The organism is Wandonia haliotis (assembly GCF_039523435.1).
Taxonomy (GTDB): domain Bacteria; phylum Bacteroidota; class Bacteroidia; order Flavobacteriales_D; family Crocinitomicaceae; genus Wandonia; species Wandonia haliotis.
The window spans coordinates 57,672-115,342 of sequence record NZ_BAAAFH010000007.1 but is presented as its reverse complement, the minus strand read 5'-3'; the positions used below and the strand labels follow the sequence as shown (position 1 = coordinate 115,342).

Below are 57,671 nucleotides of genomic sequence, written 5' to 3'. Positions count from 1 at the left end.
AAAAATAAAATCAGATGAAACGGTCTCCTCAAGTATTGTAACGCATGTTGCTGGTAGAATAGAGAAGTTGTATATTTCATATACGGGGCAATCTGTTTCTCAAGGACAGAAAGTTGCTGATATCTATTCCCCACAATTGATTGCTGCTCAAAAAGAATTAATTGAAGCAAACAAAGTAAAATCAACCAATTCAACTCTTTATCAGGCGGCCTATAATAAGCTCAAAAACTGGAAATTAAACGATAAGCAAATCCAATCTATTCTCGACAGTGAAACGATCATTGAAACCTTTGCTATTTATGCTCAATTTTCAGGTGTAGTTAAAACGAAAAAAGTCTCGGTAGGTGATTACCTTAAAGAGGGAGGAGTTTTATTTGATATACAAAGCCTATCAAAAGTATGGGCGGTATTTGATGCCTATGAAACGGATATTGCCAATATTAATGTTGGTGATCCGATTGTCTTTACTACGACAAGTTATCCCGATGAACAATTCACGGCAAAAATTAATTTCATAGACCCCTTAATCAATCCATCCACAAGGACTGTCTCGGTAAGGGCAAATGTTCAAAATTTGAATTCAAAGCTGAAACCAGATATGTTTATCAATGGGAGGATTGAACGCACTCCCAATCAAAAGTCTACATTACTGGTTCCAAAGTCTGCGGTTTTGTGGACGGGAAAACGTTCGGTAGTTTACTTAAAGCTACCAAACGAAGCTGTGCCCTCGTTTGAATATAAGAATATTGAGATAGGTGAAACAATAGGCGATTCATATATTGTCATTTCAGGACTCAAACCAGGTGATGAAGTTGTAACAAATGGAGCATTTGTAATAGATGCATCTGCCCAGTTGAATAACCAGGCGAGTATGATGAATCAAAATTTAATTAGCTCAGAGATTGATACGGAAATAATAGATCTGCCCGATTATAAGAGTGAAACAAATGAAGAATTTAAACGTCAATTGAATCATTTGCTTTCAAGTTACTACACGCTTAAAGATGCGTTAGTAGAGGACAATGCTAAAGAAGCGAAAGAAAAAGCTAATCATCTTATACAATCGTTGGACAAGATAGATATGAAATTGCTTAAGGGCGATGCTCACTTGTATTGGATGGTCCAACAACAAATTATTCAGGAAAATGGTAAAAAACTAGCTAATACAGATGAGATTCAAGAGCAAAGAGACTTTTTCAATAAGATCTCGAATGCAATGATAAGTAGTATTAAAGCATTTGGTACAACTACTGTTGTATATGAGCAGTTTTGTCCAATGGCAAAAGACAATAAAGGTGCATTTTGGCTCAGTGCATCTTCTGAAATTTTAAACCCATATTTCGGGGCAACCATGTTGAATTGTGGTGAAATAAAAAATGAAATAAAGTAGAACATATAAAAACAACAAAGATGAAAAAATCAATTTTTAGAATGATTACTCCTGTATTCCTAGGACTAGCAATGCTGACAAGCTGTGGAAATGAGCAAAATTCTGGTAATAATGAAACAAAAACAGAATTCAAAGTATATGGAAATTGCGGAATGTGTGAAAAAACAATTGAAGGTTCTCTAAATGGACAAAACGGTATTCATGAGGCAGATTGGAACAAAGACACTAAAATGATAACTGTTACTTACGATCCAAACGTTTTAGATGAAAACAGGATTAAGGAAAAAATAGCAGGAGTTGGGTACGATACGGATTCACATAAAGCAAAAGATGAGGTGTATAATTCCTTGCCTGATTGTTGTCAATATGACAGACCATAGTCTTTTTTGTTAAACTATTAAGCTTTATTAATAGTTTGAAGCTTAATAGTTTAATTTTTTTTGATGTGTGTAGGACATAATAAATAATCTCATAGATCGTTCTTCTTGATTATCTATAGTAGCACTATTCCTATTGAATTAACAGGGAGGTTGTTTTGTTAGTTGGGTAGGGGATATTTACATGTATTTTGCTGTAAACTAAGTGGAAGATACTCGAAAATTATTGTGTAAAGAAACCAGAGTGTGAACCGAACCGAAAGTTATTAAGCTAATTTTAATTGCGCTTACATTAAGTCTACTACGCAGATCAAGTGGTAAGGAATAAATTGCCATTTGAAATAATGGAGCTTTTAAACCTGAACATACATTCAACAGATGAAAAATAAACAGAATGGGGAATGATCTTAACAGTAAAAAGGTTACACTTTACTCAAGTTTAGGGTTGTTGATTCCAGTTGTGAGTTGTTATAAATCAAAAAGTAAGAAGCTAACATTTTAGTATTTCCCGAACCCCGAATGACTGCATTTAGAGAACATTCAATTGATTAGCCGGTATCAGCGACAAGTCAGTCACAAGATCCCCCAACACGATATAAAATATACAGTATTGTTTTTCAAGTGATTAAAAAATAATTGTAACTTGTACCACCTGCAGTTATGTACTTGTAAATTGAACTGTCGATACCTTTTACGTCCCGCAACCAATCGATTGGTCAATGATTTTGACATATTCAGGTAGCAATTATTTACATTAAAAACCGTTTTTATGAAAAAACTACTTTTACACTTATGTTTCTCCGGCATCTTTGTCGCATGCATGCATGGCGCTATGGCGCAAAATCCTTACTGGAGCCTTACTCCGGATTATTACAACGTAAATGCTTCATCCACCAGCGGACTTCCTCAGCCAACTGAGCTTCCGGATGGAACGCCAATAACGTTCGCCTATCCAAGTTTATACTATCAGGGAGAAACAGCTCGATACGCTTCGAATGTAATCAGAAACCAAAGCGGAGAGATTGAATTCTTTATCATTGATGCGTTCGTTTATGACAAATATGGATATGCTATTACAACATTACAGGTTGCAACCGGGGATGCCACCGGTTCCTCTGAGATTCTGGTAGTTCCTGATCCTGCAAATTGCAATAGGTATTATATTGTATCCACCACTGTCAATAGTGGTAATTACGAAAAGCTACCCTATCTTTTTTCACTGGATATGTCCTTACCAAATGACATTTACCTCGATTATAACTGTGACTTAAAAGGTGCTTTAGTTCCTATGCAGTACTTTCCTGGAAATCCTCCTCAACCTGTATTCTATATAGAGATCGACGATATTTCCAAAGGGTCATTTATTCCACCTGATCCGGGACCGGGAAAACGTTCAGGTGTATTTTTAGCATCCTCTAAAAAGCGGACGGATGGCTCCTATAAAGTTTTTATTTCAAATGGAGATGGCGTTTTTACATTTACAGTAGATGCTACAGGATTCAATTTCACCAACCTGTTTGCGTTTCCGGGCTCCGCATTTAACCCGGCCGATGTACGGGGTGAGATGGACATCGCAGAATTAAGCAATGGAAACTATCGAATTGCGGTACCTTACAAAAACGGACCCTATAGCATTGGTGGCCAACATGTCGAACAACGATTGTATACTGCTGAGCTCAACAGCTCCGGGTTAGTTGTTCCAGGTACAGAAAAAATATTCAATACACTTAAATATAACCCAGGAGGGGTGAACCAATCTGCCCGGTACCGGGGAGTCGAATTTTCGGAAGATGGACGGTACTTATACGTTACCCATACTGTAAGTGCGCTTGATCCGAATGCATTTGAGTACTATGATTACTCTAACCCGACCTCCGGTCTGAATCCAATATCCCTTCCTGTTGGCTTAAACCAATCTGATTTTGCCTTCTCCATGATTGAAAGAGGTTTCAACAATGATTTATATCTGGCGAATCAAAATGGTCTGTATCGCCTGGCTGATATGTCAAACCCAGCCTCGGCAATTACGCACATCTCAACATTTTCGCGTACACCTACTTATGAAGGACAAAACCCATTGACCAGTTCACTGAAGATGTATATGTTACCGGATCAAATTGACGGGATGGACTACGATGCTCATTTTAACACCTCGGTTCAATGCTGCCTGGATTCAAAAGGTTTTAATGTCGGGATATATACTGCTACAACCAATGCCACCTGGTCTGTTAGCAACCCGTTAAACAATGGTTCTTTGGTTGCGACCATCGAAAAGGAGCTGCGAATTCCGGCAGGAGTAACCATTACGATTTCGGGAATGACATTGAAGTTTGCACCGGGTGCACACCTTGTTATTGAAAATGGTGCTACTAGTTCTCAACAAGGAGGAAAGTTGATCTTAAATAATACGACGTTAACATCCGATGACAGATGCAGTAATTCCCTAACATGGCTGGGAGTAGAAGTGTGGGGGAACCAACTTTTGTCGCAAGGAAGCATTACAAGTTCAAACCAGGGGCGTTTGATCATGAACAATTCTAAAATAGAAAATGCCTCCATTGGTGTTTTGGTTTCCAAACGTAAAGTAACGACCAGTCAATCAGGGTGTGCAATGGACGAAATCTATCAGTCCTTTAGTTTTGACAATAATCGGAATGGTGGAATTATACAGGTTACAAACTCTGAACTTCTGAACAATCAGAGAGGTGTTTGGTTCCGACCGTATGAATCAACGGTAAACAATTTATCCTATCTTAAAACTTCTGATTTTATTTGGAATGATAATATTAATACGAGTGTACAGGATCACGCAAAACTGGAAACGGTATATGGCATTACATTCAACGGATGTAATTTCAAAAATGATATAACAACAGGATCCTATGCTCTTGGGGGGTATGGTATCTATGCCCGTGAATCACAATTCTACGTAACTCCGTTCTGTAGCTCAATCTATGTTGGTCAACCCTGTAACTATACGGTTCCAAACACATTTCAAAACTTAAACTTTGGAATTCGTACCTGGAATAACATAAATACCTGGACTTTTACGTGTATTGAAAGTCTCTTCCAGAATAATCGCTATGGTATCTATGTTTCCAATACAAAAAATGAGAGCATTCAGAAAAATACTTTTGAAGTAAGGGAGGCGACCTACCAAACTTCTGGTATTTCATTGTACGGTTCATCCGGATACAAAGTTCAGGAAAACGAATTGTATGAGTATGACAATGCAACTATAACAAACGGTAATGGACAATCCTATGGAATTGTGGTTAATGGTTCCGGTGAAAGTGCCAATGAGATTTACAAAAACTACTTTCATAATTTAAAAATCGGAGGTCAGACCGAGGGAATTAATGGAACTTATGTCCCAAACCCAGACAATAGTGTGATTCATGGTCTTCAGTGGCTATGTAATGATTTTCAACATGATATATACAGCCACGATCTGACATTAATGAATGGTCGGATGAATTACCATCAGGGAGTCGCCTCCGGCGGAACTTCCTATCTGGACGCTAAAAAGAAAGTCGCCAACAATAAATTTTCGTTAACAGGCGAACCCACTACTGACCAGCATGACATCTTTGTTTCAAACAATTCGCAGCACCTTTCTTATGCCTATATAAAAGCACCTCGACACGAGCCGGATTCATATACTTTCTCCAATAACCTATACGGTAATGTCGTAGATATCAATGAAGCGCTTTGGGGTGGTGTTTCCATTTTGGAAGATGCAGGTACTTGCCCGTCAAAAATCAGAACCATTGGCGGACCTATCATTGACGGACCACCTTTCTTAGGTATGGAAATCCAACAAACCGAATTGCTGGCTCAAATTGATGGGGGGCAGACAGATAATCTGTTAAGGTTGATTGATCAAGGAACATCTGACCAAATCCGAGACATCTTACTAAGTAAGTCTCCTTATCTTTCGGATGAAGTTCTGATTAAGTATGTGAATAGTAACCCTCCCAGTTCTGATTTACTTCAAGTGATGCAGGTTAACTCCGGGTTGTCGGATGCTGTAAAAGAAGTACTTACAAATCATGCCATGCCAAATGGTATTGCCAATCAGATTGCAGATGCACAAAATAAACCATCGCCGAGAGCGCAACTATTTTCTGAGATCAATTATCTGGAACATCAAATAGAAATGGGGTATGCAGCCCTGACAAACGAAGTTTTACTTGGGGATTACACTCCCGCAGAACTTCAGGAATTGGCTAAAGCACTGCAACAAAATGATAACTCCAGTCAGGCAAACCTATTACTAGCTGTATACACCTATTTGGGAGAGCAAGATAACATCCGGAAACAAAAACAAGCTATACTGGCATTGAATTCGAATCCGGAGTATGTTAAACTGGCAAACTTAAAAGCTACCATTACTAACAACAAAACAGTTTCGGAAATACTTACGGAAAGTCCTGATCTGTTCGGTGAGTTAGATGAACTGATTTCAAACACAAGTGACGAAATCCTTATCGCTTCCGTACAATCTATCCTAGATGCCTTATCGGATAATGATGAAGTTCCAGCCTTTTTAACGGCTGATAATATACCAAACGAAAGCAAGCATCAACAGCGAAAAGAAATCGACCTGACACGTAGTTTCAATGTGTCTATTTATCCAAATCCTACAAGCGGAATAGTTCATTTCGATTATCCGGACAAAGGTAAAGGTACAATGGAAATTCAGGTGATTAATCTGAAAGGCCAAATAGTGGCTGAATTTCTAGCGCGGGATATCCATCATACGCAAATTGACCTGAGCTACCTTGGCAAAGGGTACTATTTAGTTAAGATCAAACTTGACGGTCAGGTTCTGGAAACACAAAAACTGGAATTGTTGTAATACCGATTTTCTTTAAAACACTAGAAAAACCTCTGAAATTAACTTCGGAGGTTTTTTTGCTTTTCATTGTTATTGACATGTTCAGATGAAACCCCTTTAGCTGACGTACGAGGCAGGGGGAGAAAATAAAAACGGACAACCTGTCAACAATTGCTTTTTAGTGCATTTATTTCCGTGTAAATACAAAAGAAATAGACTACTAATAAATGGAATCAGATATAAAATCGTGTAAAACCTAAACACTTTTAAATTGTTCAACGCAAATAAGCATGCGAATAGGCTTATCGCCATAAAAGCAAATAGCACATACACTATTGTCCCATTTTTCCCTTTGTAAACAATTCTTTCGAATGAATGATCTACTGCTAACTCAGTCAATTTATTTCTCATCGTATTCTAGTTTAATTCCTCACAAAGAAAACATTGTAAGACGTAAATTATTTACGTTCTGCAAATTTATCATTGCATGATAAATATTATTGTTAATAACTACCAAATAAATTAGGGTATAAAAGCAATGTAAATTACTATTTTTATGCCTTAAAGATTTGATCTAGTTATGAATCGGATAAAAGAAGTGTTGAATGAGCGGGGAAGTAAACAAACATGGTTGGCGGAAAAATTGGGCAAAAGCTTCAATATTGTGAATGACTATTGCAATAATAAGCGACAACCAAGATTAGAGGTACTATTTGAAATTGCACGCATATTAGATGTGAATGTAAAAGAATTAATTGTTGACGAAGAAGAAAAATAGATATGGCGAAAACGAAAGAAGAAAGCTTGGAACAGAAACTCTGGAAAACGGCTGATAAGCTCCGTAAAAATATAGATGCTGCCGAATACAAACATGTAGTGTTGGGGTTGATTTTCCTGAAATACATTTCCGATTCATTTGAAGAGCTTTATACTAAACTAAAGGAAGGAAAAGGCGAATACGCAGGTGCTGATCCCGAAGATCCGGATGAATACGGTGCAGAAAACGTGTTTTTTGTTCCGGAAACTGCTCGTTGGTCGTATATTCAAAGTAGAGCAAAATTACCTTCTATCGGGAAAGATATTGATGATGCCATGGATGCCATTGAGGCGAAAAATGCCGTTCTCAAAGGAATCCTTCCGAAAGTGTATGGACGACAAAATTTAGATACGCAAAGTTTGGGTGGATTAATCGATACCATTGCAACCATTACCATTGGAAATGCAGAAGCAAAAAGCAAAGATGTTTTGGGGCGAGTGTATGAGTATTTTCTTGGTCAATTTGCCTTGGCAGAAGGACAAAAAGGAGGACAATTCTACACACCTGACAGTATTGTAAAACTTTTGGTTGAAATGCTTGAACCCTATCAGGGGCGAGTGTATGATCCATGCTGTGGTTCGGGAGGAATGTTTGTAATGTCGGAGAAGTTTATAGAAAGTCACCAAGGAAGATTGGATGATATTTCGGTTTACGGACAGGAGAGTAACCAGACAACTTACCGATTGTGCCGAATGAACCTCGCGATTCGTGGAATTGATGGATCAAACATTAAATGGAATACCGAAGGTTCATTTTTGAATGATGCGCACAAGGATTTAAAAGCGGATTATATCATTGCCAATCCTCCATTTAATGTAAGTGACTGGAGTGGTGAGTTATTGCAAGATGATGCACGTTGGCAGTACGGAATACCTCCGAAAGGAAATGCCAACTTTGGTTGGGTACAGCACTTCTTGTATCATTTAGCCCCTCAAGGACGAGCTGGTTTTGTATTAGCGAATGGTTCATTGAGTTCGAATACCGGGGGTGAAGGTGAAATTCGTCAGCGTTTAGTTGAAGCTGATTTGGTGGAATGTATCGTGATGCTCCCAAAAGCATTATTCTTTAACACCGGTATTCCGGCTTGCTTGTGGTTCTTGCGTAGAGGAAAGAAACAACGAAACAGTGAAGTACTGTTTATTGATGCTTCTGAATTGGGATACATGATCGACCGAAAGAATCGTGTATTTGCAGTTGAGGATGTTGCTCAGGTAGCGGACACCTATCATAACTGGCTGAAAGAAACAGATTATGAAGATATAAAAGGATTCTGTAAATCTGCTACAATTGAAGATATTCAAAAGCACAAGTTTGTTTTAACTCCGGGTCGCTATGTTGGAATACCAGATGAAGAAGATGACGGAGTTCCGTTTGAAGAGAAAATCGAAAAGTTGACATCTGACCTTAAAACTCAAATGCATACTGCTCAGGAACTTGATCAGGAAATAAAAACCCAACTGGCTAAAATTGGAATTGAGTTATGAGTTTGAATTTTTCTCTTTTAATTTCCCGAATTAGTGAAACTAACGTTCAATTTCAGCAGGAAGCAGTTAAGTCCATTGACAAACTGTTAACTGTAAGAAATTGGCTGATTGGCGCATACATTGTAGAGTACGAACAAAATGGTGCGGATAAAGCAGAATACGGTAGTAAATTGGAAGAAAAATTGGCAGAAAGAATTGATCAAAAAGGACTTTCAGCCCGAAATCTGAAGTTATTCAAACAATTTTACAATACGTACCCACAAATTGTGCAGACACTGTCTGCATTATCCGTGTTACCAAAGGAAACAGTGCAGACAGTGTCTGCATCATTAACTAATAAGAACAAAAACATTGCAGATAGAGCAGTTCCTACGATTCAATTAATCGAAAATTTATCGTTTTCTCATTTTGTTGAGTTGTTAAGAATAGAAGATGCGGATAAGCGACAATTCTATGAAATTCAAGTGATTAAATCTACACTCTCGGTACGCGAACTCAAAAGGCAAATAGATAGCTTGGCGTACGAACGTACCGTTGCTGCAAGTGATAAAGAAAAAGTCTTAGCTAGCTTGCAAGATCGCAAAGACATACAAACTCAAGCGGGAATTGTAAAAACACCGTATGTATTTGACTTCTTGGGGTTATCGGATACAACTTTAGGTTCCGAATCTGAATTGGAAGATGCCTTGCTTGCAGATTTAAAAAACTTCATGTTGGAATTGGGACATGGCTTTTGTTTTGAAGCGCAACAAAAGCGAATCGTCATTGGGGGAGAATATTTTTTTATTGATCTAGTTTTTTACCACCGAATATTAAAATGTCATGTTTTAATTGAGTTAAAAATAGATGGATTTAATCATACTCATGTCGGACAATTGAATACTTATCTACAATATTTCAAGCAAAACATTCAAGAGAGTACGGATAACCCACCCATTGGAATTTTACTATGCACGAATAAAAACGATGAATTGGTAGAGTATGCTTTAGGTGGGATGGATCAAAACCTATTTGTAAGCACTTATCAAACGGTCTTGCCAAGCCCGGATGAATTAAAACTGTTCTTACAGGAGGAGAAAAGAAAATTGGAGGACTAAAAAAAATAAATGAAAAATAAATTTTTAAATAAAATAGCCAAAACCACTGATTTTAAAGGGTTTATTTTATTTCAGCTATCGCATATACGAAAAGTAAATGAGAGGGTAAAGGACAGAAAAGTTGCATTTGCACAACAAGTTGTTGCGCAATTAACAATCAATATTGCAGGGGTATGAGTGAGTGGAAGGAAATTGAACTAGGAAATAATGCTGATATTTTGTCTAGTAAAAGGATTTTTGCCGCTGATTACGTATCGGAAGGAATTCCATTTTATAGATCAAAAGAAGCAATTGAAAGAGCCTTAGGTCAGCCAATATCTAATCCTCTTTTTATATCAAAAGATAAATATGATTCAATAAAAGATAAATATGGCGCTCCAATAGATGGTGATATACTCATCGCGGCTGTTGGTGAAAGAGCAGGGATACCTTATTTAGTTAGTGGTGATGGAGATTTTTATTTCAAAGATGGAAATCTAATTTGGATCAGAAATTTCACAAAAGACTTAGACTCCACTTTTTTGTTATACTTTCTTAATTCTAGAATTGGTCAATTTCAGCTAAACAATATGATGATAGGGTCAGCTCAAAAGGCTCTTACTATTGTTGGATTAAAAGGAATGAGGATTGAAATCCCTGAAATTGAGGAACAGAAGCAAATAGCCAAAACTCTCTCCAACCTTGATCAAAAGGTTAATCTCCTTCGCCAACAAAACCAAACCCTAGAAGAACTAGCACAAACGCTATTTAAAAGATGGTTTGTGGAGTTTGAATTCCCTAATGAAAACGGACAGCCTTATAAAAGCTCTGGAGGAAAAATGATCGATAGTGTCCCGACATCTATCGGGATGGGTGAAATTCCGGAGGGGTGGCAATTATCAACTATTGGAGAGAATATTGAAACTATTGGTGGAGGCACACCTTCAACGACAGAACCAACTTTTTGGGAGGACGGTGAGGTATTATGGTATTCACCCACAGATTTAACTAAGGAAAAGAGTATGTATTCCAATGGTTCTGCCAAGAAAATCACCAAATTGGGATTGCAAAAGAGTTCAGCTAAACTCTTTCCTGCATATTCCTTACTAATGACAAGTAGAGCTACAGTAGGCGAATTAACAATCAATACTCATACAGCCTGTACGAACCAAGGATTCATTACTTTAATTCCCAATGATAGTTTATCAATCTACTACTTATATAATTGGTTAAAGTCAAAACTCAAAACAGTTCATAATCTAGCTTCAGGTAGTACATTTCCTGAGATTAGTAAGACTGATTTTCGGAATATTGAGGTTTTACTGGCATCTAAGTGCGTGCATTCTGAATTTGACGACATTATTAAGCCGATTTTTAAATCAATAGAAAACAATACCAAAGAAATCCAATCGCTCACCCAATTGCGAGATACCTTATTACCAAAGTTGATGAGTGGTGAGTTAACAATAAACCAAGAAGCCTTAAAAAATGTTTGACGAACTGAATAAATATCAAAATAACGGTCATTTCTTTTTTGAAAAAGGAGGTGTGCTTTCACAGGTTTCTAAAGATGTACCTGAGTTACCGGGCGTTTATTACATCCTACGATTGGCTAAAGGTAAAATTGATTTGGTTTATATCGGGAAGTCGGGAACCATTGAACAAAATGGAGATTTCAAAAATCAACTTCTCCGAAAAAGATTGAATACTTGTATTGAGCTGGGTCGAAATGATAAACAGGAAAAAGATATAAAACGACAAGATTTTTTTAAGCAAAAAATAGACGAAGAAAACATTGATGCGCTGGACATCTATTGGTTTGTTACGTTTGATGAAAACCATCAAGATTTACCCGGATATGTAGAAGCGTTATTGATTCAGAGATATTTTGACACTTTTGGAGAATTACCACCATGGAATAAGAGTTATTGAAAAAGAGATAATAGTTTATGCAAAGAGAACTACTACAAAAACTTGGAGAAGAAACCATCTATTCTGCAAAAGGTCATTTTAAAGCTTGTGATCTTCGTAGGAAATTGAAAATAAAAGAATAAATAGCGAACTTTGTTGCAAATTAAGAAGCTCATGGAGGGAATAAAAGATACTTCAACACTTACCTTTCGCAAAATACTAGGAAATGGTTTAACGTATGTTATTCCTAAGTTTCAGCGTGATTACTCTTGGGAATCGGAACATTGGGATGATCTTTGGCAAGATTTGGAAGATTTATATACGGATAAGGAAAATGCTCACTACATGGGGTATCTTGTTCTTCAAACTTCTGATCAAAAAGAACATAAAATCATTGATGGCCAACAACGCATCACTACTATGTCTTTACTGATTATTTCTGTTCTTAAACGATTGAAAGAACTAGAGGAAAATGGTATAGATGCTGATAAAAACAAACTACGCAGGGAACAACTCCAAAATAGTTATATCGGTTATCTAGACCCTGTTACACTTGTGCCTAAGAACAAACTAAAACTTAATCGGAACAACGATAATTTTTATCGGGCATATATTGTACCCATGGGGCATATCCCACAGCGAAATACGAATGCGTCTGAAAAGTTGATGCGTGCATGTTTTGAATGGTATTACAAGAAAGTATCCAATCGCTTCAAAAGTGGAGAAGAATTAGTTGGTTTCATTGACAAAATTGTGGATAAATTGTTTTTTACAGTTATTACAGTTGGTGATGAATTGAATGCCTACAAAGTGTTTGAAACATTAAACGCAAGAGGTGTGCAATTATCATCTTCAGATTTATTAAAGAACTATTTGTTTTCAACAGTAGATGCTGACCCATCTGGTGCGCACAACGAAGATTTTAATCAACTTGAAATATACTGGGATCAAATTATCAGTAAATTAGGAAGTGAAAAATTACCGGAGTTTTTGCGTTACTATTGGAATAGTTTTAATAAAACAGTCAGAAAAAATGATTTATTTAAAACAATTAAGAGAAGTATAAACTCTAAACAACAGGTTTTCGATTTGTTAAGAGATTTGGCAACAAAAGCAGATAGCTACAAGGCATTGTTGAATCCTAATGATGATTTATGGATTGGAAAAAATGAGATTGTTAAACACTTAGAAGAGTTACGTATTTTTGGTGCTAAACAACCCATCTCTTTGTTGATGTCTGCTTATTCCAATTTAAACGAAGCTGACTTTCTAAAAGTGTTGAAAATATGTTCAATTATTTATATGCGTTACAATGTAATTGGAGGTTTGAACCCAAATGAACAAGAAAGCGTTTTTAATAAAATTGCAAACTACATTGCGGAGAATAAGAGCTTTAGAAAATCAGATTTCGGAGATATTTATCCAAATGATGATGAGTTCGAGATTAATTTTGCAAATAAAGAATTTACAAATACGGCTCGAAATAGGAAAGTGATAAAGTATATTCTTACTCGAATTGAAAATATTGTTGCTGGTGTTGATTATGATTTTACTAGTGATAAAAATTCTATTGAGCATATCTTACCGGAGCATCCAAATGATGATTGGGACGTTTCTGATGAAGTTGTTGATCGTTGTCGATATAAACTTGGTAATATGACCCTTTTGGAAAAAGGAAAGAATAATGACTTGCAAAATGCTTTGTATTCGGTTAAAAAGAATGTTTTCCTGACAAGTTCTTTCACTACAACCAAAAAGATTGCTAATGATTATTCGAACTGGGGCGAGGATGAAATTATTAAACATCAAAAGTGGATGGCTAAGCAGGCCAAGTCAATTTGGTCATTGCAGTTAAACTAAATTTTCCTCCAACCCGATTTTTCATTTTATCTCCCCAAAATCAGATAATTTTGTTTATCTGCTAGTAATCAGATATAATTGAACGCATTATGACCAAGATAACGGAAAACGACATAGAAATCTGGGCGATAGAGGAATTGGAAAACCTCGGTTGGAAATATATCCATGGGGCAACAATTGCACCAGATGGAGAATCACCCGAACGCAATTCCTTCTCGGATGTAGTATTGGAAAATCGACTACGGGAAGCGGTTCAACGATTGAATACTTCTATCCCATTTGATGCGCAAGAAGAAGCCATCAAAAAAGTAGTACGTATTCATTCACCCGAAATAATGGCTAACAATCAGGAGTTTCACCATTACTTAACCAATGGTGTTCCTGTAGAATACAGAAAAGACGGTCAACAACGAGGTGATTTGGTACAATTGATCGATTTTGACAATCCGTCTAGCAATGATTTATTGGTAGTGAATCAGTTTACCATTATTGAAAACAATCAAAATAAACGCCCGGACCTGATCTTGTTTGTCAATGGTTTGCCTCTTGTATTATTGGAATTGAAAAATGCAGTAGATGAAAACGCAACTATTCAATCTGCCTATAAACAGATACAAACGTACAAGTCAACCATTCCAAGTCTATTTACCTTCAATGAAATTTGCATTATTTCAGATGGTGTAGATGCCAGAGCGGGATCATTATCAGCAGGAATGTCTCGTTACCTCACATGGAAAGTGAAGGATGAAAAAGGAGTATTAGACATTCTGACCAATCAGTTAGAAGTCATGTTGAAAGAAATGCTTCTACCTGCAACACTATTGGATTACATCAAACATCTCATTGTATTCGAACAAACAAAACATACGGATAAAAATGGTGTGGCTAGTATTTCTACCGTAAAGAAAATTGCAGCGTATCATCAGTATTATGCTGTCAATAAGGCGATCCTTTCTGTAAAGGATGCAACTGCCGAAGATGGCGACCGAAAAGGAGGTGTTGTTTGGCATACACAAGGAAGTGGAAAATCACTATCCATGGTGTTCTTTACGGGGAAATTGGTGCTTTCACTCAATAATCCTACGGTTCTAATTATCACTGATCGAAATGATTTGGATGATCAGTTATTTGACACCTTCGCTTCTTCTAAAGAATTGCTGCGTCAGGTTCCAGTACAGGCAAATGATCGAGAGCATCTAAAAGAATTGCTTAAAGTGGCAAGTGGTGGAATTGTCTTTACAACGATTCAGAAATTCCAACCCGAAGAAGGAAATGTATATGAAGAATTATCAGATCGAAAGAATATTGTGGTTATTGCAGATGAAGCACATAGAACACAATATGGTTTTAAGCCGAAATCGATAGATGTAAAAGACGATCAAGGAAACGTAATCGGTCAAAAATTGGTCTATGGTTTCGCAAAATACATGCGTGATGCTTTACCCAATGCAACTTACCTTGGTTTTACAGGAACTCCAGTAGAGAAAACAGATGCCAATACACCAGCTGTATTCGGGAATTATGTGGATATCTATGATATTGGTCAAGCCGTTACAGATGGTGCGACTGTTCCGATTTATTACGAAAGTCGCTTAGCGAAAATTAATCTTTCTGACGAAGGAAAAGCGTTGATTGACGAACTGGATGAAGAATTAGAAACATCCGAATTGGACGAAAGTCAACGTGCAAAAGCTAAATGGGCAAAGGTTGAAGCTATTATCGGAAGTGAACAACGTGTAAAAACTGTTGCGGCTGATATTGTTCAACATTTTGAAGCCCGAAATGGTGCAGGAGGATTACAGGGAAAAGGAATGATTGTAGCCATGAGCCGAAGAATTGCAGTTGACCTGTACAACGAGATCATAAAAATAAGACCACATTGGCACAATGATGACCTGACCAAAGGAGCTATAAAAGTCGTGATGACTGCATCTTCGTCAGACGGTCCGGAATTAATGAAACACCATACCTCAAAACAACAACGCAGAGATTTAGCCGATCGGATGAAAGATGTGTCTGATCCGTTACAATTGGTGATCGTAAGGGACATGTGGTTAACAGGATTTGATGCGCCAAGTATGCATACCTTGTATATTGACAAACCAATGAAGGGACATAACTTGATGCAGGCAATTGCACGAGTGAACAGAGTTTACAAAGATAAGCCCGGAGGTTTGGTCGTTGATTATTTCGGTATAGCGCATGATTTGAAGAAAGCGTTAAGTTTTTATTCCGAAAGTGGCGGAAAAGGAGATCCGGCAGAGGCGCAAGAAAAAGCCGTTCAACTCATGTTGGAAAAACTGGAAGTTGTATCCCAATTCTTCACTGAAAAAGCAGCAACTGATAATTACCAAATGAGTTTAGCGGCAGAGGATCAAGCAATATACGGTCAATCATTCGCTTATGAAAAATACTTTTCAGCTTCAACCAAAGAGAAGTTAGACCTTATTTTATCGGCTGTAGAGCATGTACTTGGGTTAGAAAATGGTAAACAACGATTTGTCAGAGAAGTAACTGCACTTTCAAAAGCATTCGCGATTGCCTTACCGCATGATCAAGCGATGGATGCAAAAGACGAAATTGCATTTTTTCAAGCGGTAAAAGCCCGTATTGTAAAGTTTGATACGCAAGGTGGTAATGGTAAATCGGATGCAGAATTGGAAACTGCCATAAAGCAAGTTATTGATCAAGCCTTAGTATCAGAACAAGTAGTTGATATTTTTGATGCAGCAGGAATCAAGAAACCAGAAATTTCAGTACTGGACGATAATTTCCTTGAAGAAATGAAAGGAATGAAGCACAAGAACCTTGCTTTGGAAGTATTGAAAAAGCTATTGAATGACGAGATCAAGATTCGTTCGAAGCACAACGTAGTTCAAAGTCGTTCTTTAATGGAAATGTTGGAGAATTCAATTAAACGATATCAAAACAACCTTATTACATCAGCCGAAATTATTCAGGAATTCATTGAATTAGCAAAAGAGATAAAGAAAGCCGATGCGAGAGGTGATAAATTGGGTTTATCCAGAGATGAATTAGCCTTCTATGATGCTGTGGCAGCCAATGACAGTGCTAAACAACTTTTAGGAGATGAAGTGTTAATCAGGTTGGCAAGGGAACTAGTTATCAAAGTAAAAGAGAACGCCACAATCGACTGGACGGTCAAGGAAAGTGTAAAGAAAGGGATGAAAGTAGCAGTCAAACGTCTTTTACGTGTGTATGGTTATCCACCCGACATGCAGAAATTGGCAGCAGATATGGTATTAACGCAAGCAGAGATGTTAGCGGAATTTTGGAATGAATAGAAATCAGAATTAATTAAAAATCATTGTTTACAGTTGTGTATCGTTGAGTAACAAACAGAATATTTTGGCGTTATTTCTATGTGGAAGTAAGCAAGTCAGATAACTTTTTTGAAGTCTCATGTCTATATTTAATTTCCGTACGAGGCAAGGTGAGAAAATAAAAACGGACAACCTTTCATTTTTTGAGGTTGTCCGTTTTAGTGGAGCCGGAGGGGTTCGAACCCTCGTCCCAACGAAGAGTGCCACAGCTTTCTACATGCTTATTTTGTGATTGTTTTTCGACTGGAAACCGGACACAAACACCCTGTCCTCCAGCTTATCTTCTATACTCTCATACGATCAACGAAGTAATGACCGTACCAGCCTTATTTTAATGATGTCTCAGATTCCTATCCAATAAGGCGATGGACCTGGTGAGACAACTCGTCCCTCTTACTATGCTTCAGAGTGGATTAAGCGTAATAACATTCCGTTATTAAGCAGCGAGAGCGTATGACGTATTGTCAATTATAGTTTGAGCCATGATATTAACGAGCCACAACCCAATGCTCGGCATGCTGACACTATTTCACCGCATCCGCAGTCAAATCCAAGTCGGCCCCTCAAAGAACTTTTAACAAAGATACGAAATTTGAACCGGAAAGAACCAAAATTAACTAAACATTAACCGGTTGAAAATATTACATAAACGGTTCTCCCTAATGAGGAAAACTTCACTATTTTTGCTCTAAATTCAAACAAAAATGGCTACAATTCATATAGGAGTTATCAGAGAGGGAAAAGTTCCCCCGGATCGTAGGGTTCCTTTGACACCCAAACAATGTGTTGAGGTTAAAAAGCGCTTCCCAAACGTTGAAATTATAATTGAACCTAGTGAAATTAGAGCCTACAGTGATGATGAATACCGTAACGAAGGAATAACTGTTTCATCGGATATTTCTGAATGCTCGCTTTTGATAGGAGTAAAAGAGGTCCCGGTTGAACAATTAATTCCCGGTAAGACGTATATGTTTTTTTCACATACATTTAAAAAACAACCCTATAACCGGAACTTGTTGCGGACGATTCTTGACAAAAAGATCCGATTGATTGATTATGAAGTATTGAAAGATAAAAATAATCAACGTATAATCGGATTTGGGAGATACGCGGGAATTGTCGGTTGTTATAATGCATTCAGAACTTATGGATTGAAAACAGGTGCATTTGATCTGAAGCCTGCACACGCTTGTTTCGATCGTGCTGAGATGGAAAAAGAGCTGGAACATGTGGTGTTACCCGCTAACTTTAAAATGGTCTTGACTGGTTTCGGAAGAGTAGGACAGGGGGCTCGTGAAGTATTGCAACTATTGCCGATTCAGGAAGTGTCACCGGTTGAATTTCTGGAAAAATCATTCGATGAACCTGTATTTGCGCAGTTGAATGTTGAAGATTATTATGACAGGGAAGATGGAAAAACATTTACCCGTCAACAGTTTTATGATGATCCTTCCGGGTTTATATCTACCTTTCCAAGGTATATGAAAACAGCAAATGTGTATGCGTCCTGCCATTACTGGTCAGAAAAAGCTCCTTTTATCGCCACCCGTGAAGATTTCAAAAATCCGGAGAATCGCCTGTCTGTTGTCGCAGATATTTCAGCAGATATTGACGGTCCGGTAGGATGTACACTTCGTCCATCGACGGTTGCAGATCCGATCTATGGATATAATCCTGTCTCGGAATCGGAAGATGATTATACAAAAGAAGGCGTGATAGCTGTAATGGCAATTGATAATTTGCCTTGCGAATTGCCACGTGATGCTTCCGAATTTTTTGGAGAGGCTATGCTTGACAATGTATTTCCTGCATTGTTGGGAGAAAGTGATCCGGATCGTATTATCGAAAGAGCAACAGAGACAACACTGGATGGTAAACTAATGCCGGCTTTCGCTTATCTTGAAGATTATGTTCAGGGTGAATTGAGTCATTAAGTGAACCATAAAATGATACTAAAAAGCGGGGTGAAGAAATTCACCCCGCTTTTTACTTTATTTCATCTCTTTGGCTCTTTTATCTCGTTGCATTTCATTTTCTTGCAATTGTTTTTCCCGGAACAACTGGAAACGGGATTGACGTACTTCCCGTGGCCATGAATTATTACTTAATTCAGTGTCTGCTGTTTCAAGGAAAGGATCCAGTCGGAAGTGTTTTACTTCTTTTTCAATGATGAATACTTTTGTAATCACGTCGGATTTAAATCGCCAGATTTCGGCAGGAATATAACGCACTTCACTGGTTCCGTCGGTATAATTCAGCTGAAGGATTAATGGCATAACCAATCCTCCGATATTCTCAAACTCCAGCTCATAAAAGTTAAGATTGCTATTGAGCAGTTTTTCCTGTTCGGGAGTGAGCTGGCTGAGAAGTTCGTTGTACTCTTCTGTATCCAGAGGTGAGATAGCATACGGATCTTTTAAATTGTAAAAATCATTCAGCTCAGGATACTTTTCAGTTTGTGTTTCTTCAATATCACTTTGGTTACGAATATCACCTACGTGAACATCCTGTTGCTGATCATGCGTTCGTCTCCATTCGGATTCTACTTCGGGATTTTCCGTATTAAGGGTATACCATTTCACATTGGAAATACCAATATCTACATGATCGGTAGTAAAGAACCATCCTCTCCAAAACCAGTCCAGATCGACCGCTGACGCATCTTCCATTGTTCTGAAAAAATCTGCCGGAGTAGGGTGTTTAAACATCCAGCGACGGGCATACGTTTTAAATGCGTAATCGAATAGCTCACGTCCCATAATGGTTTCGCGAAGGATATTTAAAGCAGTAGCGGGTTTTCCGTAAGCATTATTCCCAAACTGCCAAATAGATTCACTATTGGTCATAATAGGGGAGAGCGTCGACTTATCTCCGGCCATATAGTCTGTAATTTTATGGGCAGGTCCTCTTCTGGAAGGATAGCCTCTTTCCCATTCCTGTTCGGTGAGGTATTGCAAAAAGGTGTTGAGTCCTTCATCCATCCAGGTCCATTGACGCTCGTCCGAATTAACAATCATAGGAAAGTAGTTGTGACCAACTTCGTGAATAATAACTGTCAGCATTCCATATTTGACACGTTCGGAATATGTTCCGTCCGGTTCCGGACGACCACCGTTGAAACAGATCATAGGGTATTCCATTCCGATGTGACGGGAATGTACAGAAATTGCTACCGGATAGGGGTAATCAAATGTATAGTTGGAATATACATTTAGTGTATGGGCAACAATACGTGTTGAATATTTCTCCCAAAGCGGGTTCCCTTCCTTGGGATAAAAGGACATGGCAAGTACATTTTTATTCTCCTGTTTGACAGTCATTGCATCCCAGATGAATTTTCTGGAAGAAGCAAAGGCAAAATCCCGTACATTCTGTGCTTTAAAAATCCATTTCTTTTTTCCGGAAGCTTTTCCTTTTTCATTTTCTTCAGCTTCCTTATCGGTTATTATAAAGACAGGCTTGTCGTAAGCTTCTGCGGCCTTTTTTAGACGTTCTCTTTGTTGGGATGTCAGAACAGAACTTGCATTTTGAAGTTCTCCTGTGGCCGCAACAACATGGTCTGCAGGAACTGTAATTTCTACTTCGTAATCACCAAATGGTAAGGTAAACTCACCTCTCCCGAGGAATTGTTTATTTTGCCAGCCGTTCACATCATCATAGACACACATTCTGGGAAAAAACTGGGCAATGGTATACAGGTAATTGTCTTCCTCCTCAAAATATTCGTATCCGGAGCGACCACCTACCTTCATCCGGTCATTGATGTTGTACCACCATTTTACTTTGAATGTAAGCGTTCCTCCCGGTTTAAGAGGTGTTTTGGGATCAATTCGCAACATCGTCTGGTTAATCGCATAATTCAGATCCTCATTGTTCATGGACTTAATCCATTCAATTTTGAACCCGCCGTCAAATTCAAACATTTTTCGTTCAAGGTTATTGATTCCCTTAAAACTCGCCATATTATCGACACTAATCAGTTTCGAGTGTGAATGTTGTGCCCGGACATTTTGATCCAATTGCAACCATAAGTATTCCAGTGGATCAGGAGAATTATTGGTATACGTAATTACTTCTTCTCCCCGGATAATTTGTTGTTCATCATCCAGTTCCAGTTTGATTTTATAATCCGCTTTTTGCTGGTAATATTGGTGTCCGGGAGCTCCGGATGCGGTTCGATATACATTGGGGGTAGGTAGCAGGTTATCTATTTGTTTGAATTTATCATCCCATTCCTGTGCCCAAAAAAGACCGGAACAAGAGAGAAATAACAAGGTGTAAACTAGCTTCATTTGTCTTTGATTTTTATAGTTGCCGTTCGTTTAGTATGGAGAAAAACAGCATAATACTTTTTACTTTTCCACTTCATTTCCAGTTTGTTTTGCTGAGAATCATCGTGATCCATAAGTAAACTGAAGGTCCATGTAATTTCATTGAAAGGTTCTACACGTTCGGCGTAGACATAGATAAATACTCTCCCGTCCCGGACCACTTCAATACCAACGACATAAAACACAAGTTTTTGTTTATCTGTCGTTGCGCCGAAATTTGCGAGAATTTCTTTCGACATTTTTTTCCAGAGGTCAGAATTGCGTTCTATCATTTCAAGATGTCCCGCTTTGATTCCTTTATCTTCCAGCCAATGTTCGATATCGTGCGCTTCGGCTTCTAGAGTGACTTCCATTGCTTTGTCTTTTTCATTGTAGACTGTTTTAGCCAGTGCAACATGAAATTGATGAGCGGAAATGTCCCGGACACCTAATGCTAGAAATAAAATAAGGATATAACGAACCATTAGCAACTAATATTAATTTCCGAATTGGGTAGAAAACGTGAAAATAATAAACTCTGGGTACAAATTACAGTTTAGAATTAATTTTCTGAGTTATAGAATACACCATAAACATAGCGGGAAGGAGATTATCTCCAGTCCGGACACGATTCTATTTTCAGACGAGGGTAAAAGTAAAAGCTGGTAAACGGTTTAGCCCTGTAGAGCTGACTTAGGTATCCTGATTCGGTAACCGTACAGTTTTTAACCAGTATTCTTTAATCTCACTGGCTACTTTTTCCAGTTCAAAAATATCGTAGGGTTTTATAATATAGGAACTGGAAAGTTCCTTATAGGCTTTAATAATATCTTCTTTTCGGGATGAAGTTGTCAGCATAATGACTGGAATATGTTTCGTTTCGTAGTCCGATTTAATTCTTTCCAATGTTTCAAACCCATCCATTACAGGCATATTGATGTCAAGTAATATGAGGTCCGGAAGTTTGGCTTCTGTATAAGGCGGTTTTTTATGTAAAAAATTAAGAGCTTCCTCACCGTTCCTTACTGAGACGAGATGATTAATCACCTCGGCATCGTGAAGCGCCTCTTCAATGAACATGATATCATGCTCACTGTCTTCGACAAGTAGGATATCCAGTTTTTTCATAGTGTGTTTTTATATAAAGTTATGTAATTATTTTTTAGGAAGAGTAAAGACGAATACGGTTCCGTGCGGAGTATTAGGTTCTATCCATATTTTTCCTCCATAACTGGTGACAATTTTTTTACAGGTTGCTAATCCAATTCCCGTACCCGGATATTCTGATTTAGAATGCAGTCGCTTGAAAATTTCGAATACTCTTTTGTAGTGCTTGGGGTCAATCCCGATCCCGTTATCAGCGACCCTGAATTCCCACATGTTTTCTTTTTCTTCTGCATTAATTTTTATTTCGGGAATAGCTTTCTCAGTTTGATACTTCAACCCGTTTCCAATGAGATTTGTGAAAAGTTGGCTCATTGAAGTTTCATCACCCGAGATAACAGGAAGATCTTCTACCGTTACAGACATCTTATTGTTTTTTACACTATTACCATAGATGGAAACAATTTTTTTAACCAGCAGGTTTAGATCGAGATCAATGTACTCTGTGATATCAGCTTTAGAATAATCGAGAATATCATTAATAAGTGTTTTCATGCGCGTGGCACCATCTATTGTAATATCAATATATTGGTTCGCTTTCTCATCCAGTTCCAGAGAGTATTTTTTCTGAAGTAGGGATAGGTAACCGGAAATCACCCGCAAGGGTTCCTGAAGGTCATGTGCGGCTACGTAGGCAAATTGTTCTAACTCCTCATTTTTATGTTCCAGTTTTTTCTGAGCAGATTTCAATTGACTGATATCAACCGCTACCCAGAGGAATCCGGTTTGTTTATACCCTTGTCGAATTCCTGTCATCGATAGTAGTACAGGGAAAACTCTTCCGTCTTTACGTTTGAAATAGGATTCGAATTTATCCGACTGTCCTTTGGCGACACGCTCAAGGTGTTGTTCAATGAGACAGGTTTCTTCTTTTTCGGAAGAGTCCGAGTCAGAATCCTGTTCCTTTCCGGAAAGAAAAATACGGGGAGTATGTTTACCAACTACTTCGTTAGACGCATAGCCAAGCATATTGACCGCCCCATCATTAAACTCTTCTATTGTACCCTCGACATCAGTACTGATAATTGCAACCTGCGTACTGGCATCCAGAATAGCTTTGTTCTTTGCAAGAGCTTTGGAAAGATTATACTCAGCCTGTTTCAATTCACTGATGTCAATAATCTGGGAGATAAAATAAAGGACATCTCCTTTTGTGTTGGTAACCTTGGAAACAGCTAATATAATATTGACAATATGGCCTTTCTTATGGAAATAGCGTTTTTCCATTTGGTAATGAGCCCTCTCTCCCGCAACCAATTCCTGTAAAAGAGTCAGGTCGGTTTCGAGGTCCTCAGGATGTGTAATATCCTGAAAAGTAAGGTTCATTAGCTCCTCTTCTGAATACCCGACAATCTCAGAAACCCGTTTATTGACTTTTAACCACTGTCCCTGTTCATTAAGAAGCGCCATTCCTATAGCAGCATTTTCAAAATTACCTCTGAAGGCTTCTTCACTGATTCGAAGTTCTTCTTCAATATTTTTTCGAGTGGTAATATCCTGATGGGTTCCATACATCATAAGAGGCTTTCCATCTAATGTCCAACTAAAAACTTTTCCCCGGTCATGTACCCAAACCCAATGACCATCCTTGTGTTTCATACGAACTTCAATCTCATAGAATTTCACCTTATTGTCGAAACAATTCTGAAGTTGTCGTGTTGATTTTTCCCGGTCTTCCGGGTGTACAAGCTTCTGCCAGGTCCGGATACTGATGGGTTCCAGTTCTTCCAGTGTGTAACCTACTATTTCTGCCCAACGTTCGTCCATGACGGTTTCTCCCGTCTGGACATTCCACTCCCATGTACCGGCATGGGTTCCTTCGATGATAGATTGGTTTCGGTTTCTAACGTCTACAATCTCCTGGATGGGACGTCCCTCGGGTATGATATATACAACATTGTTGTTCGTATCAAGAATAGGACGGAGACTAAATAATATCGTGATGGGCTGTTTGTTCGCTATCCACACTTTAACTTCTTCAACTACTTCCTTTTTTTCTTTAACAACCCGGTCAATATTCTTTTTAAGATTTATTTGTAAGTCTTCTGAAATTTGCCACCAGTAACACTCCCAGAAGTATTTCCCGACAACATCTTCTCGTTTTAAATCGGCCATCACGAGGGCGGTATGATTTACGTCGAGAAGAATTCCTTTGGGGTTCAGGAATCCCATGAATGAGAAGGAGGAGTTGAAGATTCCTTTGTATTTTAACTCATTTTGCTTGATTTCCGTAATGTCTTGAAAAGAACCGCGTAAAAAAACTTTGCCGTTCTCTTCAACTACTTTTCTTCCGGTAGATCGTACCCATTTCAGAAAGCCTTTGGCGGTAATGAAACGACAGGTGACATCAAAAGGTTCTCCTGTTTGTATAGAATGCATAATTGCTTCTGTGATGGTTTCTCTGTCATCGGGGTGATAAAATTCAATCCCATTTACTTTATTATGATCAAAATCCAAGGGAACTTCGTGAATCCGGTAGACTTCTTCTGTCCATTCTGTTTTGCCCGAATCAATATCAAGTGTCCAGCTACCAATCTGGTTTAATTGTTGTGATTCGTTAAGAATAGCTATTGTATGACTTAGTTTTTCAATAGTCTCTTCCTTTTTCTTCAAATCTGCATTCAGTTGCATAATCGATTCGGCTTGCTCTTTCAGTGTTTTCATCAATTGAAGTTGAGATTCATTTAATTCCCGCATATTTTTATCTACGGTACAAAGAATAGCCTGGATTTGCATATCCGAATTAAACAAAGGAATTCCGGCAAAAAAAGAAACCAGAATATTATCTATGGTTAAGGGAACAGTGGACAAAAGACTGCCGTTTTGTTCTAATTCTATGGTAATTTCTTCAATAGTAAAGAGAGGGTGATTGAGAAAGGATGTATCCGTTGAAATTCCTTTCGACCCGTTCATCGTGAGTACATCTTTTTTTCCCTCTGAGAGAGAAATTATGAAAGACAAGGAAGTGTCACAAATGGAAGAAAGTGATTGAATAACCGTTGATAATTCGGAGGGCTGAAATAAAACTGGCTTTTGTAAAAAATCAGTTGAGTTACTATCTTTTGTTTTACTCATATTAGAGATCTATCTATAATAAAGGACATAGTTATACCACGAAGAAGTCTTCCTGATGAAAACCAATTCCTATAGTTTTTGTTCAATGGGTTTGTATTTTCTAAAGATAGTTAACTGTGATAAAAATCACAACAAAAAATTTTTTTCACAAATCCGGATAGAATTAACAGGTGTGCTATCTGCTTGTTAACTAGTTGTTTTGTGTTTTTTGAAGGGTGAATAATCTAACTTACAGATTGTCTGAAACAAAAAATAAACGCCTTTTTTTAGTAATTATTTCTTAGTGATTTTCAGTTGAATCAGGGAAAATTTTACCGGGATTCAGAATCGTATTCGGGTCAAAGAGTTGTTTGATACTGTGCATCAGTTGAAGCTCCGTTTTTCCGAATGCAATGTCCATATATTCTTTCTGAACCCATCCAATTCCATGTTCTCCGGAAATTGTCCCGCCAAGTTGCACAGTAAGTTCAAAAATTTCACGAATAGCCACAGGTAATTCCTCTTTCCAGGTTCGTTCGTCCAGATCTCCCTTGATAATGTTTACATGTAAATTACCATCCCCGGCGTGACCGTAACAAACCGATTTGAAACCATAGGTATTACCGATTTCTTTGACTCCTTTTAATAAACGAGGCAATTCATACCGGGGTACTACTGTATCTTCTTCTTTGTAAACGGAGTGTGATTTTACTGCTTCTCCAACTTTTCTTCTGAGTTTCCATAGGCCCTCTTTTTGAGCCTGTGTTTCGGCAAAGAGAATTTCATCACAATCGAAGTCTGCAACGACTTCTGCAATTCGTTCACAATCATTTAGTAATACTGACTCGTCCCAACCATCCACTTCAATTAAAAGGTGTGCCTGATGTTCCGGCTGTATAGAAATGGACAGATCATCGACAAATTTAAGCGTCCAGTCAATAGCATCCCGTTCCATGAATTCCATAGCGGATGGGATTACTCCGGCTTTAAAAATCTCAGGTACGGCAGCACAGGCTTTTTCAGCACTGAAAAACGGAACCAGCATTAACAAATCCTTTGTAGGCTTGGGGAGTAATCGAAGTACAATTTTCGTAACAATACCTAATGTACCTTCGCTTCCGACAATTAACTGAGTGAGATTATATCCGGTAGCATTTTTCAGAACATTAGCGCCTGTCCAGATAACCTCTCCGGAAGGTAATACAACTTCGAGATTAAGTACATAATCGGCAGTTACACCATATTTCACAGCTTTGGGACCTCCACTGTTTTCGGAGATATTTCCGCCAATGAAACAAGAACCTTTACTTGCCGGATCAGGAGGGTAGAACAGCCCTTTTTCAGCTACGGCATTTTGCAATACTTCAGTGATAACTCCCGGTTCAGTTGTGACCTGGAGATTATTTTCATCAATGGATATAATCTTTGAAAAACGTTCCATCGATAGTAAAACACCACCTTTTACAGGAAGTGCACCACCGCTGAGTCCCGTTCTGGCTCCACAGGGAGTTACCGGAATCAGATGAGTATTGCAGTAACGGAGTATTTCCGATACTTCTTCTGTTGATTCGGGAATGAGCACAACGGAAGGGAGAAAAACAAGATTTTCGGTTTCGTCATGTCCGTAATTTTCAAGTGTATCTATGTCCGTTTTGCAGCGGTCATTTAATTTGTTTTTGAAAAAAATAAGGTCTTCCTGTTTCATGATTACATATCGATTTTCCAGTTGAAAATGATTCCCAAAATACTTATAATTCCAATGATGACGATAAGTATGAGTGAGAATCGTTTGAAGTTTTCTTGTGAGATATGAACAAGTATTCGTTTCCCGATGTACGTTCCGCCTAACCCGATAATAATTAAAAAAGGAATATAGATCAGATGGCTTTTATTTACATATCCACTCGATACATACACAATAGAGCGGGTAAAATCAATAGCTAGATCTATGGCTGCTGATGTAGCTATAAATGCACTCTTTTCGAGATTAAATGCAGCCATGGTAAGTCCCCTGATCGCTCCGCCTGTTCCCAAAAGTCCTGCTGAGAAACCTGAAATAGCTCCTCCGGCAATACTGGGGTATTTTTTAGGAGGAATAACCAGCTTCGGACGAAGTAAAAACAATGCTCCGAAAGCGACCAGGAATAAGCCCAAAGCAATCGTTAAAAAAGTCGCGTTAAAGAAGTTACTGAGTAATCCACCAATGATCACAAAAATTACTGAGGGGATTCCGATGTTAAGTAAAAGACGTTTGTCGAGACCTTTTCTGAATAAAGCAATTTTACTGATATTACTTGAGAGGTGAAACAGTGCGGTAAGACCCAAAACATTGTGAAAATCAAAAAAGAATCCGGCAAAGGGAACAAAAAAAACAGAAGAACCAAAACCTCCTATAGTTCCTAATATTTCCGCTATTAGGGCAAGTATCAGAAAAAGTGCAGATATCCAGGTAAACATGTTGCAATACTAATGAAAAAAGGAAAGCCGTTTCCGGGTGTAAACAAATTATCCTGATCTTTTGAAGTTTATAGGATTCTTTTTCGAAAAGATATTTCTTTCGTGTGATTTCTCCTTTTTTTACTGCCAGAATAATTGTATATTGTATAGAGGAGTAATATATTCGGAAAAAGAAAAAAACGATGGCACAACTGGATTTTACCGCACTTAAAAAACAACAATCTGATTTTTTCTATTCAGGAACAACACAGGAAGTTGACTTTCGGAAAAATGCCTTGAAAAAATTACAGGGAGCGGTTCAAAAATATGAATCCCGTATAATCGAAGGATTACGAAAAGATCTCGGAAAATCAGATTTTGAATCGTATGCTGCTGAAATTGGATTAGTGTACGAAGAGTTGCGTTTTCATATCAGGAATGTGGGGAAATGGAGCAGGGGAGAAAAAGTTTCTACGAATCAGGTAGTTAATTTTTGGTCATCGAGCAGGATTGTTCCCGAACCATTTGGAAATACGCTAATTATAGCTCCATGGAACTATCCGTTTCAGTTGGTTATGATGCCTCTGATCGGTGCTGTTTCGGCAGGAAACACAGCTGTAATAAAGCCCTCGGAGTTTACGCCTTCAACAGCAGCAGTACTGGAAGAAATGATTGCCTCTGTATTTGATGAAAAGTACATTGTAGTTGTTAATGGTGATGCAGATACTTCAGCTGCTTTACTAAAGTTAAAGTGGGACAAAATATTCTTTACAGGGAGTCCCAGAGTAGGGCAGATTGTAGCCGAAGCGGCTGCGGGTATGCTTACTCCTGTTACATTGGAATTAGGAGGGAAAAGCCCTTCGGTAGTTACGGAAACAGCTAAAATAGATGTAGCGGCTAAACGTATTATTTGGGGGAAAATGTTGAATGCAGGACAGACCTGTATTGCTCCTGATTATGTATTGGTTCAGGAAAAGGTAAAAGAGAAATTCGTAGACCGTTTGATTTACTGGATTGAGCATTTTTATGGCAAAACAGCCGAAAAAAGCCCTGATTTCCCACGTATTGTAAATGAACGGCATACGCAGCGGATTAAAGAATATATTGAAAACTCGGATGTATTGTATGGTGGTAAAGTTATGGAGGAGGAACGGTTTATCGCTCCTGCGTTGCTTGACGTGAAGGACATGAATGTTCCGGTAATGCAGGACGAAATTTTTGGTCCGGTACTGCCGATTGTAACTTACAATGATCTGGAAGAAGTGATCGTTTTTATTAACTCCCGCCCAAAACCTCTGGCTTTGTATCTATTTTCAGAGGACAATAAAGAGCATAGACAGATTCTTAAGTATACATCTTCGGGGTCGATGGGAATTAATGAAACGGTGATGCAGGTAGCAAATAATCGGTTGCCTTTTGGAGGAGTAGGGAATTCCGGTATGGGGAATTACCACGGGAAATTTAGTTTTGACTGTTTTTCACACCAGAGAAGTGTCCTTAAAAAAATTACCTGGCTGGATATTCCGCTTCGTTATCCGCCTTATGGTAATAAACTGAAACTGGTTCGTAAATTTTTAAAATAAAGAATGGAAAGGTTTCCTGAAATACGGACAGAACGATTGTGGCTTCGGAGAATAGTAGAAGAAGATATTATCTATGTTCATAAAGGACTTTCTCACCCCGAAGTAATCCGTTTTTATGGAGTAAGTTATACTACGCTTGAAGCAACTACCGAGCAGATGGAATTTTACCGGAAAACACTTGAGGATAGATCAGGGATTTTCTGGGCGATCTGTGATCGGAATACCGGAGAGTTTATGGGAGTTGGAGGATTTTATGAGTATTCTGAAGGGCATAGAAAAGCTGAAGTAGGCTATTGGCTTTTACCGGAATATTGGAGTAAAGGCTTCATGACGGAAGGTATGGGCGCGTTGGTTGAATATGGTTTTACCAGAATGCATTTACACCGGATTGAAGGATTTGTAGAGACACCGAATATTGCATGCCGGAGAGCTATGGATAAACTGAATTTCAGACATGAAGGAAAACTCAGGGATTATGAACGGAAAAACGGGGAGTTTATAAGTCTGGAAGTCTATTCGCTTCTGGAAAGTGATCTGGATTTGGTGAAAAAGTATATCAGATTTTAACGCCCAGTTGCATACAGCGGGCGCTTCCTCCGCCTACATTTTCTATAGTAGTTATGTCAACCACAATTATACCAACCCGTTGTTTGATTTGATCCAGTTGCTCTTCTGTAAAACCGTTGTAAGCAGAGGAGGACATAATCAAAAAGGGTTCTCCATCCTGATTGTCAACTTCAAGTACATTGCAACAAAACTGGTTCATCTGACGAAAATTAACATCAATAACTACTCTGCCGGAAGCTTTTAACCGCTCGGTTACCATAATACGTTCAACCGGATCTGTAATGGATTCACTGCAAATGATCACACTGTTTTCTCCGATAGATAACATAACATTTGTATGGTAGATAGGATAACCATTTAGATCAAACGCTTCGAAACTAATGGGAGTTTTATGTAATTCTTTAGCGAGCATAGAAAAAAGTCTTGCATCTGTTCGACTGGAAATACAGGCATAAGCATTTTCATTAACCGGATCAAAGATAACAGAACCGGTTCCTTCCAGATATTGACCTTCTGTTTCATAACTAGTCAGATCGGTGAGTTGCTGATTTCCGCTCAAGGCCTGAAGGTGATCAATAATGTCTGTTCTTCGCTCAAGACGACGATTTTCAGCTTCCATAGGGTAGAGTACAACACCATGATGCGGATGGAAGCTGATCCAGTTATTGGGAAAAATACAATCCGGTTTTGAAGGTGTCTCTGAGTCTTGAAATACTTTGACAGATAATTGGTTATCCTGTAGCAAAGTAACCATATTGTCAAACTCCCGGATTGCTTTTTCGTGTAAATCCGTTTCATCTACCTGCTTTTGAAACCGGTTCGATTGTGCGGTTTCGAAATTATATCCGAAATTAGCGGGACGAACTAAGACAATATGGTTGTAATTTTTCACGGATGACAATTTTTAGTAAAGATACAATTTTTGTACTCCTACTGGGAGTTTTTGCAGGATGTACCTCTTCCTCTGATGATCCTGTTACAACGAAAGAAGTTTCCCCGGAATCTGAAAGAAAAACAGAGGTAATCACACTGGAAGAATTGGAAGTACCGGAATCGATTCAACCGGATACACTTGGCATACGTTTACGCTCATTTGGTCTGACTTCCGTTACGGAAATAGACTCTACTTTTTTTATTGATCTTAAATATGCCTCAACGGATAATTTTCTAGGGGAAAATATTTACGGAAATCTTAAAGAAGTGTTTTTACAGGATACAGTCGCAAAAATGTTGAGTAAAGCACACGCTTTCCTGAAAGAAGAGCATCCTGATCTGCGCATGTTGATCTATGATGGTGTCCGGCCGTTGTGGGTACAACAAAAAATGTGGAATTTATTAGATTCGATTCCTGTTTCGGAAAGGGTAAAATTTGTTTCAAACCCGGCAAATGGATCATTACATAATTTTGCTTGTGCGGTAGACCTCACTTTGTGTGATAAGCAAGGTAACCCTCTGGACATGGGAGCGGGCTATGATGATATGCGTAAGATCGCTTATCCTGAACTGGAAAGTCATTTTCTGGAATCGGGAGAATTGTCAAAAGAACAGTATCAGAATCGGATGATTCTAAGAAAGAGTATGCGAAAAGCGGGATTTTCGCAGCTTCCAACTGAATGGTGGCACTACAATGCTATGAATAGAAATACAGCGAGAGGAAAGTTTGAAATTGTACCTTAAATAAACAAAACCACAATGCAAAAAGGAAAATGGATACTCGGATTCGTGTTATTCAGCTTTTATCAGATTACATATAGTCAGACTCAGGATTCGGTACGAATAGAGAAATTATTCACGGATTTGTTGCGGGGACAGGCAGACAGTAGTGAGGTATATATGGAAGTGGCCGAAATATCGGGAAGACTGAATGAAGGACAGAAGATAAACTGGATTCGTTACAATGAAGCAAAATATCTTTTGTTCTCCGGACATCCTGAAAAAGCTGAGCAAATAGCTTTTTCGGCTTTGCAGTCTTTTAAAGAGAACGAAAACACACTTTCCTCCCTGAAATTTTATGCGCTGCTTGCGTCGTCACTAAGCCTTCAGCAGCAATATGAAGAGGCTATCCGATACTTTAAGAAAGCACTTGAGATTGCCGAAGAGAATAAAATGGATTTGCAGGCTGCTTATATCCATAACAATATAGCCAATGTGTTTTTCAGTTTGCTGGATTATGCAGCGGCACATACTCACGCTGCGAAATCGGTAGAAATTCTCAGAAATTATCCGGATGACCCTAATTATCCTTCTATTCTTGCTGTTCTTAGTGTTTCCGAAGCAAAACTGGATCAGTTTGAAATGGCCGAGGAACATGCATTACAAGCCCGGGAGATGGCAGGGAAGTCATCAAATTTTATGGCTTTGATAATTGCTGTTCACGCCCTGGGAGAAGTTGAGTTCAGTAAAAATGATTTTCAGGAAGCCCAGCGATACTATGAAGAATCTTTGGCTTTAGCTGAACGATTTAATCAGAAACAATTCGTTTTATTAAATGCGATCGGGATTTTAACAGTTTCATTGGAACAGAAAAATTACGAAGCAGGGGTTAATTTTGGAGAAAAGGCTTTGGAACTGGCAGCTATTACTGAAAATAGATCCACATTGTATTCGATTAAACGGAAGCTTGCTCATGCCTATTCAGGATTAGGACAGAATGAGGATGCTTTCCGTATGATGAATGAAGCACACGAAATTTATAAGGAAACAAATAAATCAGAGACCCAGAAAGCAATTAACGATCTTCTCATTCAGTACGATACAGAGAAGAAAGAGAAAGAGATCACACGTACCCGTCTTGAATTGCTGGCAAAAGAAGTCGAATCTGCCCGGTTGTGGAACATTATTACAGTGACAGGTATACTCTTTTTGGTCTTAATGATCGTATTTATGATCTACCGCTCTGTTATGAAGGAACGTATCATGCGAATTGAGTCAAAGAAGGAAAAAGATATGTTTGATGCGCTTATTCGTGGAGAAGAACGAGAGAGAAGACGTCTCGGACATGAATTACATGATGGATTAGCATCGCAGTTAGTGGGGATTAAATACCGCCTGGAATCCGATAACTCTGTCTCTCCGAATATCAAGCAGGAATTGCTGAATCAGATTTCCGGAGCACATGAAGAAACCAGACGGATAGCTCACAATCTGGCTCCGTCAGGAATGAAAGAATTAGGGTTGATTGAATCGCTGCGACGTTTTGCAATGGATAATTCGACACCCCACCTGTCTATTGAGTTTGATCATATTGGTTCCGGTACTATTATGCTAAGTGCTGAAAAGACATTGATGCTTTTTCGGATCATACAGGAGCTTGTTCAGAATGCCGTCAAACATGCTAAATCCGATGAATTGTTTATTCAAACTTCGCTAACGGATAAACTTCTGGATATACGAGTGGAGAATAATGGTGTTGGATTTGACGTCAAAAAGGCAAAAAAAGGGAATGGGTTAACTTCTATTGAAGAGCGTGTACATTTGCTGAATGGAACCTTTTCTATTGATTCCGGTGAAGAAACAAACGGAGCAATTGCGCATATTTCCATATATTTGAATAACTGACCAGTAGTGTATGAAGATATTAGTAGCAGACGATCATGAAATTATTGCATCGGGGATTAGGAGCTTTTTAACAGATAAGTTGGGAGCGTTAGAGGTGAAAAGTGCAGTGAATTTGGCACAGCTTAAGCAAATTCTGGCGAAAGAAAAATTTGATATCCTTTTGCAGGATATCCGGTTCGGGAACGATGACGGCAGAACTTTTTTGAGTGAAATTCGCAAAATGCACCCCGACCTTTTGATTGTTGCATTGTCCTCGCATACGGATGAATTTACAGTAAAATCCGCATTAGCTGCGGGGTGTTCAGGTTATGTGTCAAAGTCCTCTCCACTGGAAGAGATTCTGGAAGCTATTCAAGCGATAACAAAAGGAAAACAATTTGTAAGTAAGGACATACGTGATGCTATGTTGACAAATCTGATGAATGGAGAGTCAGATAAAATAAAGCTTACAAAAAGAGAGTTGGAAGTACTGAAAGCAATTCAGGATGAACTTTCGACACGTGAGATTGCAGAAAAATTATTCCTATCCGAAAAAACAATAGAAGGATACCGATCGAATTTATTTCTGAAGTTTCAGGTGAAAAATGTTGCCGGATTGGTAAAACAAGCTATTCTTCAGGGATATATCTGAAAAATGATCCTGTTTTTAAGGGTTTTCCCTGTTGTTTGTTGTCCAATAACTTGTTAAGTTTGTAAACAGGGAATACCAGGACAGTGCAATTGTTCTAAAACGACAAAACTAAACGATGAAAAAATACATACCTGTACTGCTACTTATAGTATTGATTACTTCCTGTGACATACGCGTACACGTTGACAAAATTGTACAGAATGATTCTTCCTACGATATTAGGCTGGAACTGAAGGGAGGGAAGAATCTTGTTATTCCGAAAAATAAACAAACGGTGGTTGAGATAGATCAAAAGTTTGCGGAAGAAGTAAAAGAGGATTATTCTTCCTGTCATTATACTTCTATCGAATCGGTGGTTATTTTGTCAGAAAACGGAGCTTTGTCTCTGGATAAGGATCTGCTCAACAAATTTAACTGGAGATACTCTAAGGTTGAAAAGCGAAAAGGAGAGTGTGTGTTTACTATATCTGATTCAGATATTTCGTATTAGTTCTACGTATAATTTTTTTAATAGACCGGGTACTGGTTTTTGATTAATTTCTGTTCCGAAAAAGTTTGATCTTTAACTGATTTCTCGGTTTAAAAGAAGAAAGGTGTCTAATCTGATTAGATACCTTTTTTTGTAAATACAAGGGTATACCCTGAGTATAAATTCAGGACTTTCCCTGCTTTTTTAAGCGGAGAATCTACTGAACTTTGTCTCAAAGAAAAAAGAGATGAGAAAAGTAGGGTTCAAAAAAATGGTGATGATAGCTACAGTACTATTTTCTGTAGTGAATGTGGGAAGTGTAAATGCTCAGGCGTTTGGGGGAAAAGGGAGTAAACAATTTCTTATTGGCTTGGGAATGTCCGAATTACGGTCGCTGTATCCTGAAGATGGCAGTGGATTAAAAGGGTGGATTTCACCTCTTTCAGGACAATTAAGTTTTCAGGGAGAATTTGGAGTAGGGAAGTACGTCGGAATTGGATTTTCCATTGGAGCTAATTTTTCAGCAAACATGAATGATAATTTAGGAGTGGGGTATGCCTGGCCATACGGAGTTGGCGGAAATTCAAACTTTTGGAGTATTGGAATTCCTGTTGCTATTATTTCAAACTTTCACTTTTTACAGTTAATTAATGATAAGGCAGGGAAAACATTTGCCGAAAAACTGGATGTCTACGTAGGTCTTTCCCTTGGATCGGGACCTTCATTTGTCATTCCGAAATCGGGGTATAAACACCTGGGGGGTGATGTGGGTGTAATGATCTATGGTGGACCGCATGCCGGAATCCGCTTCTACCCGAAAGATAAGTTTGGAATTTTCCTAGAGTTGGGATATGGTAAGACCTATTTGAATGGAGGAATCTGCTTTAAAATGTAATCGAATTTGAGTAACTAATCGAAATCCGGAATGAATTCCGGAAACATTTAAACGAAACGGAATATGGAAAAGATCATTTTAGGAACACTTTCAATATTGCTTGTTGCAATTTGTAGTTCGTGTGATCCGGTTATTAAGGTCAAAAAAAGAGTTAATAATCGATCTTCTTATGATATCCGGTTTGTCATGAGCGATAGTACTATAGTGGTGGTTCCCAGTCATTCAACGATAGAACTCGGAGAGGAACAAGACTATGCAAACAGGTTGCCGGATAATTACCAATGCGATAATGCTTTATCTGTCGGATGGTTTGATTATCCATTGGCTATTCAGGGAGGTGATACCACTGTAATAACAAATACACTTACGAACTGGTCGTTCTCGAAGTTTGAAAAGCGAAAAGGGGAGTGTGTATTAATTATATCCGATTCAGATATAGAATAGTAAATCCGGTAAAATGAAATGCTCTGTTTTGTATTCGTCCATTATACTCAGCTTCTTGTTAACGACGGGTTTGTTGATACAAGCTTGTTCAGAAGGAAAAGAAACCGAAGAGCTGGCCGAAAAAGAAAAATTCAGTTCTGATACTGGAAATGACTGGGAGAAGAGCCCTTGTGAGTTATTCGGAACTTCTGATCTCAGTAACGTTTTTGGACTTGATGGAGCAGTTGTGGATATGCAGCCGGACGAGTATGCAGGAGGCAAGATCAAAGTGTGTCGGTATGAAATACGGGAGAAAGATCAGCAGTATTCTGCCTTAATCATCCGGGTGGAGCGAAATGAGAATACTTCAGGTGACCGGTTAAAACAGCGGATGAAAGAATTGAAAGAATACGGAGCTCCATTGGCAGGAACCAAAGAAACTCAAATTTATGCTTCTGTTGAAAACCTGGGAACCGAAGCTGCTTTTAGTGAGAATATTCCCTATGACAAAAATTTGGTAATCCGGGTGGAAGAGCGATTTCTTATCAATATCGAATACAATAAATTCCTTAACGGAGGAGAAGAAATAGGTGCGTTTCAGGGATGTCTTTCCCAAGTAGGGAAGTATCTACTTGAATACTATAAATAAATCAGCAGTAATAAATAATCACGTATATGAAAATTAACTTTAAAACTTCGGCAACGCTTTTTTTAGCAGGTCTGTTAGTCTTTTCTTCATGTAAACAGAAAGAGGAGGAAGAAACAGCCGGTGCAATTGAACTTTCGGGTGATCAGAACACGCCCAGAACATTGGAGAACCGTTTTGAAAGCCTGACTACTCCGGACTATATTGTACGCGGAACTTTCAGTATCAATGCAGCAGTGACAATAGAGCCGGGAACTGTTATAGTTATGGCTCCGGGATCACAAATTATAGTAGACGGTTCAGGGTCTCTTAAGTCCGTCGGTACTGCGGCTTTACCAATTCGTTTTACGGGAGAATCAAAATCAGCAGGGAGTTGGAACAAGATACTTTTTATGAGTAACAATGCAAACAACCAGATGATCTATACGATTATAGAGCACGGTGGTGGTGATGGTAGTTACGATGCTTCTGTTTATTGTTATCAGAACGGAAGACTTGCGATGAGTAATAGTACGATTCGACATGGTAACAATTATGGAATATTGGTTTATACACCTGAATTTACACTTTCGGACTTTTCGAATAATACAATTCATGATATTCAGTTAGCTCCGGCCTTGATTCAACCTTCTCATATTGATAAGTTTGACGGAACTTTTTCTGCTTATGACAATGGATACAACCGTATTGAAGTAGATTATGGTGAAATAGGTACGACTAAAACCATCCATTCTACAATGGTTCCCTATTTTATTCGTACGGGAAATTTGGATGTAGTAGCTCCGGTAGAGTTAGAACCCGGTGTGAATATGACTATGGGACCTGGTTCCGGAGTTTCTGTGTCCGGGAGCGGTTCTTTTAAAGCTATTGGATCTGTGTCCAATCCAATTACGATTACAGGAGAACAATCGGTGAATGGATATTGGAACAATATTCGTTTTATCGGATCCAATAATCTGAATAATGAATTCCAGTATTGTACCATTTCATACGGAGGTGGAAATGCTTCCTGGGATGCAATGTTATACTTGTATGACAATTCACGTATGAGAATCGGTAATTCTTTGATTTCAGATAGTCAAACGTATGGAATTATGAACTATGGAGGAAGTAATACGCTGGTAGATGACGGAAATAATGTGTTTTCTAATAATCAATCGGGAGATATAGGAAACTAAACTGCCGCCTGAGGTACAGGTGTAAAACAACCCTAGTATCGCACACCTGGCTTTCTATTCTGTTTTTTTCAGCTTGAGGATTAGCTGAAACCAAAAAACTCTATGTTCTCGAATTTCTGCAGAATAGAGAAATCCTTAGGTGAAAAAAAACAGGGCTATCATTTGATAGCCCTGTTTTATAATGAATTAAAACGGTATTTTATTTACTCCCGAAAGAACTTACAATCTGATCTGCCAGTTCAAGTCCGATTCGGTCTTGTGCTTCTACAGTAGCTGCACCGATATGAGGTGTACAGGCTATTTTTTCATGTTGAAGAAGCTCAGCCCATGGAGTAGGCTCATTTTCGTACACGTCAAGAGCTACCTGAGCAATTTTTCCTTCATTTAAAGCAGATAAAAGAGCAGCTTCATCAATTACACCACCGCGTGCCGCATTTACGATACGGACACCTTCTTTCATCAGGTTGAATTCTGCTTTCCCGAATACAGCACTTCCGTCAGCCTGTTTAGGGACATGAACAGAAATAAAATCAGCTTCCGGAAGCAATTCTTTCACGTCTGTTGAAGGCGTAATTGTTACTTTTACTCCTTCCGTACCTGCGATAGGAACTGTAATCTGTACATCTTTCGTTTGGTGATCGGCAGCAATTACTTTCATTCCAACTCCCAGAGCATATCCGGCAAGTGCCTGACCGATTCTTCCGAATCCGACAATAAGTAATGTTTTCCCCCGTAACTCAACACCTTTCGAATATTTTTTCTTCAAAACAGCAAATTGTCCGTTTTTACATTCAGGCATATTACGGAAAGAGTCATGCAGAGAACGTGAAATAGCGAATAATTGACCCATAACCAACTCGGCTACAGACTGAGAAGATGCGCCGGGTGTATTGATTACCTGAACCCCTTTTTCGCGGGCATAAGCAACATCAATATTATCCATTCCAACACCTCCGCGTCCGATCAGTTTAAGGTTCGGACAGGCATCAATTAATTCTTTTCGGGCTGTCGTAGCACTTCGTACAAGAAGTATTTCGATATGCTCGTTATTGATGTAATCAATTAAATTCTCTTGTTCTACTTTATCTGTAATTACAGTATATCCCGATGCTTCAAGGCTTTTCTTCCCTTCAGGAGATATTCCGTCATTAGCTAAAACTTTCATGGTAAACTGTTGGTTTTTAATTATAGTTTTTTCATTATGTCGACTAATACCTGAACACTTTCAAGTGGCAGAGCATTATACATGGATGCACGATATCCTCCAAGCGTTCTGTATCCTTTCAGACCGACAATTCCTGCATCATTCCAAAGTTGATCAAAACGCTCCTTGTCAGCAGCTTCATCAGCAAGGAAGAAAACAACATTCATGTTGGAGCGGTCTTCTTTGTTTACAGATGCTTTAAATTTAGGGTTATTGTCAATTTCATTGTACAATAATTCCGCTTTCTTGTTATTCAGTTCTTCCTGTGCTTTAACTCCTCCGTTATTGATCAGGTGACGTAGATTCAACATAGAAACATACACGGAGAATACTGGAGGAGTGTTAAACATGGATTCTTTTTTCTGGTGTACAGACAAATCCAGGTAAGTTGGAAGAACTCCTAATGATGATTTTCCAAGCACTTCATCCTTCACAATGTATAATGTAGCTCCAGCAGGTCCCAGATTTTTTTGAGCACCGGCATAAATAAGATCAAAATCAGCTACATTGAATTCACGGGAGAATATATCGGATGACATATCACAAACCAGTGGTTTCCCTGTTTTCGGGAAGGATTTGAATTGCGTTCCGAAGATGGTGTTGTTTGATGTGATGTGAACATAGTCAACATCTTCCGGAACTACAAAATCTTTTGGGATATAAGTGAATCCATCTTCTTCAGATGAAGCAATAACCTCTACTTCGAGTCCGGCCATTTCAGCCTGTTCGATAGCTTTGCTTGCCCACTGACCGGTATTGATGTATGCCGCTTTTTTATTTTCACGAGCCATATTCATTGCTGTGATAAGGAAACCAAGACTGGCTCCTCCCTGAAGGAAAATAACAGAATAACCATCAGGTACATTAAGAGCTTTCTTTACCAGATTTTGGGCTTCTTCCATCACTGCTACGAAATCCTTACTACGGTGAGAAACTTCCAAAATGGAAAGACCGTTAAAATCAAGAACCGCTTGTGAAGCTTCCTGAAATACTTCTTGTGGCAAAATACATGGGCCAGCTCCGAAGTTGTGTTTTTTAGACATAGCTAAATAATTTAAGGTTATTTGAATTCACTAAAAAAAAAGCGCCATCAGAGGCGCTTTCAGTTATTATTTATCTGTTTCAACCGTTGCCAGTTGCTCTGACTGATACTCACCTCTGTCCAGCTTTTCCTGACACTTGATAAATGTTTCTATCGTATAGGTAACATCTTCCAGTGTGTGAACCGCTGTCGGGATCAGACGTAACATAATTACATCTTTAGGAACGACAGGATAAGTAACAATTGAACAGAAGATATTGTAATTCTCGCGTAAATCAAATGTAAGATTCGTCGCTACAGCAAGGTTTCCTTCTCCTTTAAGGAATACAGGAGTAACCGGAGAATTGGTATGACCGATGTCAAAACCAGCTTCTTTCAATCCTGACTGTAAAGCAGTAGCTACTTTCCAAAGATTTTCACGCAATTCAGGTTTTGTTCTCAATAGTTCAAGACGCTTCAACGCACCGATTACAAGTGGCATTGGAAGTGACTTGGCAAACATTTGCGAACGCATATTGTAACGCATGTATTCAATAACACTCTCGTTAGCACAAATAAATGCCCCGATAGAAGCCATGGATTTTGCAAATGTTCCGAATAATACATCAATTTCTTCGTGAACACCCTGTGCTTCTCCGGCACCACGTCCGGTTTCACCACAAGTTCCGAAACCATGTGCGTCATCAACGAACAAACGGAACTGATACTTACCTGATTTTCTGAAATCAACAAGTTCTTTCAGTTTTCCCTGATCTCCGGCCATTCCGAAAACCCCTTCGGTAATAACAAGAATACCTCCACCTGTAGATTCTACAATTTTTGAGGCACGTGCCATTTGCTTGTCAAAGCTTTCCATATCGTTGTGTTGGAAAACAAAACGTTTTCCGGAATGCAAACGCATACCATCTATAATACAGGCATGTGATTCACTGTCGTATACGATCACGTCGTGACGATCAACCAGACAGTCAATAGCAGAAACCATTCCCTGGTAACCGAAGTTAAGTAGGATACAGTCCTCCGTTTTCATAAAGTCAGCGATCTCATTTTCAAGTTGCTCGTGATATACAGTCTGACCTGTCATCATTCGTGCTCCCATAGGATAAGCCATTCCCCAGTCCTTAGCTGCTTTAGCATCAGCTTCCCGAACTTCCGGGTGATTTGCTAAACCAAGGTAGTTATTTACTGACCATGTCAAAACTTCTTTACCTCGGAAGATCATTTTGTTACCGATCTCTCCTTCTAGTTTGGGAAATGTGAAGTAACCATGAACGCCTTTCGCGTACTGTCCGATCGGACCGCGATTCTTCATTAACTTATCAAAGATATCTAAAGCCATACGTCTTTTTTTCTTTCTTAATCGAAAATTACGCTGCGAAATTACTGGAAATGTTGACCAGTAACAACTTTTTCACAGAAATTTATTCACAGGAGCCGGTTAGTGATGGCTAAAAAATCTAAAAAAATCACAATTTATGCACCTGATCTTTCGTTTGGAAGGAAATACATTACTTTTGCAGTCAAACAATTTAATATGAGGTCTGTTTTTATTTTTCTTTTGCTGATAGGTGTCGTTAGTATTTCATCCTGTTCGAACTACAATAAAATAGCGAAAGGAGATGATTACGAGCAAAAGAAGATCTATGCCGACAAGTTTTATACCAACGAGCAGTGGGATCGTTCTGCTACTTTGTACGAGCAAATTTATCAACGATATTCGAAAGGTCCGGTAGGGGAGGAATCCTATTTTCGACTGGCGAAAAGTCACTATATGATGGAGGATTATTACCTGGCGGGATATTATTTTAAAAGTTATTCGGAGCGTTTCTTTTTAAGTCCTTTTTCCGAGGAAGCTACTTTCCTTGGGGCAATGTGTGCTGTGAAAAACTCACCAAATTATACACTTGATCAGACAGAAACCCGTTCAGCACTCTCGGAATTACAGAATTTTATTGAGTTATATCCGCAAAGTAATTTAGTAGATAGTTGTAATTCAATTATGGATCGTTTGCGATCGAAACTGGAGCAAAAAGCGTATGAATCCGCAAAGCTTTACGATAAAATGGAAAACTACAGAGCATCTGTTACGGCTTTTGATTCATTTGTTGAAGAATATCCAACTAGTGACAAACGTGAAGAAGCTCTTTTCCTGGCAACAAAATCTCAATTTTTGCTGTCTCAAAATAGTGTTGAGAGTAAAAAATACGACAGATTTGAGGAAACAATAAAAAGAAGTCGTAAATTTGCGTCTCTTTTCCCGAATTCGAAATACTTGAAAGACATTGAAAGTTTTCGTGAAAAATCGGAGAAAGAGCTCGAAACAATACGTAAAACAAAAATTCAACCATAAGGATGAACTTTAAAAATTCAACTGCGGAGCGTACAACTATCACACGGGATGTGGTAGATTTACAAGAGAAAACAGGTAATGTTTATGAATCAATTGTTGCTCTTGCAAAGCGTTCTAACCAAATCAATGTGGAACTGAAAGAAGAGTTGACACAAAAGTTGCTTGATTTCGCTTCACATACAGACAACCTTGAAGAGATTTTTGAGAATCGCGAGCAAATCGAGATCTCTAAATTCTATGAGCGTCTTCCAAAGCCTGTAGCTATGGCTATTCAGGAGCTTCTTGAAGATAAGACGTACATCAGAAAAGCATAATTCTCATGCTGGCGGGGAAGCGTATCTTGGTCGGTGTAACCGGAGGGATTGCGGCTTACAAAACCCCAATGCTGGTGCGAGCTTTAATAAAACTTGGGGCTGAAGTCAAATGTATAATGACTTCAGCCTCTTCTGCTTTTGTAACCCCTCTGACACTTGCTACGGTTTCTAAAAATGAAGTGTACACGGAACTTTTTGATCCGGTTACCGGGCAATGGGCAAATCACGTTGAATTAGGCTTATGGGCAGATGCATTTGTGATTGCTCCGCTTACGGCGTCATCATTGGCAAAGATGGCGGTAGGACATTCTGATAACTTATTGCTGACGACGTATTTATCTGCTAGATGTCCTGTTTTTGTTGCTCCTGCAATGGATTTGGATATGTATCAACATCCTTCCACTAAAGAGAATCTGGATAAATTAACCCGTCAGGAAGTACAGGTGATTCCTGCTGAATCAGGAGAATTGGCAAGCGGGTTATCAGGGCAGGGTAGAATGGCAGAGCCGGATACAATTGCAGAATTCATTCAGTCCTTTTTTACTTCTGAACGGAATAACGATTTGGCAGGGGTTAAAGCACTGGTGACAGCCGGTCCGACCTATGAACCTATTGATCCGGTACGGTTTATTGGTAATCACTCTACCGGTAAAATGGGAATTGCTTTAGCTGATGCGCTTGCAGACAGAGGAGCTGAAGTGATACTTTGTTTGGGACCTTCGGGATTCTTGCCACGAAACAAAACAATTGAAATTAGGCGATTTGCAACAGCAGGAGAATTATTGTTGCTGGTACAGGAACATTGGACATCCGTTAATCTGGGTATTTTTTCTGCTGCTGTAGCCGATTATCGACCGTCTCATGTCGCGGATGAGAAAATCAAGAAGTCGGAAGACAGTATGGAACTTCAGTTAGTGAAGAATCCCGATGTGCTGTTTTGGGCAGGTCAGAACAAGTCAGATCAACAAACATTGGTTGGGTTTGCTCTGGAAACAACGAATGAATTTGAACACGCCAAAGGTAAGCTGAAGAAAAAGAACCTGGATCTGATTGTGTTGAATTCACTGAGAACAGAAGGTGCCGGATTTGGTCATGATACAAATCAGGTTACTTTATTGGATAAAGACAATAATTGTGTAAATTTAGAGTTGCTATCAAAGATAGAAACAGCTCAAAAAATTGTTGATTATGCTAGAGAAATTCATCAGAGTAAGTAAGTTATGGGTAATAGCAGCGGTAATGACCGTTACCAGTTCAAAAGCTCAGGAGTTGCTTTGTGAGGTGAATCTCGTTACGGATCCGAAGCTGCAGATCACTACTGTTGATAAAGATATCATTGACAACATTACGAATGTTGTGAAGGAGTTCATGAATAATACCAGGTGGACGAAAGATGAATTTGAGATAGAAGAGCGGATTAATTGTATTATTCAGTTGAGTATTGAAAATATCCCCTCAACAGGACAGTATAGTGGTTCGATACAGATTAATGCTACGCGACCGGTTTACAACTCAAACTATACCACAACTATTTTTAGTTTTAAAGACAACAATCTTGATTTCAGATTTGACAGAAATCAGATTTTGCAATATTCGCCAAATCAATTCCGGGATAACCTGACGTCTATTCTTGCTTTTTATGCTTACATGATTTTGGGGTATGATTATGACTCGTTCTCGTTGGAAGGTGGAACGAAGTATTTTGAAATGGCACAACAGATAGTGACCTTGTCTCAGGGAGGAGAAGGTGACGGTTGGAGATCAAATGACTCCCGCAAGAGAAACCGTTTCTATCTGATTGATAATGCGCTTCAACAGTATTTTTCACCTCTTAGGAAAGTGTATTATGAATACCATAGAAAAGGGTTGGATATATTGTATACGGATATTGCCAAAGGACGTAACGTAATATTAGAAACATTAAAAGAGTTGGAACCTATTCAACAGTCGCGTCCCGGGTCTGTTAATATGCAGATTTTTCTGTCTTCCAAGTTAAATGAGCTAAAGGGACTATTCTCTAAAGCGGAAATGGCTGAAAAAAACGAAATTGTGGCACTTCTCAAAAAACTGGATCCGGCCAACGGAACGAAGTACGAGGAAATTCTGACTGCCTGATGTTAAAAAATCTGTCTATACGTAATTTCGCATTAATTGATAATGTCGATCTTGATTTTGATAAGGGATTAACTGTAATTACCGGTGAAACGGGATCCGGGAAATCTATTTTACTTGGGGCATTGCATCTCCTTCTGGGAAACCGGGCGGACTTTTCTGTTATACGCAATCAGGAAGCGAAAACGGTTGTCGAGGGACATTGGATGATCGGTGATTATAATCTTTCGGGATTCTTCGCGAGCAAAGAACTCGAGTATGATCCATATTGTATCATCCGAAGAGAAATTCTTCCCCAGGGAAAATCGAGAGCGTTTGTGAATGATACACCGGTTCCCTTGTCAGTATTAAAGGAGCTGACAGACAAACTTGTACAGATAAATTCGCAACACCAGACGTTACAGCTAAAAGATAAGTCATTTCAGCTTAATCTGCTGGATGTTTTAGGAAGCTGTATTCCTGAGCTGGAAGCGTATAAGGAGGCTTTTGATGCCTACAAAGCGCAGGAGAAGTTAATCCGTGAGTTGGAAACCGGGTTAAGTGAATCCTTACAGCAGCAGGATTATATTCGTTTTCAGGTAGAAGAGCTCGAAAAACTCAATTTTAAAGAGAATAATTATGACGAGCTGATTCTGGAGTTGAAGAAGTCAGAAAATGCTGAGTTTTTACTAAAAAATATTCAGGAATCAGTTGAAATAACTGATTCCGGAGACGGTATAGTTGCGTTATTGAAACGATTGGAAAACCTGTTGCGGAAATCAGCGCAATTTGATGAAAGCCTGCAGGAGTATGAAAATCGGATCAGTTCGGTTGTGATTGAAATGAACGATATTAGTGCGGAGTTAAACAATTACGCGGAAGGTATTGCGGTTAACCCCGGTCGATTGGATTGGCTTGTTGGTGTTGTCGATGATTTTCAACGTATACTGAAAAAGCATAATAAAAAGGATCAGGTAGAATTAAAGAGCTATCTGGATGAGTTATCCGGTCAGAATGAGAGTTTTTCTGCACTGGAAGAAAAACTTGAAAAGGAACATAAAAAACTGGAAAAGTTCTTTGGTAATTGGCAACAAGCAGGCAAAATTCTGTCTGAAAAACGGAGAAAAGTAGCTCCGGTTATCGTAAAAGAAATTTTGCCATTGTTGGAAGAGTTGAAGTTGGAAGGATCACGAGCAGAATTTAGGTTTACGGAAAAAACAAATGCAGACCGAAGTGGGTTTGAAAGTGTTGATTTATGCTTTTCTCCTAATCAGGGAGTAGCTATTCAGCCTATTGATAAATCGGCTTCGGGTGGGGAGTTGAGCCGTTTTATGTTAGCGGTAATGACGTTGTTTAGTGAGCGAAAGCAGTTGCCTACCTTGATTTTTGATGAAATTGATACGGGAGTATCGGGTGATGTTGCCGGACGTATTGGTCTTTTACTGCGAAAGATGGGAACACATCGTCAATTAATGGCGATTACACATTTGCCTCAGGTTGCGGCATCAGGACATATTCATCTTTCGGTCAATAAATCAACACAATCCAACAGAACGGTTACAGAGGTGATACGGTTGACGGAGGAAGATCGTATTGTCGAGATAGCGAAGTTAATGTCCGGAAAAAATTTAACAGATGCGGCACAGGAAAATGCTGCGGTATTATTGAAGACACATGGAAATTAAATCGAAAGGCTCTGCTATATGGGGAATTGTTCTGATGATTCTTGCTATTACAGGTGGAGCAATGGGAGCACATGCGCTGGAAAAGGTGCTTACGGAGCAATTACTGGAGTCGTACCAAACGGGAGTAGATTATATGTTGTATATGGGCTTGTCCCTGCTTTTGCTTTCTCTTTGGCCAAAGGAGTTGGTTAAAGTCGGAACAGTGTTAATCAAAGCCGGTGTTGTTTTGTTTTCCGGCTCTATTTTTGGACTTGTTTTCCTGAAAAATGGTGGGGGAGATGCACCAATCCCTTTGGTAATCGCTACTCCGGTTGGAGGGACTTTAATGATAGCAGGATGGATTATGTTACTGCTAAAAGTTGCGCTCCGCAAATAATTAATACGTTTGTATTTCTGATTTCTTTACCCAACCGACATTATCCTGAGTAAGACGGATTTCTACCCATTCTTGATTCTCGCGGATCAACTTGACACGTTGACCTCCAGGAATAGAGAATAAGGTCTTGTCTGAATTACTGGGAGACGCTTTCGCATTGGTGGTAGCAAGCGTGACAATGCCATATTTCTCTGAAGTAAGATAGGTATAGTGCCAGATAGATAATCCGAGCGTTAATAGTGCAAGAATAAGCGAAATACTTATACCGGAAAGAGCTAAGCGTTTTCGGATTGCACCGGTCGCAAAGAAGAAATAAAAAAGACTGACACCAAGAGGAATAAGAAAAATCAAAGTGAGAATTGCCCAGAAGTTTTTACCGGATGAAAATAATAGCCTATATAAGATCCCTGTATTACTCTTCCATTCTCCTGACAGCCCGGTTTTTTCATACGCCATGCGGACATTGAAAAGCGCATCTTCGTGGTTCGGTTTGATTTTCAGGCATTTTTCATACGCCCATATCGCATGGGGATATTTCTTTTGTTTATAATATGCATTTCCCAGGTTATAAAAAGCCTCAGCATCCAGTGGAAATGCAGTAATATGTTCAAGAAATAAATCGGATGCATTTTGATACTCCTCTTCTTCATAAGCCTTCTTCCCGGATTCAAACTGTGTTTGTGCCGGAGCAGTAGTTACAAAAAATAAGGAAACCCATATATAGAACAACTTTCTTAACTCCATGACTGATCGAGGTTAGTAATTATTGAACGCATTCTATCCGGAAGATTTTCTTCCTTGTCCGTACTAAAACTGGTATATTTTATGAATTCAAGTTTTTCAAGAATAGCAAACCATTCGTTACGGTCTTTCTCTGAAATCGAATGTGCTGAAAAAGCCGCTTCTATACTCTCTTTTGAAAGTTCGGAAGGTACACATTTCATTTTTTTCGCAAGATATGCCTGTAGTGCCCGAAGACCTTCGTCTGCAAAAGATTTAATATCTCCTTTATTCCATAATTCCTGTGCTTTGGCGAGCTCTCTTTGTGCTAATTTTGATGCGCGCTTACTTAACCCCGCAGCAGCAATTTCATCTCCGTTATCCCGTCGTTTTTTCAAAATAACTCCTGATCCGACAGCGACAAGCGGAATGAGAAGAATAAAAGTCCAGAAAATAATGGTTTCGATAAGGAAATGATCGTCTTTCAAAGATGGGGTATCTGAGATATAACGCAGCCCTTTCCCTTTTACCTGAACATCCCGCTGTATGCTACCATCCGCTACTGCTTCAAATTCACTTTTCTTTATCGACAGTTTTTCTTTGGGAATTTCAATGGAAACGTATCGTTTATCTTTAGGGTTGAAATAGGAAAAGTACATCGGATGCCAATCATATTCTCCGCCTTCCTGAGCCTGAATGGTAAATTCATACTCAATGGAGCCTTCACCACCCTGATAACCGAGGGATATATTTTCCTTTTTTACAGGGTCTCCGTATTGTTCAAATGCTTCCGGGAGATTGAGTTCAGGAGTGCTCAATAAATGGATATTCCCTTTCCCTTCTAGCCTGACGGTGTATACAAAAACATCCCCTTCTTTCAGATCATTTGCTTCAAGTTTCGTTGTAACTTTAAAATCCCCTACGGCTCCGCTAAAACCATTGGGTGCTCCTGATGGTAACGGACGGACTTTTATACGTGAGCTTCCTGATTGAATGCGGGTATAATCGGTAAAAAAGAAATTTCCCTGATATCCTAACTGAATACTAAACGGTGTACAGATTATTTCGCCTGCTTCCTGAGGAATAACAAGATCTTCTGAAATTTTCATTGTTTGGAATCCTATTCCTTCAATCTTCTCATTTTTAACCTGAAGATTGTCCAGGTTTTTGAAAAGATCTGTTTTGTGTGCAATTCCTTCAATCGATAATGGTTGATAATCTCCAACGTCTGTAATACGTCCTCTGGAGTATACTTTCGACGAAATAATAACCGGTTCGCCTATATAAACTTCGGATCTACTGGTATTAATGATACCAAAAAATGGTTTCCCAAGATTACTTTTCACTGAATTAGAGACAGGTGGAGCTTCAGTAATCTGAATAGTCAGCGGATTTAGCTCAATTACTCCTTTACTGTGCTTATAAGAAGCGTTCTTTATCAGGTAAGTTCCTTTTCTGGACGCGCGTGCAATGTATTTGAAAACATACGTCGTTTCCGTTTTCCCTGAGTTAACCGGTTTTCCGTTTACAATAACGGTCCAGTTTCCTCCGGAAGACTGAATTTGTTTGGTTCGGTTAAGAACACTGATTTCATCAGGGAATTCAATGTCAACCGTCCCGTTTGTATTGGCTTCCACAATGACCTCAAAGGTTTCATTTGTCTGTATTTGTGAAGGATTGAGTTTTAAAGTAGCCTTAAACTGTTCATCCTGTGCAAATCCGATTGCAACAAATAGCAGTGATATGAAAAAAATGAAACTCTTCATGCTACCAGTCTTTCTTTTTATGTTCTGAAACGGGAACTCCTTTGTCTTTTTCTTTGTCCATCTTCTCTTTGGATTTCTCTTCTGCTTTCATCAGTGCATCCAGTAATTGTTCTGTCTGATCTTGTGAAAGCTGTCCGTTTTGCCCGTTTTTCTTTTCAGAAGAGGAGTCGTCTTTATTCTCGTTATTGTTTTGATTGTCCTGTTGATCCTGATTTTCATTTTGATCCCCTGAATCCTGATTTTCATCATTCTGATTATCTTGATTCTGGTCGTTGTTTTGATCTTTATTTTCGTTTTCCTGTTGCTGTTGTCGCAATGCATAAGCCAGATTATACCTGGCTTTTTCATTATTCGGATCTTGCCGGAGTGCTTCTTTATAGGCTTCTATAGCTTTATCGGTTTGTTTATCCTTGAAATAGGCATTCCCAAGGTTATAATTAGCAGTGCTTTTATCTGTTTTACTGGTTGCGTTTTCAGTAGCCTCTTCATATCCTTTTACGGCGTCTTTAAAACTTCCGGAGCGGTAGGCCGACTGATTAATCAGGTCAGTGATATTAACTCCCTCAGGAGCGAGGCTTTGCGCATCCCGAAAATGTTTTAGTGCTTCCTGATAATTCCCGTTTCCAAAAGCTTCCTGCCCTTGTTTAAAACTTGCACGCCATTCCTGAGCAACTACAGAAATACCGTTCGATAGAGCGAAAAGAAAAATAATATGTATCCAAAGTTTACTCATCATGATTTTATCAAATTAGTAAACAATCCCAATCTGCTGTCTGTCCAGATCATGGATAGAATAAGAAATAGCAGAGAAAGTAGTGCAAATGTTGTTCCGTGTTGCTGGCTTATTTTAAACGAAGCACTGTCTACTGTTCCTTTTTCCATTCTCTGTGTTGCTTCAATAAGTGGTTTGAAGTTCGGATAACGGGATGATTCCATTAAAAATGTTCCACCACCGGTTTCAGCAATGTTTTTAACAAGTTCTGGGTTAACACGGGAAACAACAATTTCCCCGTTTTCGTCTTTTTTGAAACCTCCTCTGGGTTCCGGAACCGGTCCGCCCTTTGATGAACCTAACCCGATGGCATGAACAATAATGTTTTTCTCACGAATCAGAGACATTACTTCGTCTGTATTCCCTTCGTGATTTTCTCCATCTGTAATAACAACAATTGCTTTTGAAGTTTCGTCACCGGAAAAGGATTCCAGAGCTAACTGTAATGCATCAGGAATATTAGTCCCCTGATTAGAGATCATATCCGTGGATATCTCATTGATAAAAAGTTTAGCGGCTCCGTAGTCATTGGTTAACGGTAATTGAGGATAGGCTTTACCTGCAAATACGATCAGTCCGATCTTATCACCATGTAACTGATTGATTAATTGAATCAGTCCGGTTTTTGCTGCTGATAATCGATTTATACGTTGATCCATATCAGGAACAAGCATGGATTTTGAGATGTCCAGTGCTACAATGATTTCCATACTCTCTGCTTTCCCTCCAACATCTTTGCTGCCAAACTGGGGGTTGGCGAGTGCAATAATCAGGAAAGCAAAAGCGTTTCTGAAAAAGAAGAAACGGAGAAATGTATTAGAAGAGGATAGGGGAGAGAAAATAATTCCTCGTAATCGGTTTGAAAACTGGAACAAAACCTTATTTCGCCAACGGATATTGAACAAGAATAATATAATAAATAAAGGAAGAACGACCAGTAAAAGAAGTAAACGGGGATGTTCAAATCTTAATTGTTCACCGCTGGGTGGTATTTCATCCGTGAGAACATTCCAACCGAGGGTAAACCCAAGTAATAAGAAGACTCCCCAGAACAAAACTTCCCAGATAATTACTCCAATTGTAATCCATGATGATTTATATGTTATTTGTTCTTTCATGAATTAAACGACTCGTTTTTCGATTGTTTGTGAAACAATAAAACCACCTGTTAGTAACACAAGAGCGAATACATAAAATGGAATTGCTTTTACAGGTGGATCAACCCGATATTCCAGTACGTTGACTTTTGTCTTTTCCATGGTGTCAATCGTCTGGTAGATTTCTCTCAGACTGGTTTCATCTGTTGCTCTGAAATACTCTCCTCCTGTCATTTGCGCAACACGGGTTAAGGCTTCTTCATCAATGTCAACCTGCATTTGCTGGTAGCGAATACCAAAAGGTGTATTGACAGGCATGGGAGCTGTTCCTTTGGATCCAACACCAATGGTGTATACTCTTACTCCTTTTGCTTTTGCGAGTTCGGCAGCGGTAACGGGATCAATATCTCCGGCATTAGAAACACCGTCTGACATAAGGATAACGACTTTACTTTTTAATTCATCACTGCGCAGCCGGGCTACAGCAAGACCAAGTCCCATTCCGATGGCTGTACGATTGGTGTTTAAGACTCCTGCTTCAACATTTTTGAGGCTTTCCAGAAGAATCCGATGGTCGGTTGTAGAAGGACACTGTGTAAAGGCTTCTCCTTCATATACCACCAATCCTATTCTATCATTGGGGCGGTTTGCAATAAACTCTGCAGCTACATTTTTTGCAGCTTCAAGTCGATTGGGTTTGAAATCACGGGCAAGCATACTGACAGAAATGTCTACTGCCAAAACGATATCAATTCCTTCGGAGTATTTTTTTTGAAATTCTTCCTCTTCGCTAAGGCGGTAGGGTTGAGCGATCCCAAAGATAATTCCTGTTATTGCAAGTGCAAACAATAATGTAGAAAGAAAAGGAAGAACCTGTTGTGTAGAATCGGAAATGGTTTCCAGTTCACGGGAAGGAGCAGAAAAAGTTAGGGAGCTTCTTTTATTATTTCGCCAAAATCGAAAGGCAATGAGCAAAGGAGCAAGCAAAAGCAACCACAGAACTTCGGGATTAATGAAGTCGTAGGTCCAGAATCGTATGTCGAACCAATCTGTCATTCTTCTGTTGTTTCCTGTTTTTCTTCTGTTATCTCAATGAAACGGATTGCCTGATTATTAAGAATAATCACTTCTTCTTCCGGTAACGTCAGTTTCGCAAACTTTACAAAGTCGGCCTGTTTTAATAATGCTGTTAGTATTTCAATATGTGAAGTGTTTATCAGATTCATCCGCATGGCAGCATTTAATTCCATCGTAGTTTTCTCCATTGCGTCAATATGATAACGACGTTGTACATACCAGCGCATAATATCAGACAATTCGATGAAGTGTAACTTTTGCTGACCGGACGCCCAGTATTTTTTCGCCATGAGTTCCTGTAAACGACGTTCTGCTTCCTCTCTGAGGGGAAGTGCAATCACTTCTTCAACTGTTTCCACAGTTTTACGTTTGCGCAGGTACCACCAGATTCCGATACTAATTAATACAGCAAGAATAATACTACCAATAATCAACCATGTTTTTGAGCTGAGTAGTTCTTCGGGAAGTACGTATCTTCCTTCTTCAATATCCAGTATGTCTCCCTGCGGGTCCGTATCAGGAAAAAGTACCTGAACGAGCTGCGGAGCAAAAGAAAAAGAAGCAGTGTCATAAAGCTTTACCGGAAGCAGAGTAATCATACCACTGTCCCAGATCGTAAAAGAAATGAGTAGATTGTTACGTTTAATAGAATCCTGAACTGCCTTAATGATTTCAATAAGGATTGTATCTTTTTTGTTGTTTTTAAGATTTGCTCTGATTCCCTGAAGATGAAGGCTCTCCGGCCATGTTATCTGATCTTCTATTGAAGATGCATCTAACACAAGTGTATTGAGTTCACCGATATAGAAGGTGTTTTTCTCAATTCTGGAATCCAGAAGCTGGGCACTGGCAGACATGCCTGAAACAAGCATCAATATGGCTAAAAAATGTCTCATCGGCTGACACGCTTTTTAAACAATTGCATCAAAGGTTTAACATGTGATTCTTGTGTAGATATACGGGTGAAATCAATCCCTGACTTTCTGAGTCCGTTTTCTATGTTTTGCTGACGTTCTTCAAAAATATGGGCTAAACGTGTCCGTTGTGATTTTCGGGAGGTATTTAACCAGTGTTTTTTTCCGGTTTCAGCGTCTTTTATACGAACCAATCCCATGTTCGGAATCTGTTGTTCGAAATGATCAAATATGTTGATTGCTACAATATCATGTTTTTTACGTGCAATGCGAAGCGAGCTAACAAAATCCTGCTTGTCGGTGAAGTCGGAAATTACGAAAGCGATGCTACGTCGTTTGATCACGTTTCTGAAATAGGATAGAACATGACTCAGATCGGTTCCTTTCGATTCCGGTTGGAACTCAATAATTTCGCGAAGAATTTTCAGAACGTGTTTTCGTCCTTTTACCGGAGGAACAAATTTCTCTACTTTATCGGTAAAGAAAATAGCACCGACTTTATCATTGTTAGAAATAGCAGAAAATGCTAATACAGCGGCAATTTCCAATATAAGGTCGCGTTTGGTTTTATCTCCCGAACCGAAGTCAACAGACCCGGAAAGGTCAATAAGTAACATGACGGTTAGTTCACGTTCTTCTTCGAATACTTTTACATAGGGATCGTTAAAACGAGCTGTTACGTTCCAGTCTATATTGCGGACATCATCACCCACCTTATAGTCGCGAACTTCAGAAAAAGCCATTCCTCTTCCTTTAAATGCCGAATGGTATTCTCCGGAAAAAACCTGATTGGTCAGACCTTTCGTCTTGATCTCAATCCGATGAATCTTTTTTAACAGCTCTTTGGTTTCCATTACGGTACCTCCACGCGATTTAGAATAGTCTGTACGATGTCATTTTGATTCACATTTTCAGCCTCAGCTTCATATGTAAGTCCAATCCGGTGTCGCATAACATCGGGAGCAATAGCCCGAATGTCCTCAGGGATTACATAGGCCCGACCTTGTGTAAATGCGTATGCTTTCGCAGCCAGTGCAAGATTTATACTGGCACGTGGAGAGCATCCGAAACTAATTAGTGGCTCTAATTGCGAAAGATTATATTCTCCCGGTGTACGAGTTGCGTATACAATATCAACGATATATTGCTCAATTTTTTCATCAAGATATACTTCACGTACTACTTCTCTTGCACGAATAATATCTGCAGGAGTAATTACTTTGGATATTTTAGTAAGACCTTCCTTTCTTACATTAGATCGGATGATTAGTTTTTCCTCGTCCTTTTTAGGGTAATCAAGGTAAACTTTTAACATAAAACGGTCCACCTGAGCTTCCGGTAACGGGTACGTACCTTCCTGTTCAACCGGGTTTTGGGTGGCTAATACAAGAAAGGGTTCAGGAAGTTTGAAGGTCTGATCTCCAATAGTTATCTGGCGTTCCTGCATGGCTTCCAATAAGGCTGACTGAACTTTAGCCGGTGCACGGTTGATCTCATCTGCAAGTACGAAATTCGCAAAAACGGGTCCTTTTTTTACTGTAAACTCCTGTGTTTTCTGATTAAACATCATCGTTCCGATAACATCGGCAGGAAGTAAGTCCGGTGTAAACTGGACGCGACTAAAATGCCCGTCGATTGCATCACTCATGGTTTTAATGGCCAACGTTTTTGCCAATCCCGGTACACCTTCCAATAGAATGTGTCCGTTAGCTAGTAACGCTACAATCAGACGGTTTACCATATAAGATTGACCAACAATGACCTTTGTCATTTCCTGACTCAGAAGCCCGATAAGTGCACTCTCTTTTTGAATTTTGTCTGTAAGCGCACGTAAATCCTCACTGGATTGCACAGAATTTTCCAATTTTATATGAGTTTTTTAGTTTCTACAAAATTGCTAATAATCAATTGGCTTACGGCAGTTCTCTTGTTAATTTTTGTTAACTTGCTGACAGCTAAAACCTGATATACTATGGAAAAAAGAGAATGTCTGGAATGCAGTTCCCCCGTTACAGGAAGAAAGGATAAAAAATTCTGTTGTGATTATTGTCGCAACGCTTATCATAACAGGCTGAATGAGTCCAGTAATGCGTATGTAAGAAGGGTGAATAATATCCTTCGGAAAAACCGTCGGATATTGCATGCATTTAATCCTGAAGGAAAGGCTAAAGTACGTACCCTTCAACTGGCAGAAGAAGGGTTCAATTTTCATTTTTTTACCAATACGTATACTACGAAGGGAGGGAACAAATATTATTTCTGTTACGATCAGGGGTACATTAAACTGGATGATGACTGGTATACAATTGTAAAGAAACAGGATTATGTGAAAGTATAAAACCCCGGAAAACAATTGTCTCCCGGGGTTTGAGTCGTTCTTTTAATTACTAACGTTTGAGTATCCAGCCTCCACCTGTTTCACTGGTAGCTTTGTCCAGATTATTCATGGCTTCCTTTTGAGAAGGATAGGAGCCAAACGAAACCATGTGATAGGTGTTAATAGGACCGATAACACTTGCACTGTATCCTTTTGACTGAAGACTGGTAGCAAAGTTCTGAGCATTGGAAGGGTTGGTGAAACTTCCTACAATGATATGGTAGTTTCCGTTTGAAGCCGGAGGAGTTTGAGGATCAGGAGTCAATTCTTCCTGTTGTTCTACCTGCTGATTATCAGAAGTAGATTCAGCAAGACCCTCTGTAATTTGATCTGTAATTTCGTCCTCATTGAGTTCGGTTTCTGATGAATTGTTTTCTTCCAAATTCAGCTCTTCAGAATCAATATCTTCATCAGAAGTAAGGTTTTCCTGATTCTGCTTATCAGAAGCGTCTGAGGTAATCGACGTATTTTTTGTGTCTTCCCAACCCACAAGAGCCTTTGCTTTATCCGGAAATATGCCTATAAATATTCCTGCTCCACCCAGAATAACAAGAAACAGAATAAGTGGGAGTACCCATACTTTTCGTTTCTTTTTCTCTTTTTTGTCGATTTTTTTCTCAGCCGGTTTTTTCGTTTTTTCCGTTTTGCTTTTATCCGAAGGTGCAGTGTCTTTAGGAGTAAATTTGTTTTGCGGCTGTTTTTTTTCTTCTTTCGGGAGTGTTCGTTCTACTGGTTTTTCATATACTTCAGTAGGTTTTTCGCTTTCTTCTTCCCGTAACAATTCTTTCTTTACAGGTGTTTCATCTGTTTTTGAATCCTGAGGTATCGGTTCCTCTTTTTGCGGAGCACGATAGGTTGAAGAGCCATCTTCACTAAATGCATTCCAGTTTTCAAAATCATACGAACCGTCTTCCTGTTTTATAAACCGTCCGAACTGAAAAATGTCATACGTTTCTCCCTTGTTGAGAAGTAATTCTAGATCTCTGACGTATTTAGCAATTGTGTTGGCAGCATCCTGTTTCTCGATTCCTTCCTGTTCTGCTATAAAAGCTTCCAGTTTTCCGTCGTTGAACCGAACATATTCGTTAAACATGATCTCTCCGGTTTCTTCGTCGGTGATAGTTAACGCTCCAAAATCGGGTAAAATGACAGATTTGTTCTTTGCCAGTAGTTCCTGAATGTACTTATCCATAGTAGTATAACTTAAATTTCATCAAAACGGAAGGTGTGGTCTAGGCGAATTCCTTTTTCAGTATTTTTTAATGTACAACACTCGTTTACTCCGTCGTGTTCTAAAAACAGAATGTATTCTTCATCACACGCTTTTTTCAGGAATTTTTCCTTTTCACTAAGCGTAAGTAAAGGACGGGTATCATAGCCCATAACATACGGAAGAGGTATGTGTCCTGTACTTGGGAGGAGATCGGCCATAAACACAATTGTTTTTCCCTTGTATTGAATGTGAGGAATCATTTGACTTTCGGTATGTCCGTCAACAAAAAGCGCATCAAACCCAGTAAAAATATTTTGTGTATAATCTCCAGTTCGGTCGATAAATTTCAATTGTCCACTTTCTTCAATCGGAAGTATGTTTTCCTTTAAGAAAGAAGCTTTTTCGCGGGGATTGGGTTCGGTAGCCCATTTCCAATGTTTTTCATTGCTCCAAAATGTAGCGTTCTTAAATACCGGTCGATATTGATCTTCTCCTATACGTTCGATAGCTCCCCCACAATGATCAAAATGAAGGTGTGTAAGGAATACATCCGTTATGTCGTCAGTTGAAAAACCGAGTTTTTTTAAATTGCCGTGAAGCGAGTCATTACCATGCAGGTAATAATGGGAAAAGAATTTTTCACTTTGTTTATCACCGATC

At 38.9% G+C, this 57,671-nt stretch carries 49 protein-coding genes and 1 other RNA gene (2 of these 50 cut by a window edge); 29 read left to right on the top strand and 21 right to left on the bottom strand.

From position 1 onward, the window contains the following. The 11 genes from ABDZ97_RS06675 to ABDZ97_RS06625 form a co-directional block, all read left to right on the top strand. On the top strand, nucleotides 1-1,390 hold the 3' portion of the coding sequence (locus ABDZ97_RS06675; protein WP_343785815.1) for an efflux RND transporter periplasmic adaptor subunit. Its footprint begins 338 nt before the window's first position; the window shows 1,390 of its 1,728 coding nt (coding positions 339-1,728); its start codon lies beyond the left edge, outside the window; the stop codon is at nucleotides 1,388-1,390. A 20-nt stretch (nucleotides 1,391-1,410) separates the two neighbouring features. Continuing rightward, the gene (locus ABDZ97_RS06670; protein WP_343785814.1) at nucleotides 1,411-1,770 is read left to right on the top strand and encodes a heavy-metal-associated domain-containing protein; all 360 of its coding nucleotides are present in this window, start codon (nucleotides 1,411-1,413) and stop codon (nucleotides 1,768-1,770) included. Nucleotides 1,771-2,536: 766 nt separating this feature from the next. Next, nucleotides 2,537-6,628 (top strand): T9SS type A sorting domain-containing protein, encoded by a 4,092-nt coding sequence (locus ABDZ97_RS06665; RefSeq protein WP_343785813.1) that lies wholly within the window; start codon nucleotides 2,537-2,539, stop codon nucleotides 6,626-6,628. A 559-nt stretch (nucleotides 6,629-7,187) separates the two neighbouring features. Continuing rightward, nucleotides 7,188-7,385, top strand: coding sequence for a helix-turn-helix transcriptional regulator (locus ABDZ97_RS06660; RefSeq protein WP_343785812.1), 198 nt, complete (start codon nucleotides 7,188-7,190; stop codon nucleotides 7,383-7,385). 2 nt (nucleotides 7,386-7,387) lie between these two features. Then, nucleotides 7,388-8,908: a class I SAM-dependent DNA methyltransferase gene (locus tag ABDZ97_RS06655; RefSeq protein WP_343785811.1), complete on the top strand. Its 1,521-nt coding sequence runs from the start codon at nucleotides 7,388-7,390 to the stop codon at nucleotides 8,906-8,908. Next, nucleotides 8,905-10,005, top strand: coding sequence for a PDDEXK nuclease domain-containing protein (locus tag ABDZ97_RS06650; RefSeq protein ID WP_343785810.1), 1,101 nt, complete (start codon nucleotides 8,905-8,907; stop codon nucleotides 10,003-10,005). Before ABDZ97_RS06655 ends, ABDZ97_RS06650 begins: the two co-directional genes overlap by 4 nt. 9 nt (nucleotides 10,006-10,014) lie before the next feature. Continuing rightward, nucleotides 10,015-10,182 carry a hypothetical protein gene (locus ABDZ97_RS06645; protein WP_343785809.1) on the top strand — a complete coding sequence of 56 codons (168 nt, stop codon included), beginning with the start codon at nucleotides 10,015-10,017 and terminating at the stop codon, nucleotides 10,180-10,182. Next, nucleotides 10,179-11,480, top strand: a complete 1,302-nt coding sequence (locus ABDZ97_RS06640; protein ID WP_343785808.1) for a restriction endonuclease subunit S — start codon at nucleotides 10,179-10,181, stop codon at nucleotides 11,478-11,480. The genes ABDZ97_RS06645 and ABDZ97_RS06640 overlap by 4 nt, the downstream gene beginning before the upstream one ends. Beyond that, entirely contained in the window at nucleotides 11,473-11,916 is a 444-nt protein-coding gene (locus tag ABDZ97_RS06635) for a hypothetical protein (protein WP_343785807.1), read from the top strand. The genes ABDZ97_RS06640 and ABDZ97_RS06635 overlap by 8 nt, the downstream gene beginning before the upstream one ends. 153 nt (nucleotides 11,917-12,069) lie before the next feature. Further along, nucleotides 12,070-13,755, top strand: coding sequence for a DUF262 domain-containing protein (locus ABDZ97_RS06630; RefSeq protein WP_343785806.1), 1,686 nt, complete (start codon nucleotides 12,070-12,072; stop codon nucleotides 13,753-13,755). Between the two features lie 89 nt (nucleotides 13,756-13,844). Continuing rightward, entirely contained in the window at nucleotides 13,845-17,060 is a 3,216-nt protein-coding gene (locus ABDZ97_RS06625; RefSeq protein ID WP_343785805.1) for an HsdR family type I site-specific deoxyribonuclease, read from the top strand. A 198-nt stretch (nucleotides 17,061-17,258) separates the two neighbouring features. Here ABDZ97_RS06625 and ssrA read toward each other — a convergent pair. Then, nucleotides 17,259-17,662: a transfer-messenger RNA gene (ssrA, locus tag ABDZ97_RS06620) on the bottom strand. Between the two features lie 141 nt (nucleotides 17,663-17,803). On the opposite strand from ssrA, the gene ABDZ97_RS06615 reads away from it, so the two are divergent. Further along, nucleotides 17,804-19,033 (top strand): NAD(P)-dependent oxidoreductase, encoded by a 1,230-nt coding sequence (locus ABDZ97_RS06615; protein ID WP_343785804.1) that lies wholly within the window; start codon nucleotides 17,804-17,806, stop codon nucleotides 19,031-19,033. Nucleotides 19,034-19,090: 57 nt separating this feature from the next. Here the strand turns inward: ABDZ97_RS06615 and ABDZ97_RS06610 are convergent, their stop codons facing one another. The 6 genes from ABDZ97_RS06610 to ABDZ97_RS06585 all read right to left on the bottom strand — a co-directional run bounded on the left by ABDZ97_RS06610 (nucleotide 19,091) and on the right by ABDZ97_RS06585 (nucleotide 28,084). Further along, the gene (locus tag ABDZ97_RS06610) at nucleotides 19,091-21,391 is read right to left on the bottom strand and encodes a M1 family metallopeptidase (protein ID WP_343785803.1); all 2,301 of its coding nucleotides are present in this window, start codon (nucleotides 21,389-21,391) and stop codon (nucleotides 19,091-19,093) included. Next, nucleotides 21,388-21,894 (bottom strand): DUF6702 family protein, encoded by a 507-nt coding sequence (locus tag ABDZ97_RS06605; protein WP_343785802.1) that lies wholly within the window; start codon nucleotides 21,892-21,894, stop codon nucleotides 21,388-21,390. The genes ABDZ97_RS06610 and ABDZ97_RS06605 overlap by 4 nt, the downstream gene beginning before the upstream one ends. A gap of 208 nt (nucleotides 21,895-22,102) precedes the next feature. Further along, nucleotides 22,103-22,537, bottom strand: coding sequence for a response regulator (locus tag ABDZ97_RS06600; protein WP_343785801.1), 435 nt, complete (start codon nucleotides 22,535-22,537; stop codon nucleotides 22,103-22,105). A gap of 27 nt (nucleotides 22,538-22,564) precedes the next feature. Next, nucleotides 22,565-25,648: a PAS domain S-box protein gene (locus ABDZ97_RS06595; RefSeq protein WP_343785800.1), complete on the bottom strand. Its 3,084-nt coding sequence runs from the start codon at nucleotides 25,646-25,648 to the stop codon at nucleotides 22,565-22,567. Nucleotides 25,649-25,928: 280 nt separating this feature from the next. Continuing rightward, the gene (locus ABDZ97_RS06590) at nucleotides 25,929-27,332 is read right to left on the bottom strand and encodes an FAD-binding oxidoreductase (protein ID WP_343785799.1); all 1,404 of its coding nucleotides are present in this window, start codon (nucleotides 27,330-27,332) and stop codon (nucleotides 25,929-25,931) included. Nucleotides 27,333-27,334: 2 nt separating this feature from the next. Then, a complete protein-coding gene (locus ABDZ97_RS06585) occupies nucleotides 27,335-28,084 on the bottom strand; it encodes a sulfite exporter TauE/SafE family protein (RefSeq protein ID WP_343785798.1) in 750 nt (249 codons plus the stop codon). Between the two features lie 182 nt (nucleotides 28,085-28,266). Here ABDZ97_RS06585 and ABDZ97_RS06580 point away from each other — a divergent pair, with 182 nt between their 5' ends. Then, nucleotides 28,267-29,646, top strand: a complete 1,380-nt coding sequence (locus ABDZ97_RS06580; RefSeq protein ID WP_343785797.1) for an aldehyde dehydrogenase — start codon at nucleotides 28,267-28,269, stop codon at nucleotides 29,644-29,646. A 3-nt stretch (nucleotides 29,647-29,649) separates the two neighbouring features. Further along, nucleotides 29,650-30,213, top strand: coding sequence for a GNAT family N-acetyltransferase (locus ABDZ97_RS06575; protein WP_343785796.1), 564 nt, complete (start codon nucleotides 29,650-29,652; stop codon nucleotides 30,211-30,213). Here the strand turns inward: ABDZ97_RS06575 and ctlX are convergent. Beyond that, the gene (gene ctlX, locus ABDZ97_RS06570; protein ID WP_343785795.1) at nucleotides 30,203-31,105 is read right to left on the bottom strand and encodes a citrulline utilization hydrolase CtlX; all 903 of its coding nucleotides are present in this window, start codon (nucleotides 31,103-31,105) and stop codon (nucleotides 30,203-30,205) included. The two genes, ABDZ97_RS06575 and ctlX, sit on opposite strands and share 11 nt — an antisense overlap. Before the next feature lie 2 nt (nucleotides 31,106-31,107). Here ctlX and ABDZ97_RS06565 point away from each other — a divergent pair, with 2 nt between their 5' ends. From ABDZ97_RS06565 to ABDZ97_RS06530, 8 genes are all read left to right on the top strand, one after another. Next, entirely contained in the window at nucleotides 31,108-31,890 is a 783-nt protein-coding gene (locus ABDZ97_RS06565; RefSeq protein WP_343785793.1) for a M15 family metallopeptidase, read from the top strand. 15 nt (nucleotides 31,891-31,905) lie between these two features. Beyond that, complete coding sequence (locus ABDZ97_RS06560) at nucleotides 31,906-33,771, top strand: tetratricopeptide repeat-containing sensor histidine kinase (RefSeq protein ID WP_343785792.1); 1,866 nt, start codon at nucleotides 31,906-31,908, stop codon at nucleotides 33,769-33,771. A 10-nt stretch (nucleotides 33,772-33,781) separates the two neighbouring features. Continuing rightward, nucleotides 33,782-34,402, top strand: a complete 621-nt coding sequence (locus tag ABDZ97_RS06555; RefSeq protein WP_343785791.1) for a response regulator — start codon at nucleotides 33,782-33,784, stop codon at nucleotides 34,400-34,402. Nucleotides 34,403-34,517: 115 nt separating this feature from the next. Beyond that, nucleotides 34,518-34,892, top strand: coding sequence for a hypothetical protein (locus ABDZ97_RS06550; protein ID WP_343785790.1), 375 nt, complete (start codon nucleotides 34,518-34,520; stop codon nucleotides 34,890-34,892). A gap of 226 nt (nucleotides 34,893-35,118) precedes the next feature. Next, nucleotides 35,119-35,766 (top strand): hypothetical protein, encoded by a 648-nt coding sequence (locus ABDZ97_RS06545; RefSeq protein ID WP_343785789.1) that lies wholly within the window; start codon nucleotides 35,119-35,121, stop codon nucleotides 35,764-35,766. 63 nt (nucleotides 35,767-35,829) lie between these two features. Then, the gene (locus ABDZ97_RS06540; protein ID WP_343785788.1) at nucleotides 35,830-36,210 is read left to right on the top strand and encodes a hypothetical protein; all 381 of its coding nucleotides are present in this window, start codon (nucleotides 35,830-35,832) and stop codon (nucleotides 36,208-36,210) included. Between the two features lie 13 nt (nucleotides 36,211-36,223). After that, nucleotides 36,224-36,838 carry a hypothetical protein gene (locus tag ABDZ97_RS06535; RefSeq protein ID WP_343785787.1) on the top strand — a complete coding sequence of 205 codons (615 nt, stop codon included), beginning with the start codon at nucleotides 36,224-36,226 and terminating at the stop codon, nucleotides 36,836-36,838. Between the two features lie 26 nt (nucleotides 36,839-36,864). Next, nucleotides 36,865-38,013: a hypothetical protein gene (locus ABDZ97_RS06530; RefSeq protein ID WP_343785786.1), complete on the top strand. Its 1,149-nt coding sequence runs from the start codon at nucleotides 36,865-36,867 to the stop codon at nucleotides 38,011-38,013. Between the two features lie 199 nt (nucleotides 38,014-38,212). Here ABDZ97_RS06530 and ABDZ97_RS06525 read toward each other — a convergent pair whose 3' ends face one another. From ABDZ97_RS06525 to ABDZ97_RS06515, 3 genes are all read right to left on the bottom strand, one after another. Further along, nucleotides 38,213-39,178, bottom strand: a complete 966-nt coding sequence (locus ABDZ97_RS06525; protein ID WP_343785785.1) for a D-2-hydroxyacid dehydrogenase — start codon at nucleotides 39,176-39,178, stop codon at nucleotides 38,213-38,215. 20 nt (nucleotides 39,179-39,198) lie between these two features. Further along, nucleotides 39,199-40,260, bottom strand: a complete 1,062-nt coding sequence (gene serC / locus ABDZ97_RS06520) for a 3-phosphoserine/phosphohydroxythreonine transaminase (protein ID WP_343785784.1) — start codon at nucleotides 40,258-40,260, stop codon at nucleotides 39,199-39,201. Between the two features lie 66 nt (nucleotides 40,261-40,326). Then, on the bottom strand, nucleotides 40,327-41,598 hold the full coding sequence (locus tag ABDZ97_RS06515; RefSeq protein ID WP_343785783.1) for an aminotransferase class I/II-fold pyridoxal phosphate-dependent enzyme: 1,272 nt from the start codon (nucleotides 41,596-41,598) through the stop codon (nucleotides 40,327-40,329). A gap of 195 nt (nucleotides 41,599-41,793) precedes the next feature. On the opposite strand from ABDZ97_RS06515, the gene ABDZ97_RS06510 reads away from it, so the two are divergent. From ABDZ97_RS06510 to ABDZ97_RS06485, 6 genes are read left to right on the top strand one after another with little or no spacing between them, the layout of a single operon-like run. Continuing rightward, on the top strand, nucleotides 41,794-42,609 hold the full coding sequence (locus ABDZ97_RS06510) for an outer membrane protein assembly factor BamD (protein WP_343785782.1): 816 nt from the start codon (nucleotides 41,794-41,796) through the stop codon (nucleotides 42,607-42,609). A 2-nt stretch (nucleotides 42,610-42,611) separates the two neighbouring features. Beyond that, the gene (locus tag ABDZ97_RS06505; RefSeq protein WP_343785781.1) at nucleotides 42,612-42,923 is read left to right on the top strand and encodes a DNA-directed RNA polymerase subunit omega; all 312 of its coding nucleotides are present in this window, start codon (nucleotides 42,612-42,614) and stop codon (nucleotides 42,921-42,923) included. Nucleotides 42,924-42,928: 5 nt separating this feature from the next. Then, nucleotides 42,929-44,140 (top strand): bifunctional phosphopantothenoylcysteine decarboxylase/phosphopantothenate--cysteine ligase CoaBC, encoded by a 1,212-nt coding sequence (coaBC, locus tag ABDZ97_RS06500; RefSeq protein WP_343785780.1) that lies wholly within the window; start codon nucleotides 42,929-42,931, stop codon nucleotides 44,138-44,140. After that, entirely contained in the window at nucleotides 44,112-45,038 is a 927-nt protein-coding gene (porD, locus tag ABDZ97_RS06495) for a type IX secretion system protein PorD (protein WP_343785779.1), read from the top strand. Before coaBC ends, porD begins: the two co-directional genes overlap by 29 nt. After that, a complete protein-coding gene (gene recN / locus ABDZ97_RS06490) occupies nucleotides 45,038-46,699 on the top strand; it encodes a DNA repair protein RecN (RefSeq protein ID WP_343785778.1) in 1,662 nt (553 codons plus the stop codon). The genes porD and recN overlap by 1 nt, the downstream gene beginning before the upstream one ends. Next, nucleotides 46,689-47,075 carry a DUF423 domain-containing protein gene (locus ABDZ97_RS06485; protein WP_343785777.1) on the top strand — a complete coding sequence of 129 codons (387 nt, stop codon included), beginning with the start codon at nucleotides 46,689-46,691 and terminating at the stop codon, nucleotides 47,073-47,075. Before recN ends, ABDZ97_RS06485 begins: the two co-directional genes overlap by 11 nt. Here ABDZ97_RS06485 and ABDZ97_RS06480 read toward each other — a convergent pair whose 3' ends face one another. From ABDZ97_RS06480 to ABDZ97_RS06445, 8 genes are read right to left on the bottom strand one after another with little or no spacing between them, the layout of a single operon-like run. Then, nucleotides 47,076-47,819, bottom strand: coding sequence for a tetratricopeptide repeat protein (locus ABDZ97_RS06480; RefSeq protein WP_343785776.1), 744 nt, complete (start codon nucleotides 47,817-47,819; stop codon nucleotides 47,076-47,078). It abuts the gene before it with no gap. Next, nucleotides 47,810-49,561, bottom strand: a complete 1,752-nt coding sequence (locus ABDZ97_RS06475) for a BatD family protein (RefSeq protein WP_343785775.1) — start codon at nucleotides 49,559-49,561, stop codon at nucleotides 47,810-47,812. Before ABDZ97_RS06475 ends, ABDZ97_RS06480 begins: the two co-directional genes overlap by 10 nt. Before the next feature lies 1 nt (nucleotide 49,562). Further along, complete coding sequence (locus ABDZ97_RS06470; RefSeq protein WP_343785774.1) at nucleotides 49,563-50,297, bottom strand: tetratricopeptide repeat protein; 735 nt, start codon at nucleotides 50,295-50,297, stop codon at nucleotides 49,563-49,565. Next, complete coding sequence (locus ABDZ97_RS06465) at nucleotides 50,294-51,451, bottom strand: VWA domain-containing protein (protein WP_343785773.1); 1,158 nt, start codon at nucleotides 51,449-51,451, stop codon at nucleotides 50,294-50,296. The genes ABDZ97_RS06470 and ABDZ97_RS06465 overlap by 4 nt, the downstream gene beginning before the upstream one ends. 3 nt (nucleotides 51,452-51,454) lie before the next feature. After that, a complete protein-coding gene (locus ABDZ97_RS06460; RefSeq protein WP_343785772.1) occupies nucleotides 51,455-52,486 on the bottom strand; it encodes a vWA domain-containing protein in 1,032 nt (343 codons plus the stop codon). After that, on the bottom strand, nucleotides 52,483-53,403 hold the full coding sequence (locus tag ABDZ97_RS06455) for a hypothetical protein (RefSeq protein WP_343785771.1): 921 nt from the start codon (nucleotides 53,401-53,403) through the stop codon (nucleotides 52,483-52,485). Before ABDZ97_RS06455 ends, ABDZ97_RS06460 begins: the two co-directional genes overlap by 4 nt. Continuing rightward, nucleotides 53,400-54,275, bottom strand: coding sequence for a DUF58 domain-containing protein (locus tag ABDZ97_RS06450; protein WP_343785770.1), 876 nt, complete (start codon nucleotides 54,273-54,275; stop codon nucleotides 53,400-53,402). The genes ABDZ97_RS06455 and ABDZ97_RS06450 overlap by 4 nt, the downstream gene beginning before the upstream one ends. Further along, entirely contained in the window at nucleotides 54,275-55,285 is a 1,011-nt protein-coding gene (locus ABDZ97_RS06445; RefSeq protein ID WP_343785769.1) for an AAA family ATPase, read from the bottom strand. The genes ABDZ97_RS06450 and ABDZ97_RS06445 overlap by 1 nt, the downstream gene beginning before the upstream one ends. 108 nt (nucleotides 55,286-55,393) lie before the next feature. Between ABDZ97_RS06445 and ABDZ97_RS06440 the strand changes: the two genes are divergently transcribed. Then, the gene (locus ABDZ97_RS06440; RefSeq protein WP_343785768.1) at nucleotides 55,394-55,759 is read left to right on the top strand and encodes a hypothetical protein; all 366 of its coding nucleotides are present in this window, start codon (nucleotides 55,394-55,396) and stop codon (nucleotides 55,757-55,759) included. Between the two features lie 49 nt (nucleotides 55,760-55,808). On the opposite strand, the gene ABDZ97_RS06435 is transcribed toward ABDZ97_RS06440, so the two are convergent. Beyond that, nucleotides 55,809-56,990, bottom strand: a complete 1,182-nt coding sequence (locus ABDZ97_RS06435; RefSeq protein WP_343785767.1) for an SPOR domain-containing protein — start codon at nucleotides 56,988-56,990, stop codon at nucleotides 55,809-55,811. Between the two features lie 11 nt (nucleotides 56,991-57,001). After that, nucleotides 57,002-57,671, bottom strand: partial view of an MBL fold metallo-hydrolase gene (locus ABDZ97_RS06430; RefSeq protein WP_343785766.1) — the 3' portion only. It continues 179 nt past the right edge of the window; the window shows 670 of its 849 coding nt (coding positions 180-849); its start codon lies beyond the right edge, outside the window; the stop codon is at nucleotides 57,002-57,004.

Excerpts from the sequence above, each read along its gene's own strand:
- ABDZ97_RS06670 (WP_343785814.1), top strand. The coding sequence starts at position 1,411 with ATGAAAAAATCAATTTTTAGAATGATTACTCCTGTATTCCTAGGACTA.
- ABDZ97_RS06665 (WP_343785813.1), top strand. The coding sequence starts at position 2,537 with ATGAAAAAACTACTTTTACACTTATGTTTCTCCGGCATCTTTGTCGCA.
- ABDZ97_RS06660 (WP_343785812.1), top strand. The coding sequence starts at position 7,188 with ATGAATCGGATAAAAGAAGTGTTGAATGAGCGGGGAAGTAAACAAACA.
- ABDZ97_RS06655 (WP_343785811.1), top strand. The coding sequence starts at position 7,388 with ATGGCGAAAACGAAAGAAGAAAGCTTGGAACAGAAACTCTGGAAAACG.
- ABDZ97_RS06650 (WP_343785810.1), top strand. The coding sequence starts at position 8,905 with ATGAGTTTGAATTTTTCTCTTTTAATTTCCCGAATTAGTGAAACTAAC.
- ABDZ97_RS06645 (WP_343785809.1), top strand. The coding sequence starts at position 10,015 with ATGAAAAATAAATTTTTAAATAAAATAGCCAAAACCACTGATTTTAAA.
- ABDZ97_RS06640 (WP_343785808.1), top strand. The coding sequence starts at position 10,179 with ATGAGTGAGTGGAAGGAAATTGAACTAGGAAATAATGCTGATATTTTG.
- ABDZ97_RS06635 (WP_343785807.1), top strand. The coding sequence starts at position 11,473 with ATGTTTGACGAACTGAATAAATATCAAAATAACGGTCATTTCTTTTTT.
- ABDZ97_RS06630 (WP_343785806.1), top strand. The coding sequence starts at position 12,070 with ATGGAGGGAATAAAAGATACTTCAACACTTACCTTTCGCAAAATACTA.
- ABDZ97_RS06625 (WP_343785805.1), top strand. The coding sequence starts at position 13,845 with ATGACCAAGATAACGGAAAACGACATAGAAATCTGGGCGATAGAGGAA.
- ABDZ97_RS06615 (WP_343785804.1), top strand. The coding sequence starts at position 17,804 with ATGGCTACAATTCATATAGGAGTTATCAGAGAGGGAAAAGTTCCCCCG.
- ABDZ97_RS06610 (WP_343785803.1), bottom strand. The coding sequence starts at position 21,391 with ATGAAGCTAGTTTACACCTTGTTATTTCTCTCTTGTTCCGGTCTTTTT.
- ABDZ97_RS06605 (WP_343785802.1), bottom strand. The coding sequence starts at position 21,894 with ATGGTTCGTTATATCCTTATTTTATTTCTAGCATTAGGTGTCCGGGAC.
- ABDZ97_RS06600 (WP_343785801.1), bottom strand. The coding sequence starts at position 22,537 with ATGAAAAAACTGGATATCCTACTTGTCGAAGACAGTGAGCATGATATC.
- ABDZ97_RS06595 (WP_343785800.1), bottom strand. The coding sequence starts at position 25,648 with ATGAGTAAAACAAAAGATAGTAACTCAACTGATTTTTTACAAAAGCCA.
- ABDZ97_RS06590 (WP_343785799.1), bottom strand. The coding sequence starts at position 27,332 with ATGAAACAGGAAGACCTTATTTTTTTCAAAAACAAATTAAATGACCGC.
- ABDZ97_RS06585 (WP_343785798.1), bottom strand. The coding sequence starts at position 28,084 with ATGTTTACCTGGATATCTGCACTTTTTCTGATACTTGCCCTAATAGCG.
- ABDZ97_RS06580 (WP_343785797.1), top strand. The coding sequence starts at position 28,267 with ATGGCACAACTGGATTTTACCGCACTTAAAAAACAACAATCTGATTTT.
- ABDZ97_RS06575 (WP_343785796.1), top strand. The coding sequence starts at position 29,650 with ATGGAAAGGTTTCCTGAAATACGGACAGAACGATTGTGGCTTCGGAGA.
- ABDZ97_RS06565 (WP_343785793.1), top strand. The coding sequence starts at position 31,108 with ATGACAATTTTTAGTAAAGATACAATTTTTGTACTCCTACTGGGAGTT.
- ABDZ97_RS06560 (WP_343785792.1), top strand. The coding sequence starts at position 31,906 with ATGCAAAAAGGAAAATGGATACTCGGATTCGTGTTATTCAGCTTTTAT.
- ABDZ97_RS06555 (WP_343785791.1), top strand. The coding sequence starts at position 33,782 with ATGAAGATATTAGTAGCAGACGATCATGAAATTATTGCATCGGGGATT.
- ABDZ97_RS06550 (WP_343785790.1), top strand. The coding sequence starts at position 34,518 with ATGAAAAAATACATACCTGTACTGCTACTTATAGTATTGATTACTTCC.
- ABDZ97_RS06545 (WP_343785789.1), top strand. The coding sequence starts at position 35,119 with ATGAGAAAAGTAGGGTTCAAAAAAATGGTGATGATAGCTACAGTACTA.
- ABDZ97_RS06540 (WP_343785788.1), top strand. The coding sequence starts at position 35,830 with ATGGAAAAGATCATTTTAGGAACACTTTCAATATTGCTTGTTGCAATT.
- ABDZ97_RS06535 (WP_343785787.1), top strand. The coding sequence starts at position 36,224 with ATGAAATGCTCTGTTTTGTATTCGTCCATTATACTCAGCTTCTTGTTA.
- ABDZ97_RS06530 (WP_343785786.1), top strand. The coding sequence starts at position 36,865 with ATGAAAATTAACTTTAAAACTTCGGCAACGCTTTTTTTAGCAGGTCTG.
- ABDZ97_RS06525 (WP_343785785.1), bottom strand. The coding sequence starts at position 39,178 with ATGAAAGTTTTAGCTAATGACGGAATATCTCCTGAAGGGAAGAAAAGC.
- serC (WP_343785784.1), bottom strand. The coding sequence starts at position 40,260 with ATGTCTAAAAAACACAACTTCGGAGCTGGCCCATGTATTTTGCCACAA.
- ABDZ97_RS06515 (WP_343785783.1), bottom strand. The coding sequence starts at position 41,598 with ATGGCTTTAGATATCTTTGATAAGTTAATGAAGAATCGCGGTCCGATC.
- ABDZ97_RS06510 (WP_343785782.1), top strand. The coding sequence starts at position 41,794 with ATGAGGTCTGTTTTTATTTTTCTTTTGCTGATAGGTGTCGTTAGTATT.
- ABDZ97_RS06505 (WP_343785781.1), top strand. The coding sequence starts at position 42,612 with ATGAACTTTAAAAATTCAACTGCGGAGCGTACAACTATCACACGGGAT.
- coaBC (WP_343785780.1), top strand. The coding sequence starts at position 42,929 with ATGCTGGCGGGGAAGCGTATCTTGGTCGGTGTAACCGGAGGGATTGCG.
- porD (WP_343785779.1), top strand. The coding sequence starts at position 44,112 with ATGCTAGAGAAATTCATCAGAGTAAGTAAGTTATGGGTAATAGCAGCG.
- recN (WP_343785778.1), top strand. The coding sequence starts at position 45,038 with ATGTTAAAAAATCTGTCTATACGTAATTTCGCATTAATTGATAATGTC.
- ABDZ97_RS06485 (WP_343785777.1), top strand. The coding sequence starts at position 46,689 with ATGGAAATTAAATCGAAAGGCTCTGCTATATGGGGAATTGTTCTGATG.
- ABDZ97_RS06480 (WP_343785776.1), bottom strand. The coding sequence starts at position 47,819 with ATGGAGTTAAGAAAGTTGTTCTATATATGGGTTTCCTTATTTTTTGTA.
- ABDZ97_RS06475 (WP_343785775.1), bottom strand. The coding sequence starts at position 49,561 with ATGAAGAGTTTCATTTTTTTCATATCACTGCTATTTGTTGCAATCGGA.
- ABDZ97_RS06470 (WP_343785774.1), bottom strand. The coding sequence starts at position 50,297 with ATGATGAGTAAACTTTGGATACATATTATTTTTCTTTTCGCTCTATCG.
- ABDZ97_RS06465 (WP_343785773.1), bottom strand. The coding sequence starts at position 51,451 with ATGAAAGAACAAATAACATATAAATCATCATGGATTACAATTGGAGTA.
- ABDZ97_RS06460 (WP_343785772.1), bottom strand. The coding sequence starts at position 52,486 with ATGACAGATTGGTTCGACATACGATTCTGGACCTACGACTTCATTAAT.
- ABDZ97_RS06455 (WP_343785771.1), bottom strand. The coding sequence starts at position 53,403 with ATGAGACATTTTTTAGCCATATTGATGCTTGTTTCAGGCATGTCTGCC.
- ABDZ97_RS06450 (WP_343785770.1), bottom strand. The coding sequence starts at position 54,275 with ATGGAAACCAAAGAGCTGTTAAAAAAGATTCATCGGATTGAGATCAAG.
- ABDZ97_RS06440 (WP_343785768.1), top strand. The coding sequence starts at position 55,394 with ATGGAAAAAAGAGAATGTCTGGAATGCAGTTCCCCCGTTACAGGAAGA.
- ABDZ97_RS06435 (WP_343785767.1), bottom strand. The coding sequence starts at position 56,990 with ATGGATAAGTACATTCAGGAACTACTGGCAAAGAACAAATCTGTCATT.